Source organism: Burkholderia cepacia complex sp. TUM26381 (assembly GCF_057439935.1).
Window position 1 is genome coordinate 2,824,052 of record NZ_CM172006.1, and the last position, 57,671, is coordinate 2,881,722.

The 57,671-nt window shown below is 65.8% G+C and carries 49 protein-coding genes; 27 read left to right on the forward strand and 22 right to left on the reverse strand.

From position 1 onward, the window contains the following. Positions 1 to 72: 72 nt before the first annotated feature. From ACWMMN_RS13305 to purN, 4 genes are all read right to left on the reverse strand, one after another. Positions 73 to 1,269: a DesA family fatty acid desaturase gene (locus ACWMMN_RS13305; protein WP_059233409.1), complete on the reverse strand. Its 1,197-nt coding sequence runs from the start codon at positions 1,267 to 1,269 to the stop codon at positions 73 to 75. A 221-nt stretch (positions 1,270 to 1,490) separates the two neighbouring features. After that, complete coding sequence (locus tag ACWMMN_RS13310) at positions 1,491 to 2,873, reverse strand: mechanosensitive ion channel family protein (protein WP_486422743.1); 1,383 nt, start codon at positions 2,871 to 2,873, stop codon at positions 1,491 to 1,493. Positions 2,874 to 2,891: 18 nt separating this feature from the next. Further along, positions 2,892 to 4,157: an RsmB/NOP family class I SAM-dependent RNA methyltransferase gene (locus ACWMMN_RS13315; RefSeq protein WP_059233407.1), complete on the reverse strand. Its 1,266-nt coding sequence runs from the start codon at positions 4,155 to 4,157 to the stop codon at positions 2,892 to 2,894. After that, on the reverse strand, positions 4,154 to 4,816 hold the full coding sequence (gene purN, locus ACWMMN_RS13320) for a phosphoribosylglycinamide formyltransferase (protein WP_059233406.1): 663 nt from the start codon (positions 4,814 to 4,816) through the stop codon (positions 4,154 to 4,156). The genes ACWMMN_RS13315 and purN overlap by 4 nt, the downstream gene beginning before the upstream one ends. A 122-nt stretch (positions 4,817 to 4,938) precedes the next feature. On the opposite strand from purN, the gene ACWMMN_RS13325 reads away from it, so the two are divergent. The 5 genes from ACWMMN_RS13325 (at position 4,939) to dut (ending at position 11,155) form a co-directional block, all read left to right on the forward strand. After that, positions 4,939 to 5,931: a bifunctional riboflavin kinase/FAD synthetase gene (locus ACWMMN_RS13325; RefSeq protein ID WP_059233405.1), complete on the forward strand. Its 993-nt coding sequence runs from the start codon at positions 4,939 to 4,941 to the stop codon at positions 5,929 to 5,931. A gap of 102 nt (positions 5,932 to 6,033) precedes the next feature. Continuing rightward, entirely contained in the window at positions 6,034 to 8,871 is a 2,838-nt protein-coding gene (ileS, locus tag ACWMMN_RS13330) for an isoleucine--tRNA ligase (protein WP_486422744.1), read from the forward strand. 2 nt (positions 8,872 to 8,873) lie between these two features. Further along, complete coding sequence (gene lspA, locus ACWMMN_RS13335; protein ID WP_059233403.1) at positions 8,874 to 9,374, forward strand: signal peptidase II; 501 nt, start codon at positions 8,874 to 8,876, stop codon at positions 9,372 to 9,374. Positions 9,375 to 9,441: 67 nt separating this feature from the next. Continuing rightward, entirely contained in the window at positions 9,442 to 10,653 is a 1,212-nt protein-coding gene (coaBC, locus tag ACWMMN_RS13340; RefSeq protein WP_059233402.1) for a bifunctional phosphopantothenoylcysteine decarboxylase/phosphopantothenate--cysteine ligase CoaBC, read from the forward strand. 55 nt (positions 10,654 to 10,708) lie between these two features. Beyond that, the gene (gene dut / locus ACWMMN_RS13345) at positions 10,709 to 11,155 is read left to right on the forward strand and encodes a dUTP diphosphatase (RefSeq protein WP_059233401.1); all 447 of its coding nucleotides are present in this window, start codon (positions 10,709 to 10,711) and stop codon (positions 11,153 to 11,155) included. Positions 11,156 to 11,210: 55 nt separating this feature from the next. Here dut and ACWMMN_RS13350 read toward each other — a convergent pair whose 3' ends face one another. The 4 genes from ACWMMN_RS13350 to clpS form a co-directional block, all read right to left on the reverse strand. Continuing rightward, positions 11,211 to 11,981: a COG4705 family protein gene (locus ACWMMN_RS13350; RefSeq protein WP_486422745.1), complete on the reverse strand. Its 771-nt coding sequence runs from the start codon at positions 11,979 to 11,981 to the stop codon at positions 11,211 to 11,213. A gap of 132 nt (positions 11,982 to 12,113) precedes the next feature. Continuing rightward, complete coding sequence (locus ACWMMN_RS13355; protein ID WP_059236641.1) at positions 12,114 to 13,493, reverse strand: amino acid permease; 1,380 nt, start codon at positions 13,491 to 13,493, stop codon at positions 12,114 to 12,116. A gap of 103 nt (positions 13,494 to 13,596) precedes the next feature. After that, on the reverse strand, positions 13,597 to 15,897 hold the full coding sequence (gene clpA, locus ACWMMN_RS13360; RefSeq protein WP_059233399.1) for an ATP-dependent Clp protease ATP-binding subunit ClpA: 2,301 nt from the start codon (positions 15,895 to 15,897) through the stop codon (positions 13,597 to 13,599). After that, positions 15,894 to 16,208 (reverse strand): ATP-dependent Clp protease adapter ClpS, encoded by a 315-nt coding sequence (gene clpS, locus ACWMMN_RS13365; protein WP_006398529.1) that lies wholly within the window; start codon positions 16,206 to 16,208, stop codon positions 15,894 to 15,896. Before clpS ends, clpA begins: the two co-directional genes overlap by 4 nt. A 547-nt stretch (positions 16,209 to 16,755) precedes the next feature. Between clpS and ACWMMN_RS13370 the strand changes: the two genes are divergently transcribed. Beyond that, positions 16,756 to 16,959 carry a cold-shock protein gene (locus ACWMMN_RS13370; RefSeq protein WP_006478030.1) on the forward strand — a complete coding sequence of 68 codons (204 nt, stop codon included), beginning with the start codon at positions 16,756 to 16,758 and terminating at the stop codon, positions 16,957 to 16,959. 181 nt (positions 16,960 to 17,140) lie between these two features. Here ACWMMN_RS13370 and ACWMMN_RS13375 read toward each other — a convergent pair whose 3' ends face one another. Further along, positions 17,141 to 18,748 (reverse strand): multicopper oxidase family protein, encoded by a 1,608-nt coding sequence (locus ACWMMN_RS13375; protein ID WP_486422746.1) that lies wholly within the window; start codon positions 18,746 to 18,748, stop codon positions 17,141 to 17,143. A gap of 621 nt (positions 18,749 to 19,369) precedes the next feature. Between ACWMMN_RS13375 and ACWMMN_RS13380 the strand changes: the two genes are divergently transcribed. After that, positions 19,370 to 19,594 (forward strand): hypothetical protein, encoded by a 225-nt coding sequence (locus ACWMMN_RS13380; protein ID WP_006490888.1) that lies wholly within the window; start codon positions 19,370 to 19,372, stop codon positions 19,592 to 19,594. Between the two features lie 123 nt (positions 19,595 to 19,717). Here the strand turns inward: ACWMMN_RS13380 and ACWMMN_RS13385 are convergent, their stop codons facing one another. Further along, entirely contained in the window at positions 19,718 to 21,946 is a 2,229-nt protein-coding gene (locus ACWMMN_RS13385; RefSeq protein ID WP_174992981.1) for an NADP-dependent isocitrate dehydrogenase, read from the reverse strand. A 280-nt stretch (positions 21,947 to 22,226) separates the two neighbouring features. Continuing rightward, positions 22,227 to 23,483 carry an NADP-dependent isocitrate dehydrogenase gene (gene icd / locus ACWMMN_RS13390; protein ID WP_059233397.1) on the reverse strand — a complete coding sequence of 419 codons (1,257 nt, stop codon included), beginning with the start codon at positions 23,481 to 23,483 and terminating at the stop codon, positions 22,227 to 22,229. On the opposite strand from icd, the gene ACWMMN_RS13395 reads away from it, so the two are divergent. From ACWMMN_RS13395 to ACWMMN_RS13425, 7 genes are all read left to right on the forward strand, one after another. Next, positions 23,482 to 23,694, forward strand: a complete 213-nt coding sequence (locus ACWMMN_RS13395) for a hypothetical protein (protein WP_059233396.1) — start codon at positions 23,482 to 23,484, stop codon at positions 23,692 to 23,694. The genes icd and ACWMMN_RS13395 overlap by 2 nt on opposite strands. Positions 23,695 to 23,760: 66 nt before the next feature. Next, positions 23,761 to 24,339: a pseudouridine synthase gene (locus ACWMMN_RS13400; RefSeq protein WP_059233395.1), complete on the forward strand. Its 579-nt coding sequence runs from the start codon at positions 23,761 to 23,763 to the stop codon at positions 24,337 to 24,339. 281 nt (positions 24,340 to 24,620) lie between these two features. Continuing rightward, positions 24,621 to 24,839 carry a hypothetical protein gene (locus tag ACWMMN_RS13405; RefSeq protein ID WP_081051795.1) on the forward strand — a complete coding sequence of 73 codons (219 nt, stop codon included), beginning with the start codon at positions 24,621 to 24,623 and terminating at the stop codon, positions 24,837 to 24,839. Positions 24,840 to 24,999: 160 nt separating this feature from the next. After that, positions 25,000 to 25,500 carry a DUF192 domain-containing protein gene (locus tag ACWMMN_RS13410; protein WP_059233394.1) on the forward strand — a complete coding sequence of 167 codons (501 nt, stop codon included), beginning with the start codon at positions 25,000 to 25,002 and terminating at the stop codon, positions 25,498 to 25,500. Positions 25,501 to 25,719: 219 nt separating this feature from the next. After that, positions 25,720 to 27,825 (forward strand): elongation factor G, encoded by a 2,106-nt coding sequence (gene fusA / locus ACWMMN_RS13415; protein ID WP_059233393.1) that lies wholly within the window; start codon positions 25,720 to 25,722, stop codon positions 27,823 to 27,825. Positions 27,826 to 27,989: 164 nt separating this feature from the next. Continuing rightward, positions 27,990 to 29,000, forward strand: a complete 1,011-nt coding sequence (locus ACWMMN_RS13420; RefSeq protein ID WP_486422747.1) for a HoxN/HupN/NixA family nickel/cobalt transporter — start codon at positions 27,990 to 27,992, stop codon at positions 28,998 to 29,000. Between the two features lie 290 nt (positions 29,001 to 29,290). Continuing rightward, entirely contained in the window at positions 29,291 to 31,081 is a 1,791-nt protein-coding gene (locus ACWMMN_RS13425; RefSeq protein WP_486423230.1) for a hypothetical protein, read from the forward strand. Between the two features lie 27 nt (positions 31,082 to 31,108). Here ACWMMN_RS13425 and ACWMMN_RS13430 read toward each other — a convergent pair whose 3' ends face one another. After that, positions 31,109 to 31,954, reverse strand: coding sequence for an aldo/keto reductase (locus tag ACWMMN_RS13430; protein WP_486422748.1), 846 nt, complete (start codon positions 31,952 to 31,954; stop codon positions 31,109 to 31,111). Positions 31,955 to 32,120: 166 nt separating this feature from the next. Between ACWMMN_RS13430 and ACWMMN_RS13435 the strand changes: the two genes are divergently transcribed. Further along, positions 32,121 to 32,867 carry a GntR family transcriptional regulator gene (locus tag ACWMMN_RS13435; RefSeq protein WP_011546029.1) on the forward strand — a complete coding sequence of 249 codons (747 nt, stop codon included), beginning with the start codon at positions 32,121 to 32,123 and terminating at the stop codon, positions 32,865 to 32,867. A 21-nt stretch (positions 32,868 to 32,888) separates the two neighbouring features. Here the strand turns inward: ACWMMN_RS13435 and ACWMMN_RS13440 are convergent, their stop codons facing one another. After that, positions 32,889 to 34,280 carry a CoA transferase gene (locus ACWMMN_RS13440; protein ID WP_059233390.1) on the reverse strand — a complete coding sequence of 464 codons (1,392 nt, stop codon included), beginning with the start codon at positions 34,278 to 34,280 and terminating at the stop codon, positions 32,889 to 32,891. Positions 34,281 to 34,418: 138 nt separating this feature from the next. Between ACWMMN_RS13440 and ACWMMN_RS13445 the strand changes: the two genes are divergently transcribed. Next, positions 34,419 to 35,651 (forward strand): citrate/2-methylcitrate synthase, encoded by a 1,233-nt coding sequence (locus ACWMMN_RS13445; RefSeq protein WP_059233389.1) that lies wholly within the window; start codon positions 34,419 to 34,421, stop codon positions 35,649 to 35,651. Here ACWMMN_RS13445 and ACWMMN_RS13450 read toward each other — a convergent pair. After that, entirely contained in the window at positions 35,624 to 35,947 is a 324-nt protein-coding gene (locus ACWMMN_RS13450; protein WP_174994269.1) for a DUF2917 domain-containing protein, read from the reverse strand. The two genes, ACWMMN_RS13445 and ACWMMN_RS13450, sit on opposite strands and share 28 nt — an antisense overlap. Before the next feature lie 224 nt (positions 35,948 to 36,171). Between ACWMMN_RS13450 and mdtD the strand changes: the two genes are divergently transcribed. Beyond that, a complete protein-coding gene (mdtD, locus tag ACWMMN_RS13455) occupies positions 36,172 to 37,608 on the forward strand; it encodes a multidrug transporter subunit MdtD (RefSeq protein WP_059233387.1) in 1,437 nt (478 codons plus the stop codon). A 180-nt stretch (positions 37,609 to 37,788) separates the two neighbouring features. Then, positions 37,789 to 39,063, forward strand: a complete 1,275-nt coding sequence (locus tag ACWMMN_RS13460) for an EAL domain-containing protein (RefSeq protein ID WP_059233386.1) — start codon at positions 37,789 to 37,791, stop codon at positions 39,061 to 39,063. A gap of 19 nt (positions 39,064 to 39,082) precedes the next feature. On the opposite strand, the gene ACWMMN_RS13465 is transcribed toward ACWMMN_RS13460, so the two are convergent. The 3 genes from ACWMMN_RS13465 to ACWMMN_RS13475 all read right to left on the reverse strand — a co-directional run bounded on the left by ACWMMN_RS13465 (position 39,083) and on the right by ACWMMN_RS13475 (position 41,343). Then, entirely contained in the window at positions 39,083 to 39,688 is a 606-nt protein-coding gene (locus tag ACWMMN_RS13465; RefSeq protein WP_486422749.1) for a class I SAM-dependent methyltransferase, read from the reverse strand. Positions 39,689 to 39,782: 94 nt separating this feature from the next. Beyond that, positions 39,783 to 40,826 (reverse strand): 2-dehydropantoate 2-reductase, encoded by a 1,044-nt coding sequence (locus ACWMMN_RS13470; protein WP_486422750.1) that lies wholly within the window; start codon positions 40,824 to 40,826, stop codon positions 39,783 to 39,785. Beyond that, on the reverse strand, positions 40,819 to 41,343 hold the full coding sequence (locus ACWMMN_RS13475) for an Mpo1 family 2-hydroxy fatty acid dioxygenase (RefSeq protein WP_059233384.1): 525 nt from the start codon (positions 41,341 to 41,343) through the stop codon (positions 40,819 to 40,821). Before ACWMMN_RS13475 ends, ACWMMN_RS13470 begins: the two co-directional genes overlap by 8 nt. A gap of 81 nt (positions 41,344 to 41,424) precedes the next feature. Here ACWMMN_RS13475 and ACWMMN_RS13480 point away from each other — a divergent pair, with 81 nt between their 5' ends. Both ACWMMN_RS13480 and chrA read left to right on the forward strand, forming a co-directional pair. Next, positions 41,425 to 42,132, forward strand: coding sequence for a Crp/Fnr family transcriptional regulator (locus ACWMMN_RS13480; protein WP_059233383.1), 708 nt, complete (start codon positions 41,425 to 41,427; stop codon positions 42,130 to 42,132). 87 nt (positions 42,133 to 42,219) lie between these two features. Further along, the gene (gene chrA, locus ACWMMN_RS13485; RefSeq protein WP_174994272.1) at positions 42,220 to 43,431 is read left to right on the forward strand and encodes a chromate efflux transporter; all 1,212 of its coding nucleotides are present in this window, start codon (positions 42,220 to 42,222) and stop codon (positions 43,429 to 43,431) included. 420 nt (positions 43,432 to 43,851) lie between these two features. On the opposite strand, the gene ACWMMN_RS13490 is transcribed toward chrA, so the two are convergent. Further along, entirely contained in the window at positions 43,852 to 45,054 is a 1,203-nt protein-coding gene (locus ACWMMN_RS13490; RefSeq protein ID WP_486422751.1) for a hypothetical protein, read from the reverse strand. Positions 45,055 to 45,222: 168 nt separating this feature from the next. Here ACWMMN_RS13490 and istA point away from each other — a divergent pair, with 168 nt between their 5' ends. Next, on the forward strand, positions 45,223 to 46,701 hold the full coding sequence (gene istA / locus ACWMMN_RS13495) for an IS21 family transposase (RefSeq protein WP_233621336.1): 1,479 nt from the start codon (positions 45,223 to 45,225) through the stop codon (positions 46,699 to 46,701). Then, on the forward strand, positions 46,694 to 47,491 hold the full coding sequence (gene istB / locus ACWMMN_RS13500) for an IS21-like element helper ATPase IstB (RefSeq protein WP_175223704.1): 798 nt from the start codon (positions 46,694 to 46,696) through the stop codon (positions 47,489 to 47,491). The genes istA and istB overlap by 8 nt, the downstream gene beginning before the upstream one ends. 5 nt (positions 47,492 to 47,496) lie before the next feature. Here istB and ACWMMN_RS13505 read toward each other — a convergent pair whose 3' ends face one another. Continuing rightward, positions 47,497 to 49,575, reverse strand: coding sequence for a hypothetical protein (locus tag ACWMMN_RS13505; protein WP_486422752.1), 2,079 nt, complete (start codon positions 49,573 to 49,575; stop codon positions 47,497 to 47,499). 643 nt (positions 49,576 to 50,218) lie between these two features. After that, complete coding sequence (locus ACWMMN_RS13510) at positions 50,219 to 50,689, reverse strand: 3'-5' exonuclease family protein (RefSeq protein WP_486422753.1); 471 nt, start codon at positions 50,687 to 50,689, stop codon at positions 50,219 to 50,221. 272 nt (positions 50,690 to 50,961) lie between these two features. Here ACWMMN_RS13510 and ACWMMN_RS13515 point away from each other — a divergent pair, with 272 nt between their 5' ends. After that, on the forward strand, positions 50,962 to 51,561 hold the full coding sequence (locus tag ACWMMN_RS13515; RefSeq protein WP_486422754.1) for a hypothetical protein: 600 nt from the start codon (positions 50,962 to 50,964) through the stop codon (positions 51,559 to 51,561). A gap of 360 nt (positions 51,562 to 51,921) precedes the next feature. Here ACWMMN_RS13515 and sodB read toward each other — a convergent pair whose 3' ends face one another. Further along, positions 51,922 to 52,500, reverse strand: coding sequence for a superoxide dismutase [Fe] (sodB, locus tag ACWMMN_RS13520; RefSeq protein WP_011352986.1), 579 nt, complete (start codon positions 52,498 to 52,500; stop codon positions 51,922 to 51,924). A gap of 227 nt (positions 52,501 to 52,727) precedes the next feature. After that, positions 52,728 to 54,110, reverse strand: coding sequence for an exodeoxyribonuclease VII large subunit (gene xseA / locus ACWMMN_RS13525; RefSeq protein WP_059233381.1), 1,383 nt, complete (start codon positions 54,108 to 54,110; stop codon positions 52,728 to 52,730). A gap of 449 nt (positions 54,111 to 54,559) precedes the next feature. On the opposite strand from xseA, the gene lpxK reads away from it, so the two are divergent. From lpxK to adk, 4 genes are all read left to right on the forward strand, one after another. Next, complete coding sequence (gene lpxK, locus ACWMMN_RS13530) at positions 54,560 to 55,588, forward strand: tetraacyldisaccharide 4'-kinase (RefSeq protein ID WP_059233380.1); 1,029 nt, start codon at positions 54,560 to 54,562, stop codon at positions 55,586 to 55,588. Continuing rightward, entirely contained in the window at positions 55,569 to 55,763 is a 195-nt protein-coding gene (locus tag ACWMMN_RS13535; protein ID WP_006482216.1) for a Trm112 family protein, read from the forward strand. Before lpxK ends, ACWMMN_RS13535 begins: the two co-directional genes overlap by 20 nt. Positions 55,764 to 55,886: 123 nt before the next feature. Next, complete coding sequence (gene kdsB, locus ACWMMN_RS13540) at positions 55,887 to 56,678, forward strand: 3-deoxy-manno-octulosonate cytidylyltransferase (protein ID WP_059233379.1); 792 nt, start codon at positions 55,887 to 55,889, stop codon at positions 56,676 to 56,678. A 208-nt stretch (positions 56,679 to 56,886) separates the two neighbouring features. Further along, positions 56,887 to 57,549, forward strand: a complete 663-nt coding sequence (adk, locus tag ACWMMN_RS13545) for an adenylate kinase (protein WP_059233378.1) — start codon at positions 56,887 to 56,889, stop codon at positions 57,547 to 57,549. The last annotated feature ends 122 nt before the right edge of the window (positions 57,550 to 57,671 follow it).

The window sequence follows — 57,671 nt, forward strand, 5'->3', positions numbered from 1 at the left end:
ACCGGCAGCCCAAATGAAAAAACCCCGCCAACGCGGGGTTTGTGACGTCCTGAGATTCTAATCGATTTCGAATCAGGCGTAGCGGCGCAGGCGCGTCGCGAATTCCTGCAGCGCCTTGATGCCGCTTTGTTCTGCGCGATGGCACCAATCCTGCAATTGCGCGAGAAGCTGTTCGCGCGACGCGGTCGAACGATCCCAGATCGCGGCCAGATCCTGACGCAGCTGGAAATACGTGTGCAGCTTCTGGCTGTTCGCGAAGATTTCCGGCAGCAGCTTCTTCTGCGGCTCGTCGAGGCCGTCGGCATCCTTGTGGAACCACTTGCGCGCGCCGCGCATCAGCTGGTACTTCTCGCTCGAACCGAGTTCCTTCAGGTGCGCGAGCTCCTGGCGGTACGCACGCTTCACGGCCTTGCCGTAGCGCGCCATCACTTCGTAGCGGTTCGACAGCACGGCCTGCAGCGTTTCCTGGTCGAGCACCGTCTTCGGCTTGTTCAGGCGCGGCGTCGGCGCAACCTTCTTCACCTTCGCGAGACCGAACGCCGACATGATGCGGATGTACATCCAGCCGATGTCGAACTCGTACCACTTGTTCGACAGCTTGGCCGACGTCGCGAACGTGTGGTGGTTGTTGTGCAGCTCTTCACCGCCGATCACGATGCCCCACGGGAACAGGTTCGTGCTCGCGTCGGCCGAGTTGAAGTTGCGATAGCCCCAGAAGTGACCGAAGCCGTTGACGACGCCAGCCGCCCAGAACGGAATCCAGACCATCTGCACGGCCCACACGGTGAGGCCGAGCACGCCGAACAGCGCGACGTCGATCACCATCATCATGCTGATGCCGAGGATCGGGTACTTCGAATAGAGATTGCGCTCGAGCCAGTCGTTCGGCGTGCCGTGGCCGAACTTGCGCATCGTCTCTTCGTTCTTCGCTTCCGCGCGATACAGTTCCGCGCCTTCGAGGAACACCTTCCAGATGCCGCGCGTCTGCGGGCTGTGCGGATCTTCCTCGGTCTCGCACTTCGCATGGTGCTTGCGGTGAATCGCGGCCCATTGCCCCGTCAGCATGCCGGTCGTCATCCACAGCCACAGGCGGAAGAAGTGGCTCGCGATCGGATGCAGTTCCAGCGCGCGGTGCGCCTGGCAGCGATGCAGATAGACTGTCACGCCGATAATCGTGACGTGCGTGACGGCGAGCGCGAACAGCGCGACCTGCCACCACGAAAAATGCAGGAGCCCGTGGGAAAGAAAATCGAGCAGGGAATTCAACAAGGCAGTTACCTGTGATGAGAGCGACGCCGGCTCGCGCCAAGCGTCAGAAAAATGAAAGCATACCGCGTATAGACTTGAATTTTACTTCAACCGTTCCAAGTCTTTGTAAAAAATGAATATTTTCTTGCCCTGGCGCAACTGGCGCAGTCCACGGGCGGACTTGGAAAGGCCCGCGATCCGGTTCCGGCCGCGGGGTCAAACCATTTGACGGCCGGCGCGCGCTACGCAGCCGGTGTGCGCCCGTCCACCGCACCGTTCGCGGCCGCGGAATCGGGCCCGGCCGCCGCACCCGCGGCAGAAAAACCGTCCGGCAACCCGACCACCCGCACTTCCCGCTGCGGAAACGGAATCGAGATCCCGTGCTCGCTGAACAGGCGCCAGATGTTGCGGTTCACGCTCGAACGCACGCCCGACGTGCCTTTCGCGGAATCCTCGATCCAGAAGCCAAGCTCCAGGTCGATCCCGTCCGCGCCGAAACTCACCAGATACGGCGTCGGCGCGGGCTCCGCCAGCACGCGCGGCACGCCCTTCGCCGCGTCGGCAAGCAGCGCGAGCGCATGCTCGACGTCGCTCGTGTACGCCACCTGCACCGCGACCTTCGCATAACCGCGCGTCAGGTACGACGACTGGTTCTGCACGACGTCGGTGATCAGCTTCTCGTTCGGGATCAGCGTCTCGTTGCCGTCGAGGCCGCGCACGACCGTGTAGCGCGTGCGGATCTGCGTGACGACGCCCTGCAGCCCGCCGACGCTGATCGCGTCGCCGAGCCGCAGCGAGCGGTCGAGCAGGATGATGAAGCCCGACACGTAGTTGCTCGCGATCTTCTGCAGCCCGAAGCCGAGACCGACACCCACCGCGCCGCCGAACACGCCGAGCACCGTCACGTCGATGCCCACCAGCGACAGCCCGATCAGGATCGCCGCGAACACCAGCAGCGCGCGGCCGACCCGCGACAGCACGACCTTCAGGTTCGCGTCGAGCGTGCTCGCGCGCGTGAGGCGATCCTCGAGCACCGAGCCGAGCCACATCGCAACCATCAGCGTCACGCACACCCACAGCGCGCCGGAGATCACCGACAGCAGCGTGAGGTGCGCGTTCGCGACGCGGAACTGCACGCTGTTGAGCCAGCCGAGCACGTCGCGCTGGATGCCGAGCACCGTCAGCACCATCGCGGCCCACACGACGGTCGATACGATCTTCTCGACGATCGACAGCCACGCGTGCGTGTGGCCGTCGCGCGCGAACACACGCCGCGCGAAGAAGAACAGCACGTAGATCAGCCCGATACCGAACAACGGCACGAGCGCGAGCGACAGCAGCGACGTCGACATGAACGGGTCGAACGCGAGCTGCGCGCCACCGACGAACACACTGCCGAACAGCGGGAACAGCGCGCGCTTCAGGCTTTGCGCGCCCGCGCCGGGCGCGCGGCCGGCCGCGCGGCGACGCGCATCGATGCGGCCGTGCACGAAGCGCGCGACCAGCCATGCGAAACACAGCGCGCCGACGAGGATCGCCGCCTGCCAGATCATCACCGGCTGGTGGAAGTCACGAATGACCGATGCCAGCCGGTGCGACAGCAGGCGGCTCTGCAGATTGTCCATCGTCCGTCCGGGCCGTCGTTACTGCGCGGCGCGCCGTTCGAGCACCGCGGCGAAGAAGCCGTCGGTCGCGTGACGATGCGGCCACAGCGACAGGTAGTCACCCGTCTCGATCTCGATGCGCTGTTCGGCCAGCACCTGCTGCGCCGGCACCAGCACGAACTCGGGATGATCGGCCAGGAACTGTTCGACGATCCGCTCGTTCTCGGCGTCGAGCACGCTGCAGGTCGCGTAGACGAGCCGGCCACCCTTCTTCACGAGGCGCGCGGCGCTCGCGAGGATCGACGCCTGCTTCGGCGTCAGCTCGTCGATCGCCGTGCGCGTCTGGCGCCACTTCAGGTCCGGATTGCGGCGCAGCGTGCCGAGGCCGCTGCACGGCGCGTCCACCAGCACGCGGTCGATCTTGCCGGCGAGCCGCTTGATCTTCGCATCGTGCTCGCTGTCGATCAGCACCGGGTTCACGTTCGACAGCCCGCTGCGCGCGAGGCGCGGCTTCAGCTTCGCGAGGCGCTTCTCCGACACGTCGAACGCATAGAGGCGCCCGGTCGAGCGCATCATCGCGCCCAGCGCGAGCGTCTTGCCGCCCGCGCCCGCGCAGAAGTCGACGATCATCTCGCCGCGGCGCGGCGCAACGAGCGAGCACAGCAGCTGGCTGCCTTCGTCCTGCACCTCGATCTGGCCTTCCTCGAACAGCTTCAGGCGCGTCAACGCCGGCTTGCCGACGACACGCACGCCGAACGGCGCGAACGGCATCGCGCCCGCATCGATGCCGTTCGCACGCAGCGCGTCGATCACCTGGTCGCGGGTCGCCTTCTGCGCGTTGGCGCGCAGATCGAGCGGCGCCGGGTAGTTCAGCGCGGCGGCGAGCTGCGCGAGCTCCTCGGCATCGAAACGGGCCGACAGCGCCTGGTGGATCCAGTCTGGCAGGTTCGTGCGCACGCGCACCGGCAGGCTGGCCGGATCGATCTTCGACACGTGTTCGAGCCACGCGGACTCGACGTCGGACAGGAACGGCCTCAGCGCGTTGCGGCCGGCCGTCTGCATCAGGCCGAGCAGCGTGAGGCGCCGCGCGGGCGTACCGGTGCCGCTCTCGGCGAGATGCGAAAACTCCATCTTCCGGCGCAGCACCGCGAACACGGCCTCGGCAATCACGCCGCGCTCCGCATGCCCGAGCTTCGGGTGCGCGCGGAAGAACCGGCTCGTCGTCGCGTCGGCGGGGCCGGCGAACTTCAGCACCTCGGCCAGCAAAGTCTCGGTCTGGCCAATCAGGAATCCGTGCAGCTTCATACGCCCTCACTCGTTTCGGTATGCGGTTGATCCGCGAAAATCCAGCGCGCTTCTTCCGGCGCGACCACTGCACGGCCGTTCTCGAGGCGCAGACGCCCGTCGACGAACCAGCGCACCGCGCGCGGATACAGCACATGTTCGACCGCCAGCACGCGCTGCGCGAGCGCGGCCGCGTCGTCGCCCGCGCGCACGGGCACCGCGCCCTGCGCGACGATCGCGCCGCTGTCGAGCTCGGGAATGACGAAATGCACGCTTGCGCCATGCAGCGCGACGCCCGCGTCGAGCGCCTGCTGATGCGTATGGATGCCCTTGAAGCTCGGCAGCAGCGACGGATGGATGTTCAGCAGCCGGCCCTCATATCGTCTGACGAATGCGGGCGTCAGGATGCGCATGAAGCCGGCGAGCACGACGAGATCGGGGGCGAAACGGTCGATCTCGGCGGCGAGCGCCGCGTCGAAGCTGTCGCGGCCGTCGAACGACCGGTGGTCGACCACCGCCGTCGCCACCCCGTGCGACGCGGCAAAGGCCAGCCCGGCCGCATCGGGCCGGTTGGCGATCACGGCGGCAATCTCGGCCGGCCAGCGTTCCTGCGCGCACGCGCGGACGATGGCCTCCATGTTGCTGCCGCGACCGGAAATCAGGATCACGAGTTTTTTCATCCGCGAATTTTACCATTCGCCCCCGCGTTTCCCGCCTTCTCGGCCGCCGGCCCGTCCGAACGTTTATAATCTTCTGCTTTGCGGCATCCCACCGCCCATTCCCCGACGCTGCATCCGCTATCGTGAAAGTCTTCCGCGGCCTGCCCAACGCCGAGAGCCGCGCCCCGTGCGCGCTGACGATCGGCAACTTCGACGGTGTCCATCGCGGCCACCAGGCCCTGCTCGCGCGCGTGCGCGCGGCAGCGGACGCGCGTGGCCTGCCCGTGTGCGTGATGACGTTCGAGCCGCACCCGCGCGAATTCTTCAACCCGGCCGGTGCGCCGCCGCGCATCGCGATGCTGCGCGACAAGCTCGAGGCGCTGCGCGATCACGGTGTCGACCGCGTCGTCGTCGAGCACTTCAACCATACGTTCGCGAGCCAGTCGCCGCAGGCGTTCGTCGAGCGCACGCTGGTGAACGGGCTGCATACGCGCTGGATGATGGTCGGCGACGATTTCTGCTACGGCGCGAAGCGCGCGGGCACGTTCGACACGCTGAAGGCGGCCGGCGAGCAGCACGGTTTCGAAGTCGAACAGATGGGCACGGTGGCCGGCAGCGACGGCACGCGCATCTCCAGCTCCGGCGTGCGCGCCGCGCTCGCGGCCGGCGATCTCGACGCGGCCGCGCAGGCGCTCGGCCACGGCTATGCGATCAGCGGCCACGTCGCACACGGGCTGAAGCTCGGCCGCGACCTCGGCTTCCCGACGCTGAACCTGCCGATCGCGCACAAACGGCCGGCGCTCGCGGGCATCTTCGTCGTGCAGGTGCACGGCCTCGGCCCCGAGCCGCTGCCGGGCGTCGCGAGCCTCGGCCTGCGCCCGACCGTCGACGATTCGGGCCGCGTGCTGCTCGAAGTCCACCTGCTCGACTGGCATGGCGATGCGTACGGCAAGCTCATCCGCGTCGAATTCCTGAAGAAGCTGCGCGACGAGGCGAAATTCGACGATCTCGAGGCGCTGTCGCGCGCGATCGCACTGGACGTCGCGAATGCGCGCGCATATTTCATCGAGCGCGACCGTGCGCCGGGCAGCCGCGCCACGGGCTTCTCGACGTCGGCCACCGACCGAATTAGCTGATCCGGACGGCGGCGCCTGGCGCCGCACCCTCGCGCCGCCCACTCGCGCGCATCCCCGATTCACGACGCCCGAGCGTCTCCCGATTTAGATAGCGATCCCATCATGAGCAACAAGAAAGCCGATTCGAAACCGCAGGCCAAGTATCCGGTCAACCTGCTCGACACGCCGTTCCCGATGCGCGGCGACCTGCCCAAGCGCGAGCCGCAGTGGGTCAAGGAATGGGAAGAGCGCGGCCTCTACGAGAAGATTCGCGAGGCCAGCAAGGGCCGGCCGAAGTTCATCCTGCACGACGGCCCGCCGTATGCGAACGGTGACATCCACCTCGGCCACGCGGTCAACAAGATCCTGAAGGACATCGTCGTCAAGTCGCGCAACATGGCCGGCTTCGACGCGCCGTACGTGCCGGGCTGGGATTGCCACGGGATGCCGATCGAAATCCAGATCGAGAAGCAGTTCGGCAAGTCGCTGCCGGCGGCCGAAGTGATGAGCAAGGCGCGTGCCTACGCGACCGAGCAGATCGAGAAGCAGAAGGTCGGCTTCAAGCGCCTCGGCGTGCTCGGCGACTGGGGCAACCCGTACAAGACGATGAACTTCGTGAACGAGGCGGAAGAGATCCGCGCGCTCGGCAAGATCATCGAGAAGGGCTACGTGTACCGCGGGCTGAAGCCGGTGAACTGGTGCTTCGATTGCGGCTCGGCGCTCGCCGAAGCGGAAGTCGAGTACAAGGACCGCACCGATCCGACGATCGACGTGATGTTCGCGTTCGCGGAACCGGAAAAAACCGCGCAGGCGTTCGGCCTGCCGGCGCTGCCGCGTGCCGAAGGCGGCATCGTGATCTGGACCACCACGCCGTGGACGATCCCGGCCAACCAGGCGCTGAACCTCCATCCGGAAATCGTCTACGCGCTGGTCGACACCGAGCGCGGGCTGCTGATCATCGCGGAAGAGCGCGTCGAAGCATGCATGACCGACTTCAAGCTGACGGGCCGCGTCGTCGCGACCGCGCCGGGCGTGAAGCTCGCGAACCTGCGCTTCCACCACCCGCTCGCATCGGCCCACCCCGGCTACAAGCGTACCGCGCCCGTCTACCTCGGCGACTACGTGACGACCGACACGGGTACCGGCGTCGTGCACTCGTCGCCCGCATACGGTATCGAAGACTTCATGTCGTGCAAGGCGCACGGGATGACCGATTCGGACTTCATCAACCCGGTGATGGGCGACGGCCGCTATATCGAATCGCTGCCGCTGTTCGGCGGCCTGTCGATCTGGGATGCAAACCCGAAGATCGTCGACGCGCTGAATGCCGCCGGCTCGCTGCTGCGCAGCGAGAAGTACACGCACAGCTACATGCACTGCTGGCGCCACAAGACGCCGATCATCTACCGCGCGACGTCGCAGTGGTTCGCGGGCATGGATGTCACGCCGCGCGACGGCAGCAAGACGCTGCGCGAAACGGCGCTCGAAGGCGTCGACGCGACCGCGTTCTACCCGTCGTGGGGCAAGCAGCGCCTGTTCAGCATGATCGCGAACCGTCCCGACTGGACGCTGTCGCGCCAGCGCCAGTGGGGCGTGCCGATGGCATTCTTCGTGCACAAGGAAACCGGCGAGCTGCACCCGCGCACGCTCGAGCTGCTCGAGGAAGTCGCGAAGCGCGTCGAGCAGTCGGGCATCGAGGCATGGCAGTCGCTCGACCCGCGCGAGCTGATCGGCGACGACGCGAACCTGTACGAAAAGAACCGCGACACGCTCGACGTGTGGTTCGACTCGGGCACGACGCACTGGCACGTGCTGCGCGGCTCGCACAAGGATCAGCTGCAATTCCCGGCCGACCTGTACCTCGAAGGCTCGGACCAGCATCGCGGCTGGTTCCACTCGTCGCTGCTGACCGCGTCGATGATCGACGGCCGCGCGCCGTACAAGGGCCTGCTCACGCATGGCTTCACGGTCGACGGCGAAGGTCGCAAGATGAGCAAGTCGCTCGGCAACGGCATCGATCCGCATGAAGTCGCGAACCGCCTCGGCGCGGAAATCATCCGTCTGTGGATCGCATCGACCGACTACTCGGGCGAGCTCGCGATCTCCGAGGAAATCCTGAAGCGCGTGACCGAAGGCTATCGCCGCATCCGCAACACGCTGCGCTTCCTGCTCGCGAACCTGTCGGACTTCGACTTCGCGCAGCACGCGGTGCCGGTCGAAGAATGGCTCGAGATCGACCGCTATGCGGTCGCGTTCTCGCAGCAGCTGCAGACGGAACTGCTCGGCCACTACGAGAAGTACGAATTCCACCCGGTCGTCGCGAAGCTGCAGACGTACTGCTCGGAAGATCTCGGCGGCTTCTACCTCGACGTGCTGAAGGACCGCCTGTACACGAGCGCGGCCGATTCGCGCGCGCGCCGCTCCGCACAAACCGCGCTGTACCACCTGACGCACGGCCTGCTGCGCGTGCTCGCGCCGTTCCTGTCGTTCACGGCGGAAGAAGCGTGGAAGGTGTTCCAGCCGGCCAGCGACACGATCTTCACGGAAACCTACTACGCGTATCCGGACGTTGCCGGCTCGACCGCGCTGATCGAGAAGTGGGCGCTGCTGCGCGATGTGCGCGGCAACGTGACGAAGGCACTCGAGGAAGCACGCACCGCGAACCGCATCGGTTCGTCGCTGCAGGCTGAAGTCACCGTGCACGCGAGCGGCGCGCGCTACAACGCGCTCACGAGCCTCGGCGACGACCTGAAGTTCGTGCTGATCACGTCGGCCGCGACGGTCGTCAAGGTCGACGACGAAGCGCAGGAAAGCGTCGACGTGGCCGCCTCGAAGTACCAGAAGTGCGAACGCTGCTGGCACTACCGCGACGATGTCGGCACGCACGCCGATCATCCGACGCTGTGCGGCCGCTGCTTCTCCAACCTGTTCGAAAACGGCGAAATCCGGAGCGCTGCTTAACTATGGCGAAAACCCTGTCGAAACCGGCCAGCGGCGCGCTTGCGCCCTGGCTCGGCATTTCGCTGATCGTGATCCTGTTCGACCAGCTGTCGAAGATCTCGATCCTGAAGACGTTCGCGTACGGCGCGCAGCACGAGCTGACGTCGTTCTTCAACCTCGTGCTGGTGTACAACCGCGGCGCCGCGTTCGGCTTCCTGTCGACCGCCGGCGGCTGGCAGCGCTGGGCGTTCACCGCGCTCGGCATCGCCGCCACGCTCGTGATCTGCTTCCTGCTGAAGCGCCACGGCCAGCAGCGGCTGTTCAGCCTGTCGCTCGCGATGATCCTCGGCGGCGCGCTCGGCAACGTGATCGACCGGCTCGTCTACGGTCACGTGATCGACTTCCTCGATTTCCACCTCGGCGCCTGGCACTTCCCGGCGTTCAACCTCGCCGATTCCGCAATCACGGTCGGTGCGGTGCTGCTGATCTACGACGAACTGCGCCGCGTGCGCGGCTCGCGCTAAGCGCGCATACTCGGCGTCGACGGCCGGCTTCGCGCCGGCCGTTCCGTTTGACCCTTGGAGGCCTGAGTTGGCACACGCAGAACTCGCAGGAAAACACCTCGTTCTCGGCCTGACGGGCGGCATCGCCTGCTACAAGATCGCCGAGCTCACGCGGCTGCTCGTGAAGGCCGGCGCGACCGTGCAGGTCGCGATGACCGAAGCCGCCACCCAGTTCATCACGCCCGTCACGATGCAGGCGCTGTCGGGCCGGCCCGTCTACACGAGCCAGTGGGACGCGCGCATCGACAACAACATGGCGCACATCGACCTGTCGCGCGAAGCCGACGCGATCGTGATCGCGCCCGCGTCGACGGATTTCCTCGCGAAGCTTGCGCACGGGTTCGCCGACGATCTGCTGTCGACGCTGTGCGTCGCACGCGACTGTCCGCTGCTCGTCGTCCCCGCAATGAACCGCCAGATGTGGCAGAACCCGGCCACGCAGCGCAACGCCGCGCAACTGCGCGCAGATGGTGTATCCGTGCTCGGCCCGGATTCGGGCGCGCAGGCGTGCGGCGAAGTCGGCGACGGCCGCATGCTCGAGCCCGAGGCGATCTATGAAGCGATCGTCGCACACTTCGCGCCGAAGGTGCTCGCGCACCGGCGCGTGCTGATCACGGCCGGGCCGACGTTCGAACCGCTCGACCCCGTGCGCGGCCTCACGAACCGTTCCAGCGGCAAGATGGGCTTCGCGCTCGCGCGCGCCGCGCAACAGGCCGGCGCCGACGTGCATCTCGTCGCGGGGCCGGTCGCGCTCGACACGCCGTGGGGTGTCTATCGACAGGACGTGCAGACCGCGCAGCAGATGTACGACGCGGTGATGCATGCGATCAACGATGCCGACATCTTCATCGCGGTGGCCGCGGTCGCCGACTGGCGCGTCGACCAGCCGGCCGAGCACAAGATGAAGAAGACGGCCGACCGCAAGATGCCGACGCTCGCATTCGTCGAGAACCCTGACATCCTCGCATCGGTCGCGGCGCTGCCCGACCCACCGTTCTGCGTCGGTTTCGCGGCCGAAAGCGGCGACCTCGACGTGCACGGCGACGAGAAGCGCAAGCGCAAGAACGTGCCGCTGCTCGTCGGCAACCTCGGCCCGCTGACGTTCGGCCGCGACGACAACGAAGTCGTGCTGTTCGAAGCAGCCGGCCTCACGCGCCTGCCGCGCGCCCCGAAGGACGAACTCGCGCATGCGCTCGTCGCGGAAATCGCGAAGCGCCTGCCCGACAACCGCCTGATCTGATCACCCGCGCGGCGGCGCTTGCCGCCGCGCCCTTCCCGACCGATTCGACGACCGCATGAAACTCGACCTGAAGATTCTCGACGCGCGCATGCGCGACTACCTGCCCGCCTACGCGACCACCGGCAGCGCGGGCCTCGACCTGCGCGCGTGCCTCGACGCACCGGTCACGCTGCAGCCGGGCGAAACGACGCTGGTGCCGACGGGCCTCGCGATCCACCTCGCCGATCCCGGCTATGCGGCGCTGATCCTGCCGCGCTCGGGCCTCGGCCACAAGCACGGGATCGTGCTCGGCAACCTCGTCGGCCTGATCGACTCCGACTACCAGGGCCAGCTGATGGTCTCGACGTGGAACCGCGGCCAGACCGCGTTCGTGCTGAACCCGTTCGAGCGGCTCGCGCAGCTCGTGATCGTGCCGGTCGTGCAGGCGCAGTTCAACATCGTCGCCGATTTCGCCGAGAGCGATCGCGGCGAAGGCGGCTTCGGCAGCACCGGCCGCCACTGAGCGGCACCGCAACCAAAAAGGGGCCTCTCGGCCCCTTTTTCTTTTCCGTTCATCGTCATTCGCCAACCGGCTGCGCGATCCGCGCAGGCATCGGTTCGCGGCGCCGCGCCTGCGCGACGCTCGCATAGACCACCATCGCGACCAGCACGCCGAGCAGCACGGCCGACGAGCCGACCGTACCGAGCGCGAGGCCGCCCTTCTCGACCGGCTTCGTCAGCAGGTCGCCGACCGTCGCACCGAACGGGCGCGTGAGCACGAATGCGGCCCAGAACAGCAGCACGCCGGAGATCCGCGTGAAGTAGTGCGCGAGCACGATCACCGCCAGCAGTCCGCCGATCAGCAGCGCGCCGCCGCCGAAGCCGAGCCCCGAGCTGTCCGCGAGGAAGTCGCCGAGTGCGGTGCCGAGCGTGTTCGAGAACAGGATCGCGATCCAGTACAGCAGCTCGACCTTGCGCGTGCGGATCAGGTCGACCGACAGCGATTCGCCGCTCAGGCGCCAGACCGCGAAGATCGCCAGCAGGATCGCGACGAGGATCGACGAGCCGGCTGCGTAGCCGAGGCCGAGCGTGCGGTCCATGAAGTCGGACATCGTCGTGCCGGCCGTGCTCGTCGCGACGATCACGGCCCAGTAGACCGCCGGACGATAGCGCGTCGTCCCGAGCTGCGCGCCCAGCGTCACGAGAAAGAAACCGAACAGCAGGATCGAGCTGACCGCGTAGCCGACGTTCAGCGTCATCGACAGCAGGTCGCCACCGGTTTCGCCGAGCGTCGTCGCACAGATCTTCATGATCCAGAACGCGAGCGTGATTTCGGGAAGTTTGTTCATTCGAACCCCATTTGCAGGAAGCGGCGAACCGGCGCATGCCGGCCCGCCTTGCGGACAGGATCGAATGTAGCGGCCTCCGGCTTAACGGAACCTTAGCGGCGTGACGCGCGACGCGGCTGCCACGCCGGCGGGTCAGCGGGCGTGTTCGTGCCGGTAATGCAGCGCGTACGCGAGCGTCAGCAGCACGACGAACACGACGCCGACCACCATCGTCATCCGGAATTCGCGCGTGAACGCGGTCGTGAACAGGATCGCCGCGACGAGCCCGGCACCAAGCAGGCTGCCGAACGGGTGCCCCCACATCCGGAACGCGAGTGCCGGGCCGCGATACCGCGAACGGAAGCGCAGGTGCGTGACGAAGATCATCAGCCACGTGAACAGGGCGCCGAACATCGCGATCGCCATCATCACCGTGAACGCGGTGTCGGGCGCCAGCGCGACCAGCACGGCCGCGACCGCGACGCCGCTGGTCGAGATCCACAACGCCGCACGCGGCACGCCGTTCGTGCCGAGCCGGCCGAACACCGCCGGTGCGAGGCGCGCGCGCGACAGGCTGAACATCATCCGCGTCGTCACGTAGAGCTGGCTGTTCATCGCCGAGAGCGCCGCGATCAGCAGCACGAAGTTGATCACGCCGGCCGCGTACGGTACATGCGTCGCGGCCATCACCTTCACGAACGGGCTTTCGTCGGTGCCGGCCGCCGTCCACGGCACGATCGCGAGCATCAGCGACAGCGTCAGCAGGTAGAACAGCACGAGCCGGAACACCGTCGAGCGGAACGCGCGCGTGACCGCGTGCTGCGGATCGCGCGCCTCGCCAGCCGCGATCGCGACGGCTTCGATGCTCATGTAGCTGAAAATCGCGACGATCACCGCGACCCAGGTGCCCCACGGCCCCTTCGGCATGAAGCCGCCATGCGCGGTGTAGTTCGCGAAGCCGACGCCCGATGCGGCCGGCGCCGACCAGACCAGATACGCGCCGAGCACGATGAAGACGACGATCGCCGCGATCTTCAGCAGCGAGAACGCATACTCGACCGTGCCGTACAGCGTGACGCTGGCGAGGTTCACGGCGATCAATAACGCGGAGAAGCCAATCACCCAGTACCAGCCGGGCACGGCCGGGAACCAGTACTTCATGAACACGGCGATCGCGCTGATTTCGGTGCCGATCGCGAACACGACCGCGAACCAGTACGCATAGCGCACCAGGAAGCCCGCGAGCGGGCCGACGTAGTGCTCGGCGTACGCGCCGAACGAGCCGGCCGTCGGATGCGCAACGGTCATTTCCGCGAGCGCGCCCATCAGCAGCAGCGCGATCAGCGCGCCGATCGCATAGGAAACGAGCACGCTCGGGCCCGCGAGCCCGATCGCGAACCCGCTGCCGAGGAACAGCCCCGTGCCGATCGCGCCGCCGATCGCGATCATCGCCATCTGCCCCGACGTGAGCGCGTGGCGCAACCCTTGTTCGCGCGCGACGATAGCGTCGAACGACCGTTGTTGTTGTGTCACTGCGTTACCACTCCCCTGCACCACCATCGCGCCGCCGGCGCCGGATAAAACGAAACGGCGCGGAGAACTTCCCGCGCCGTTCGCATGAACAACGAATTATCGCTTACTCGACTTCGACCGTCTCTTCGTTCGGCTTGTGCGGCGGATTCGCCAGCTTGTCGAACGACAGCTGGACCTTGTCGCTTTCGTCGACGTCGACCGTCACGTGACCGCCGTTGACGAGCTTGCCGAACAGCAGTTCGTCGGCCAGCGCGCGCCGGATCGTGTCCTGGATCAGCCGCTGCATCGGCCGCGCCCCCATCAGCGGGTCGAAGCCGTGCTTCGCGAGATGCTTGCGCAACGCGTCGGTGAAGAGCGCGTCGACCTTCTTCTCGTGCAGCTGTTCCTCGAGCTGGATCAGGAACTTGTCGACCACGCGCATGATGATTTCCTCATCGAGCGAGCGGAAGCTGATGATCGAATCCAGGCGGTTGCGGAACTCCGGCGTGAACAGACGCTTGATGTCGGTCATCTCGTCGCCCGTCTCGCGGCGCGTCGTGAAGCCGATCGTCGCCTTCTGCATCGACTCGGCACCCGCGTTCGTCGTCATGATGATGATGACGTTGCGGAAATCCGCCTTGCGGCCGTTGTTGTCCGTCAGCGTGCCGTGATCCATCACCTGCAGCAGCACGTTGAAGATGTCCGGATGCGCCTTCTCGATTTCGTCGAGCAACAGCACGCAATGCGGCTTCTTCGTGACGGCTTCGGTCAGCAGGCCGCCCTGGTCGAACCCGACGTAGCCCGGCGGCGCGCCGATCAGCCGGCTTACCGCATGGCGCTCCATGTATTCCGACATGTCGAAGCGGATCAGCTCGATGCCGAGCGTGAACGCGAGCTGGCGCGCCACTTCGGTCTTGCCGACGCCCGTCGGGCCGGAGAACAGGAACGCGCCGATCGGCTTGTCCATCTTGCCGAGGCCCGCGCGCGCCATCTTGATCGAGGCTGCGAGCGCGTCGATCGCCGGATCCTGGCCGAACACGACGCTCTTCAGGTCGCGGTCGAGCGTCTGCAGCTTGCTGCGATCGTCCTGCGACACGCTTTGCGGCGGCACGCGCGCGATCTTCGAGATGATTTCCTCGATCTCGCTCTTGCCGATCGTCTTCTTCTGCTTCGACTTCGGCAGGATGCGCTGTGCGGCACCGGCCTCGTCGATCACGTCGATTGCCTTGTCCGGCAGGTGACGGTCGGTGATGAAGCGCGCCGACAGTTCGGCCGCGGCCGACAGGGCACCCGACGAATACTTGACGCCGTGATGCTCCTCGAAGCGCGACTTCAGCCCGCGCAGGATCGCGACCGTCTGCTCGACGGTCGGCTCCGACACGTCGACCTTCTGGAAGCGCCGCGACAGCGCCGCATCCTTCTCGAAGATGCCGCGATATTCGGTGAACGTCGTCGCGCCGATGCACTTGAGCGTGCCCGACGACAGCGCCGGCTTCAGCAGGTTCGACGCATCGAGCGTGCCGCCCGACGCGGCGCCCGCGCCGATCAGCGTATGGATCTCGTCGATGAAGAGGATCGCGTGCGGGCGCTCCTTCAGCTCCTTCAGCACCGTCTTCAGACGCTGCTCGAAATCGCCGCGATACTTGGTGCCCGCGAGCAGCGCGCCCATGTCGAGCGAGTAGACCTGCGCGTTCGCGAGGATGTCCGGCACTTCGCCGCGCGTGATGCGATACGCGAGCCCTTCGGCGATCGCGGTCTTGCCCACGCCAGCCTCGCCGACGAGCAGCGGGTTGTTCTTGCGGCGACGGCACAGCACCTGCACCACACGCTCGACCTCCGGCTCGCGCCCGATCAGCGGATCGATGCGGCCGTCCTTCGCCATCTGGTTCAGGTTCTGCGTGAACTGCGCGAGCGGCGTTTCCTTCTGCGCGTTCGCGTCTTCGCTTTCCGCGCTCGCGTCGGTCGACTTCGCGGCTTCGCCGTTGTTCGTCTTCGCGATGCCGTGCGAAATGAAGTTCACCACGTCGAGACGCGTGACGCCCTGCTGCTGCAGGTAGTACACGGCATGCGAATCCTTCTCGCCGAAGATCGCGACCAGCACGTTCGCGCCGGTGACTTCCTTCTTGCCGTTCGACGTCGACTGGACGTGCATGATCGCGCGCTGGATCACGCGCTGGAAACCGAGCGTCGGCTGGGTATCGACATCGTCGGTGCCCGGGACGGTAGGTGTGTTGTCGTGGATGAAATTGCGCAGGTTCTGACGCAAGTCCTCGATGTTTGCCGCGCACGCGCGCAACACCTCGGCTGCCGTCGGATTATCCAGCAGGGCCAGCAGCAGATGCTCGACCGTAATGAACTCATGGCGCGCCTGGCGTGCTTCCATGAACGCCATGTGCAGGCTGACTTCCAATTCCTGGGCAATCATGCTTCCTCCATCACGCACTGCAGCGGATGCCCGGCCTGCCGCGCATGGGTAACGACTTGCTCAACCTTGGTCGACGCGATGTCCCGCGTATAGACCCCACAAACTCCTCGCCCTTCGCGATGGACCTTCAGCATGATCTGCGTGGCCGTCTCGCGATCCTTCTTGAAATACTCCTGGACCACCATCACGACGAATTCCATCGGCGTGAAGTCGTCGTTCAGCAGCACCACCTTGTACATCGAAGGCGGCTTGAGCTTCTGCTGCTTGCGTTCCAGGACGGTACTGTCCTGCTTGTCCGGGATAATCGCCATACACCCATTCTAAACAACTCGGACAGGCCCGCAATCCTGCCATTACCCGACCGACCGGCCGGCGCCCTCCCCGGTATCCCGGAACACGCGATCGTCTTCGCGCCATACGAAAGCCGGCTGCGGTGCCGGCTTTCACGCGTGGCGCGGAACACGAACCGTCGAGGGGGAACTGCACCGGGACGTCGTGTCCACATCCAGTATCCCACAAGCCGGGACGACTCGAACGCGTGTCACTCGAGCCTGGTATATGAGCCGATTATGCGGCTTTTCAAGTCCTCGCGCTTGGCCACATGCTGCAAAGCAAAGCCGGAAAAACCCTGAAAATGGGTTCTTTACAACGACCCTCTAAACGTCTAAAAATTCCACTTGACACTCCAATAAAGAGCGCCAACAATCAAGCTGGCACTTTTTTCAACTCGCCGGTTGGCGAAATGAAAGAGGCCGAGGTGAGCTTGTGAGGGGGGAACGACTGCATTTTCCAGTCGTTTAGCTTTTCGAGCGTGCTCGTGGTAAGTAGCAGCGACTGTGTGACAGGGGAAGTAGGAAAATGGCAACTGGTATCGTTAAGTGGTTCAACGACGCGAAGGGCTTCGGTTTCATCACTCCCGACGAGGGCGGTGAGGATCTGTTTGCGCACTTCTCGGCTATCACCATGAATGGCTTCAAGACGCTGAAGGAAGGCCAGAAGGTGAGCTTCGACGTCGTTCAAGGACCGAAGGGCAAGCAAGCGTCGAACATCCAGGCCGCATAAAGGCATCGGATATCGGACGAAGAAACCCGGCGCATTGCGCCGGGTTTCTTTTTTTGAGGCGGGCCAATCGATAATCGATTGGCCCGCCTTTTCGTTCAATCCCGATAATTGAACACACATTGTCTTGTCACACATGCAGATCGGATATCGATCCCGCACGTGAAACATATTCACGACTTCGTTACACGACCTTCAGCGTGCCCATCATGCCGAGATCCTCGTGTTCGAGAATGTGGCAATGAAACATGCGCTCTCCGGGCATGTCTTGCGTGACGAGAATCGACACGGTTTCGCCGCTGCGTACGTTCACCGTATCGCGCCATGCGCGGAACGGTTCGGCCGTGCGCGCGCCGCCCGACGCGCGCTCGATCACCTGGAACTGCGTGCCATGCAGGTGGAACGGGTGATCCATGTCGGTGGTATTGCGAATCTCCCAGCGTTCGACGTCGCCACGGCGGCTCGTCAGCGTCGCGCGGTGCGCGGCGTAGGTCTCGCCGTTGATCGTGAAGCGCATGCCGGCCGGACGGCCGTGCGCCGCGCCCTTCATCATCGCGTCCATGTCCATTTCCTCGCCGAACGCGACCGTCTTGTGCGCCACCGGTTCACCCAGCGGCGGCACCGCGCGCAGCGTGGCCGGCAACGCGCGCGCGGCGGCGGGCGCAAACGCGACATCGGCCAGCGCCAGCGCCGGATCGGGCGGCAGGCTGCCGTGACCGTCGTCATGCGACATCGCCATCTTGCGGCGGTCGTACTCGGCTGCCTGCAGCACCGCGCGCGTCGTCCGGTCACCGGCGCGCACCAGCAGTTCCGCGCGCTCGCCCGGCGCGATCAGCAGCGACGTCACGCGGCGCGGCGCGTCGAACAGCCCGCCGTCGGTACCCGCGTGCTCGAACGCACGGCCGTCGTCGAACGCAACGCGCAGGTAGCGCGCGCTGCACGCGTTCCAGACGCGCCAGCGTTCGTCGCCGGCGACGTCGATGCGCGGCCGGCGCGCGCCGTTGACCAGCACGAACTGGCCTTCCCGGCCGTTCATCCAGTCCATCATGTCGTTCGGCGCAATCGTGCCGTCATGTGCAAGCTTCAGGTCCGACACGAACAGGTTGCGCTCGGGCCAGCCGGCGAGCGGATCGTCCGCCGCGCGCACGATGAACGGGCCGGCCAGCCCGCGGAATACCTGCTCGGCCGTCATCATGTGCGGATGCGGGTGGTACCAGTAGGTGCCGGCGCTGCCCTTCGGCAGCGTGAAGCGGTACACGCGCGATGCGCCGGGCGCGACGGGGTCGGACGGATTGCCGTCCTGGTCGGGCGGCACCGGCAGGCCGTGCCAGTGGATCGTCGACGGTTGCGGCAGCTTGTTCACGAATTTGATCTCGACCGTGTCGCCCTCGCGCACGTCGATCAGCGGGCCGACGACGGGGCCCTGCGCGCCCGACCCGAACTGCCAGAACGTGGTCGGCCGTGCGCCGCGCAGCATCGGGCGCGCGACGGGCTGCGCGACCAGCGTGGCCCGGAACGTACCGGGTTCGCGGCTTTCGTTCGCGAGCGTACGCAACGTCGCGAGCGGCGCACCGGCCGGCAGCGCATCGGCGGCCGCGAGTGCGGCCGGTACGGGCTTGCCGTGCTGCGCGTGCCCCGACATGCCGGACATCCCTGACATGCCGGGCATGTCGTCCATCGAATCCATGCCGGCCATGCCCGCATGACCGGCATGCTGCGCCCACGCGGTACGCGCGAACAGCGACGCGGCCGCGACACCGATGGCGCGCGACAGGAAGGTTCTCCGTATCATCAATCGATCCTCGTTATCCATGCAGCGTCGCGCGACAACCGCGACGCACGCGCCGGCCGGCTGGACCGCCGTGCGCGACGCGAAACCTGATGCCCGCGTCATCATAACCGCAGGCCCCTGTCGAAAAACGCCGCTACCGGCCGGGCGGCGATACGCCGCAGCGCGGCTTTGTACCGCCCTTCGTCGCCCCTCGCTCGTTCGCTGAATTACGCCCGCTGCCGCATCCGGCCGCCCGTTTTGCGCGCGCCGTTCGCCACCCCGTCGGTGCACGTCGCGCCGCCCATCGGCGAAATCGCCAATTTTTCACGATGTGGAACAAGTCTCTGCGTTGTAAAAATTCGTGGTGCAGGGCACAAATTTCCCGTTTCGCGATGCCGAAAAACGTTCCGCAATACAAAACGACGAAAATAATTCATTGTTTTTAAACATGATTTTTTGTTTCGAGAAGCCGTTCTACATGCACCATCCAACCGGGTCGCGGACGTAGACTTTGTTCCATGCACTGACGCTTCGCCACGACGTTCGATACGGAACCCGGCGCAAGCAGCCAGTCGGGCCACAGCCGGCCGAGCCGGCAGGCGGCACAACAGAATCGCTTGTGATCAGAAAGGGAGAACGGAAATGAAGGGATTTCGCTTTGGTTCAGCGCTCGGGTCGTTCTACATCCTGCCGGGTAACGGCGGCTGGGAAGCGACGTTCGGCAACGCCCTGCTCGGCGCATTCTCGTGCCCCGAAGTCGCGGCCGACCACATCTCCCGCGGCGACTGCGAGCAACTGTCCGAACTGGACACCGCGACGCTCGAGGTGCCGCACGAAATCGCCGAATGGGAAATCGTTCACGTCTGAATGGCAAGCCTGCAACGAAAAACGCCCCGGGCGACCGGGGCGTTTTTATTGTGTGTCGGGCGGCGAGCGGCTCACCGCGCCGCGTCGACACGCGTCCTGGCTCGCGCGAATGCGCGGCCCGCGTCAGGCGACTGCGTCGACGATGCCGTTCAGCGTCGCGCTCGGGCGCATGGCCTGGCTCGTCAGGTCGACGTTCGGACGGAAGTAGCCGCCGATCGCCTGCGCCTTGCCCTGCGCGGCCGACAGCTCTTCGAGAATGCGCGCTTCGCTGTCGGACAGCGCCTTCGCGACCCCTTCGAACTGCGCCTTCAGCGCGGCATCCTCGGTCTGCTCGGCCAGCGCCTGCGCCCAGTACAGGCACAGGTAGAAGTGGCTGCCGCGGTTGTCGAGGCCGCCGACCTTGCGCGCGGGCGACTTGTTCTCGTCCAGGAACTTGCCGGTCGCCTGGTCGAGCGTCTTCGCGAGCACGACCGCCTTCGGGTTCTGGTACGCGTTGCCGAGGTGTTCGAGCGACGCGGCCAGTGCAAGGAATTCGCCGAGCGAATCCCAGCGCAGGAAGCCTTCCTCGACGAACTGCTGAACGTGCTTCGGCGCCGAGCCGCCCGCCCCCGTTTCGAACATCCCGCCGCCCGCCATCAGCGGCACGATCGACAGCATCTTCGCGCTGGTGCCGAGTTCCATGATCGGGAACAGGTCGGTCAGGTAGTCGCGCAGCACGTTGCCGGTGACCGAGATCGTGTCCTTGCCCGCACGGATGCGCTCGAGCGAGAAACGCGTCGCTTCGACCGGCGTCATCACGCGGATGTCGAGACCGTTCGTGTCGTGATCCTTCAGGTAGCGTTCGACCTTCGCGATGATCTGCGCATCGTGCGCACGCGCCGGATCGAGCCAGAACACGGCCGGTGCGCCGGTCGCGCGCGCGCGGTTCACCGCGAGCTTGACCCAGTCCTGCACCGGTGCGTCCTTCGTCTGGCACATGCGCCAGATGTCGCCCGACTCGACCGCGTGCTCGAGCAGCACGTTGCCGGCTTCGTCGGTGACGCGCACGACGCCGTCCGCCGGGATCTGGAAGGTCTTGTCGTGCGAACCGTATTCTTCAGCCGCCTGCGCCATCAGGCCGACGTTCGGCACGCTGCCCATCGTGACCGGATCGAATGCGCCGTGTTGCTTGCAGTCCTCGATCACGGCCTGGTAGACGCCTGCGTAGCAGCGGTCCGGAATCACGGCCTTCGCGTCGTACAGCGCGCCGTCCGGGCCCCACATGCCGCCCGAATCGCGGATCATCGCCGGCATCGACGCGTCGACGATCACGTCGCTCGGCACGTGCAGGTTCGTGATGCCCTTGTCCGAGTTGACCATCGCGAGGCGCGGGCGCACTGCGTATTCGGCCTTGATGTCGGCTTCGATCGCTTCGCGCGTGTCGGCCGGCAGGTCCTTCAGGCGCGCGTACAGGTCGCCGATCCCGTTGTTCGGGTTGAAGCCGGCCTGCGCCAGCACGTCCGCGTGCTTCGCGAGCGCGTCGCGGTAGAACACCGACACGAAGTGACCGAACAGGATCGGGTCCGAGACCTTCATCATGGTCGCCTTCAGGTGCACCGAGAACAGCACGTCCTGCGCCTTCGCGTCGGCGATCTGCGCTTCGATGAAGCTGCGCAGCGCGTTGCGGCTCATCACCGATGCGTCGATCACTTCACCGGCCTTCACGGCCGTCTTTTCCTTCAGCACCTTCTTCGCGCCGTCGGTCGTCGTGAGTTCGATCTTCACGCTGCCGGCATCGGCGATCAGCGCCGACTTCTCGCTGCCGTAGAAGTCGCCTTCGCTCATGTGCGCGACGTGTGCCTTCGACGTGGCCTTCCACGCACCCATCTTGTGCGGATGCTTGCGTGCGTAGTTCTTGACCGACAGCGGCGCGCGGCGGTCGGAGTTGCCTTCGCGCAGCACCGGGTTCACCGCGCTGCCCTTGATCTTGTCGTAGCGGGCCTTGACCGCCTTCTCTTCGTCCGTCGACGGATCTTCCGGGTAGGCCGGCAGCGTGTAGCCCTGCGCCTGCAGCTCGGCGATCGCGGCCTTCAGCTGCGGCACCGATGCGCTGATGTTCGGCAGCTTGATGATGTTCGCTTCCGGCTTCAGCGTGAGCTGGCCCAGCTCGGCCAGATCGTCGGAACCCTTCTGCTCCGGCGGCAGGACGTCTGCAAATGCCGCGATGATGCGGCCGGCGAGCGAGATGTCGCGCGTTTCGACGGCGACGCCGGACGAGCGCGTGAAGGCCTTGACGATCGGCAGCAGCGAATAGGTCGCGAGCGCGGGCGCTTCGTCGGTGAGGGTGTAGATGATCTTGGGCGAAGTGGACATGGTCGATGCGTTGCTACGTGAAAATTTGGACTGAGGAGCGCCGGCGGTAACCGGCGGGGAGCGACCGGGTCGGTCGCGAAAGGGGCGCGCCGGCTCAGCCGGGCGGTGGTGTTGCGAGGGCCGTCATGTTCTACCTTGCAGGGCCTCCGGGCCGCATCGCGACGCCGCGGCCCGCATGCCGGACCGCCCTGCCAACAAACCTGCCATCCACGAAACGCTCCGGCGCCGGCAGTCAGCGCCGGGGCGGCCGGCAACCTGCCGGCCCACCCCGGAAGGGGTCTTACATGTTCTCGATCAGCACTTCGCCGAAGCCGGAGCACGACACCTGCGTCGCACCTTCCATCAGGCGCGCGAAGTCGTACGTGACGCGCTTCTGCAGGATCGACTTCTCCATCGAGGCAATGATCGTGTCGGCCGCTTCCGTCCAGCCGAGGTGGCGCAGCATCATTTCCGCCGACAGGATCTCGGAACCGGGGTTCACGTAATCCTTGCCCGCGTACTTCGGCGCCGTGCCGTGCGTCGCTTCGAACATCGCGACCGAATCCGACAGGTTCGCACCCGGCGCGATCCCGATGCCGCCGACCTGCGCGGCCAGTGCGTCGGAGATGTAGTCGCCGTTCAGGTTCAGCGTCGCGATCACGTCGTATTCGGCCGGGCGCAGCAGGATCTGCTGCAGGAACGCGTCGGCGATCGAATCCTTGATCACGATCTCGTTACCCGTCTTCGGGTTCTTCACGCGCATCCACGGGCCGCCGTCGATCAGCTCGCCGCCGAATTCCTTCTGCGCGAGCGCGTAGCCGGCGTCACGGAACAGGCCTTCCGTGAACTTCATGATGTTGCCCTTGTGCACCAGCGTGACCGACTTGCGATCGTTGTCGATCGCGTACTGGATCGCCTTGCGCACGAGACGCTCGGTGCCTTCGGTCGACACGGGCTTGACGCCGATCCCCGAGGTTTCCGGGAAACGGATCTTCTTCACGCCCATCTCGTCCTGCAGGAACTTGATGACCTTCTTCGCCTGCTCGGAACCCGCGGCCCATTCGATGCCCGCGTAGATGTCTTCCGAGTTCTCGCGGAAGATCACCATGTCGATCTTCTGCGGCTCGCGCACCGGCGACGGCACGCCCTTGAAGTACTGGACCGGGCGCAGACACACGTACAGGTCGAGTTCCTGGCGCAGCGCGACGTTCAGCGAACGGATGCCGCCGCCGACCGGGGTCGTGAGCGGCCCCTTGATCGATACCACGTATTCCTTCAGCACCTGCAGCGTTTCTTCCGGGAGCCACACGTCCGGACCGTACACCTTCGTTGCCTTCTCGCCTGCGAAAATCTCCATCCAGTGGATCTTGCGCTTGCCCTTGTAGGCATGCGCGACCGCCGCGTCGACGACCTTGATCATGACCGGCGTGATATCGAAGCCCGTACCGTCGCCTTCGATATAGGGAATGATCGGCTGATCGGAAACGTTGAGCGAGAAGTCCTTGTTGACGGTGATCTTGTCACCGCCTTCCGGAACCTTGATGTGCTGATACGGCATGATCGACTCCAGTGACGTGGCTGAGCAGGTGATGCTGGTCGAAGCTGCGCGCGCGGCGGGGGCGCGGCATGGCCACCCCGTGACGGCAACAGCGAGCCGCTATTCTAGCGCCCCAACCGGGCACTTCGGCATGAACCGCGGCACTGCGTATCAAGACCTCACTTATGTCTTATATAAGACAGAGGACTTGCCGTTCCGTATTATGCATTAAGATTCCGCCATTTGCCATAGACCGCCCGCCCCCGCCTCCCGCGGCAGGCCGGGCGGGCGCCCCGCCATGAACCTGATCGCCCTCAACAAGCCGTTCGGCACGATTTGCCAGTTTTCCGCGCACGAGACGCGCCCGTCGCTCGGCGACTGGGTAAAAACGCCCGGCGTCTATGCGGCCGGCCGGCTGGACGCGGACAGCGAAGGGTTGCTGCTGCTCACCGACGACGGCGCGCTGCAGGCGCGCATCGCGGAGCCGCGCCACAAGCTCGTCAAGCGCTACTGGGCGCAGGTCGAGGGCGCGCCCGGCCCGGCCGACCTGAAGGCGCTCGCGCGCGGCGTCGATCTCGGCGACTACGTGACGCGCCCGTGCCGTGCCGAATTCATCGAACCGCCCGGCACGCTGTGGCCGCGCAATCCGCCGATCCGCTACCGCGCCGCGATCCCGACCACGTGGATCGAACTTGCGATCACCGAAGGCAAGAATCGGCAGGTGCGCCGGATGACCGCAGCGGTCGGCTTCCCGACGTTGCGCCTGGTGCGCGTCGGCGTCGGCGCGCTGGATATATTTGCGCTCGGCATTGCGCCGGGCGAAACAATCGCACTGCCGCCGCGCGCGCCATGGGACGGTTTCGCGCCCGCCGGATGACGAATTCGGGATGCGCGCATTTTTCGTCATCTTTTTCGTCAACCGCTTGCGAAGATCGTGCGTTAAACCACGCAGATGCCAACCTTAGCTATCCGGCATTGGCAGCCGAACCCGAGTTTGCGTCACAAAAGCGACGTTTTTCTCGAATACGATTCGGCGCCCGCAGCGCAATGAGAAATTTCTCGAAGCGTCTGTCAACCGAAAGGTGGATGGCACCGTTAGACGACATGACTCCTATTGCCGGGTCATTTGGTTAATTAACTAAAGCTGAGGAACACAACATGAACAAACTGATCGCTGCTCTGGTCGCTGGTCTCTTCGCAACGGCTGCTTTCGCACAAGCTTCGGCTCCGGCCGCTCCGGCTGCTGCTGCTCCGGCAGAAGCTGCTTCGGCACCGGCTAAGAAGGCAACGCACAAGAAGCACCACGCTTCGAAGAAGCACCACGCTTCGAAGAAGGCTGCAAGCGAAGCCGAAGCCCCGGCAGCTGCTTCGAACTAAGCAAGCTAGTTGTAATAACGCAGTCAAGAACACGCAGTTTTGCCGTTCTTACGGCGTTGAAAGGCAGATCACCGCAAGGCGATCTGCCTTTTTCTTTTTTGTGCCCGCCGGCGCGCATCGCGTACCATGCGGGTCTCGTTTTCCAGACAGGAGCCATGCTGTGCAATTCTCCCTGCGCTCGTCGCTCGGCCGCCTTGCGCGCGCCACCGTGTTTCCCGCCGCGCTCGCCGTCCTCGCGCTCGGCATGCAGGCCGCCGGCGCGCAGATGCCGCCCGGCGCCAAGCAGCCCAGCGAGTTCCCGCGCGTGAAGCTGCGCGCCGGCATGTACGTGATCGACGCGGCTGTCGCCGCGAACGACGCCGACCGCGAACAGGGGCTGATGTACCGTTCGCAGCTCGCGCCGAACGAAGGCATGCTGTTCGTCTTCAACGAGAATGCCGTGCATTGTTTCTGGATGAAGAACACGCTGATCCCGCTGTCGATCGCGTTCATCCGCGCGGACGGCACGATCACCGACATCGACGAAATGCGGGCGGAGACGACCGACAACCACTGCCCGCGCAACAACGGCGTCTATGCGCTCGAGATGAGCAAGGGCTGGTTCGCGGCGAAGGGCATCAAGCCCGGCATGAAGCTCGACGGCCTGCCGAAGGCCCAGTAACGGCCCTTTCCGCGGCGCCGCGCCGCGCATCGACCGAAGCCGGCCGCCCGTTGCGCGCCGGCTTTTTTTTCGCCCGCCGGCAGCGGCGCCGGCTTGATTCAGCCAGCACCGGCCGCATCTGCAAAAGCCACGCGCAAGCGCTATGCTTTAAGTCTCGCTTGTTCCAACCCGGACCGGCCCAGCCGGCCCGCTTACGATCCGAACCACCAGGAGGTTCACGTGCCCCGCAAAACCCCCATCGAGCGCTATCGCAATATCGGGATCAGCGCTCACATCGATGCCGGCAAGACCACGACGACCGAGCGCATCCTGTTTTACACCGGCGTGAGCCACAAGATCGGTGAAGTGCACGACGGCGCGGCCACGATGGACTGGATGGAGCAGGAGCAGGAACGCGGCATCACGATCACGTCGGCGGCGACCACGGCCTTCTGGAAAGGCATGGCCGGCAACTATCCGGAACACCGCATCAACATCATCGACACGCCCGGGCACGTCGACTTCACGATCGAGGTCGAGCGCTCGATGCGCGTGCTCGACGGCGCGTGCATGGTCTACGACTCGGTCGGCGGCGTGCAGCCGCAGTCGGAAACGGTGTGGCGCCAGGCGAACAAGTACAAGGTGCCGCGCATCGCGTTCGTCAACAAGATGGACCGCATCGGCGCCGACTTCTTCCGCGTGCAGAAGCAGATCGGCGACCGCCTGAAGGGCGTCGCCGTGCCGATCCAGATTCCGATCGGCGCGGAAGATCACTTCCAGGGCGTCGTCGATCTCGTCAAGATGAAGGCGATCGTGTGGGACGACGAAAGCCAGGGCGTGAAGTTCACGTACGAGGACATCCCCGCGAACCTCGTCGAGCTCGCGCACGAATGGCGCGAGAAGATGGTCGAGGCGGCTGCCGAAGCGAGCGAGGAACTGCTCGAGAAGTACCTGCACGACCACGAGTCGCTGACCGAGGACGAGATCAAGGCCGCGCTGCGCAAGCGCACGATCGCGAACGAGATCGTGCCGATGCTGTGCGGCAGCGCGTTCAAGAACAAGGGCGTGCAGGCGATGCTCGACGCGGTGATCGACTACCTGCCGTCGCCGGCCGACGTGCCGGCAATTCTCGGCCACGACCTGCACGACAAGGAAGCGGAACGTCATCCGAACGACGAGGATCCGTTCTCGTCGCTCGCGTTCAAGATCATGACCGACCCGTTCGTCGGCCAGCTGATCTTCTTCCGCGTGTATTCGGGCGTGGTCGAATCGGGCGACACGGTGCTGAACGCGACGAAGGACAAGAAGGAGCGGCTCGGCCGGATCCTGCAGATGCACGCGAACGAGCGCAAGGAAATCAAGGAAGTGCGCGCGGGCGACATCGCGGCGGCCGTCGGCCTGAAGGAAGCGACCACCGGCGACACGCTGTGCGATCCGGCGCATCCGATCGTGCTCGAACGCATGATCTTCCCCGAGCCGGTGATCTCGCAGGCCGTCGAGCCGAAGACGAAGGCCGACCAGGAAAAGATGGGCCTGGCGCTCAACCGTCTGGCCCAGGAAGATCCGTCGTTCCGCGTGCAGACCGACGAAGAATCGGGGCAGACGATCATTTCGGGCATGGGCGAGCTCCACCTCGAAATCCTGGTCGACCGGATGAAGCGCGAGTTCGGCGTGGAAGCGACGGTCGGCAAGCCGCAGGTCGCGTATCGCGAGACGGTGCGCACGCCCGCGAAGGACGTCGAAGGCAAGTTCGTCAAGCAGTCGGGCGGCCGCGGCCAGTACGGCCATGCCGTGATCACGCTCGAGCCGAACCCCGGCAAGGGCTACGAGTTCGTCGACGCGATCAAGGGCGGCGTGATTCCGCGTGAATACATTCCGTCGGTCGACAAGGGCATCCAGGAAACGCTGAAGAGCGGCGTGCTGGCGGGCTATCCGGTCGTCGACGTGAAGGTCACGCTGACGTTCGGTTCGTACCACGACGTCGACTCGAACGAAAACGCGTTCCGCATGGCCGGCTCGATGGCGTTCAAGGAAGCGATGCGCCGCGCGAAGCCCGTGCTGCTCGAGCCGATGATGGCCGTCGAGGTGGAAACGCCCGAGGACTTCATGGGCAACGTGATGGGCGACCTGTCGAGCCGTCGCGGCATCGTGCAGGGGATGGAAGACATCGCCGGTGGCGGTGGCAAGCTCGTGCGCGCCGAAGTGCCGCTCGCGGAGATGTTCGGCTACTCGACGTCGCTGCGTTCGGCGACGCAGGGCCGCGCGACGTACACGATGGAGTTCAAGCAGTACGCGGAAACGCCCGCCAACGTATCGGAAGGCGTGATCAGCGCGAAGACGAAGTAAGCGCCGGGCGCACGCGCCCTGTCGCATGCACGCAAGGCCCGTCCGGTTCCGGACGGGCTTTTTTTCGTCCCGCGCACGCTGCGTTCGCGGCTTTTTGATCGGCACGCCCGGCATTTTTTTCGCGTGCCACAATGGTTCGCGATTCGTCAGATGGAACCCGCCCGATGCCGCCCACCCCTGCCCTGCGCCGCCTGCTGATGCTCTACGCCGGCCTGATCGCCGCGAACGTCGCCGTGTGGCTGTGGGCGCTCGTGGTGCTGCGCGACCATCCGCTGCTGCTCGGCACCGCGGCGATCGCGTACGGCCTCGGGCTGCGTCATGCGGTCGACGCCGATCACATCGCCGCGATCGACGTCGCGACGCGCAAGCTGATGCAGGAAGGCCAGCGTCCGGTGAGCGTCGGACTGTTCTTCTCGCTCGGCCATTCGACGATCGTGATCGCGGCGACGCTCGGCATCGCGCTGACCGCGTTCGCGCTGCGCGACCGGTTCGATGCGTTCCGCGAGATCGGCGGCACGATCGGCACGGCGGTATCGGCCACCTTCCTGCTCGTGCTCGCGTGCGTGAACCTGATGATCCTGCGCGACGTATGGCGGCGTTATCGCCGCGCGCCCGGGCACACGCACGACGACGCGCACGTGCACCGCCCTGCCGGGCTCGTCTCGCGGCTGCTGCGCCCGCTGTTCCGGTTCGTGTCGAAGAGCTGGCACATGTACCCGGTTGGCGTGCTGTTCGGACTAGGTTTCGATACTGCAACGGAAATCGGCCTGCTCGCGATCGCGGCCGCGCAGGCGAGCCAGGGGCTGCCGGTCTACACGGTCATGCTGTTTCCGGCGCTGTTCACCGCCGGCATGACGCTGATCGACTCGACCGACAACGTACTGATGATTCATGCATACGGGTGGGCGATGGACGATCCGCAGCGCAAGCTGCTCTACAACGCGAGCATCACGTTCGTGTCGGCGGCCGTTGCACTGGCGATCGGCGGGATCGAGGCGGCCGGCCTGCTGGCCGACAAGCTGTCGCTGACGGGCCCCGTGCGCGACGCGCTCGATGCGCTCGGCGAACGCTTCGGCTCGATCGGCTACGGCATCGTCGCGCTGTTCCTGGTCTGCTGGATCGCGTCGCTCCTGTTCCACCGCTGGCAGCGCGCGGCCGACGCACCGGCACGCTGAGCAACGCTCAGACGTTTCATTCCGGAAACAAAACTCCCCCGACGATGTTGCGTGCGCCGTCGCGCGTCGACGTGCGCCTTGCGCCACGGGCACAAGCAGCCGATGGCACGAATCTCGCAGATAGGGATTCGCACGGCGGGCCCGCGTGCCGATCCGCGTTCGCGGCTGGCGTCAAGCGCCGGCCGTGACGCAACCGGCCGCCGAAAAGGACTACGAATCTTTACCGGCCCCCTGCTCCACACGTAGACAGCCGCGCGGCAACGAGGCATCGCGCGCATGGGGAGGCCATGATGCATAAGACAAAACAACCGTTCCGCCCGGCGGGACGGCGCCCTCGTGCAACCTTGCTGGCCGCAGCCGCCTTTGCGTGCTGCTGCTCGTATGCCGTCGCACAAAACACCTCGCCTGACTCCGCACCCGACGCGAACGCCAGCGCGGACACCATCATGACGCTGGTCGCGGACGCTTCGTCTTGCGCAGCCAATCCGGCTGCGTGTGCGGCGCAGGTCTATGCCGGTCATGGCATCGGCGGTAACGGTGCCAGCACAAGCGGCAGTGGCGGCAGCAGTCCCGGTCCGGGCAACGGCAACGGTAGCGGTAGCGGTAGCGGTAGCGGTAGCGGTAGCGGTGGAAATAACGGGAATGGTGCCGTCGGACCAGCAGGTGTCGGCGGTACGACAGGTGGAACATCCAGCGGCACGAGCGGCACCGGCCGCGGAGGCAACACGTCCGGCAACGGTGGTTCAGGTGGCGGTACATCGGGTGGAGGCACTTCGGGCGGCGGTACCTCGGGTGGCGGCACTTCGGGTGGCGGCACTTCGGGTGGAGGCACTTCGGGTGGCGGCACTTCGGGTGGCGGCACTTCGGGTGGCGGCACCTCGGGTGGCGGCACTTCGGGCGGCGGCACTTCGGGCGGCGGCACTTCGGGCGGCGGCACTTCGGGTGGCGGCACCTCGGGTGGCGGCACCTCGGGCGGAGGCACCTCGGGTGGCGGCACCTCGGGTGGCGGCACTTCGGGTGGCGGCACTTCGGGTGGCGGCACTTCGGGCGGCGGCACTTCGGGTGGCGGCACTTCGGGCGGCGGCACTTCGGGTGGCGGCACCTCGGGTGGCGGCACCTCGGGTGGCGGCACCTCGGGTGGCGGAGGCCATGGTGGCCACGGCGGTGGCCACGGCGGCGACGGTGACGGCAGTGGTCACGGCCATGGCGGTGGTCATGGTGATGGTGATGGTGACGGTGACGGCGGTGGCCACGGCCATGGTGGTCATGGCGACGGTGACGGCGGTGGTCACGGTAACGGTGGCGGCCATGGCGATGGCGGTGGTCACGGCAACGGCGGTGGCAATGGCGGCGGCAACGGCGGTGGCAATGGCGGCGGCAACGGCGGTGGCAACGGCGGCGGCAACGGCGGCGGCAACGGCGGCGGCAACGGCGGCGGCAACGGCGGCGGCAACGGCGGCGGCAACGGCGGCGGCAACGGCGGCGGCAACGGCGGCGGCGGAAACGGCGGCCACGGCAATGGTGGCGGCAACGGCGGCGGCGGAAACGGCGGCCACGGCAATGGTGGCGGCAACGGCGGCGGCGGAAACGGCGGCCACGGCAATGGTGGCGGCAACGGCGGTGGCAACGGCGGCGGCGGAAACGGCGGCCACGGCAATGGTGGCGGCAACGGCGGCGGCAATGGCGGCGGCAACGGCGGCGGAAACGGCGGCGGCGGAAACGGCGGCCACGGCAATGGTGGCGGCAATGGTGGCGGCAACGGCGGTGGCAACGGCGGTGGCAACGGCGGCGGCAACGGCGGCGGCAACGGCGGCGGCAACGGCGGCGGCAACGGCGGCGGCAACGGCGGCGGCAACGGCGGCGGAAACGGCGGAGGCAACGGCGGCGGAAACGGCAACGGCAATGGCGGCGGCAACGGCAACGGCAACGGTGGCCACGGCAACGGCGGCGGCAACGGTAATGGCAACGGCAGTGGCGGCGCCGGCAATGGCGGCGCCAACGGCGTCGGCAATGGCCACGGCACTGGCAACGGCAATGGCGGAGGTCACGGCAACGGCGGATCGTCCGGCGGCAACCACTGACCGGAAGCGTTGCCCGGCCAGGTGCGATCAGAGCATCTCGAGCGCGCGCTTGCTGCGTGGCGGACGGAAATACGCGTCAAGCTGCGCGCGCTCGTCATCGCTCAACTCGAAATCGAGCGCGGCGCGATTGTCGCGCACGTGCTCGATCCTCGACGCCTTCGGGATCGCGAACACACCCGGCTGCGCGAGCACCCATGCCAGCGCGACCCGCATCACCGACACGCCGCGCAGCCGCGCAATCTCGTCGAGCGGCGAGCGTTTCGGCAACCGCCCGTGGTCGACCGGGCTATACGCCATCGCCGGCATCCGGTGACCGGCGAGCCACGGCAGCAGGTCGAACTCCGGGCCGCGCCGCGCGATGTTGTAGAGGATCTGGTTGGTCGCGCACGCACTGCCGCCCGCTTCGCGGACGAGTTCGTCCATGTCGGCCGTATCGAAGTTGCTCACGCCCCAGTGACGGATCTTGCCGGCGCGCTGCAACGCCTCGAAACCCTCGACCGTCTCCTCGAGCGGCACCGAGCCGCGCCAGTGCAGCAGGTACAGGTCGAGACGGTCGGTACGCAGGCGCTTGAGACTCGCGTCGCACGCGGCGATGACACCGCGCCGGCTCGCATGATGCGGATAGACCTTGCTGACGAGGAACACGTCGTCGCGCAGGCCTGCAAGCGCTTCGCCGACGAGCGTTTCGGTCGCGCCGTCGCCGTACATCTCGGCCGTATCGACCAGCGTCATCCCGAGTTCGATGCCCTCGCGCAGCGCGGCGATTTCGTCCGCGCGCCGGGCCGGCCGCTCGCCCATTTCCCAGGTGCCCAGGCCAAGCTTCGGAATCGTCTCACCGTCCGGCAGGACAACCGTGGCGATCGTGTCTGTCATGCGTTCCTCGTTGTGGATTCGCGGCCGCACTCTGCGGCTGGAGCATGGAATACGACGCGTCAGTGTAGTCAATCGATGCGCCCGCGACCTATTACACGGCACAAACCGGCTATAACGGCGCGGCATGATGACTTAGAATGGCCGCAACCTGATCGATACCCATTCCATGAAGGCACCCACGGACGACCGGTGGCAGGACCTGCGCCCCGACCCCGACAACGATACGCCGCTCTACCTGCAGCTCGCTCGCAAGCTCGGTGACGCAATCCACGACAACCGCTGGACGGCCGGCGAGGCGCTGCCTTCCGAGCGCGTGCTGTCCGAAGCGCTCGGCGTATCGCGCATCACCGCACGCAAGGCGATCGCGCTGCTCGTCGAGCAGGGCTTGATCCGCCGCACGCAAGGCGCGGGCAACTTCATCCAGCCGCGCTACGAGGATCCGCTGTCGCGACTGTCGAGCTTCAGCGAAATGCTCGAGCGCCGCGGCTTCAAGCCGAGCTCGCAATGGCTCGCGCGCGAAATTCAGCCCGCGAACCGCGACGAAGTGATCCAGCTCGGGCTGTCGCCGGCCGCATCCGTTACGCGCCTGAAACGCCTGCGTCTCGCCGACGGCATCGTGATGGCCGTCGAGAACTCGACGTTCCCCGCGACGCTGATTCCCGATCCGCAGGCGATCGCCGGCTCGCTGTACAGCTATCTCGAAGCGCGCGGCACGCCGATCGTGCGCGCGCTGCAGCATTTCCGCGCGGTCAACGCGACCGACGAGATCGCCGAACAGATGGGCATCGCGCCGCACGATGCGCTGCTGCTGATCACGCGGATCGGCTATACGTCAGACCAGCGCGCGATCGAACTGACCGATACCTACTGCCGCAACGACTACTACGATTTCGTCGTCGAACTGCGCAAGTAACGCACGTCGCGCCGCCGGCGCTCACAGCCAGCGTGCGTCGTCGGTGCCGAGCGGCACGGGCGGCCGCGCGAACGACGGCGGCGTCACCGACAAGCGCTCGGCCGGCCGCACGGTGTCGAGCACCCCGAACGGCGACGCGATGCGCTCGATCCGGTCGCGCACGTCGGCAGGCGCGAGATCGGGTGCCTGCAGCCCGTCCGGCACGACGCCGAACGACTGCAGCCAGCGTCCCGTCTGCGCGAGCGACGTCCGCACGTGCCAGCTTCCCCCTTCACGCGCCCGCCGCGCGAGCGCAATCATCGCGCCGAACGCCGCGAGATAACCCGTCGCATGATCGAGCGCCTGGCACGGCAGATGGCGCGGCGCGTCCGCATGCGCGGCCTGCTGCTCCTGCCATGCGATACCGCTCGCCGACTGTACGAGACTGTCGAAACCGCGCCGCTTCGCCCACGGCCCCGCGTGCCCGTACGCCGACACCGACACGCACACGATGCCGGGCCGCAGCGCCGCGAGTGCCTGCGGCGCGAAACCACGTGCCGTGAGCGCGCCAGGCCGGTACGCCTGCAGAAAGACGTCGGCGTCGCTCGCGAGTGCCTGCAGCGTATCGACGCCCGCCGCGTCGCGCAGATCGATCCACGTCGAACGCTTGCCGCGCCCGTTGTCGATCACGAGCGGCGCGATGTTCGGCAGATGCGGACCGTTGACGAGCAGCGTCTGCGCACCGTGCGATGCCAGCGTGCGACCCGCGACCGGCCCCGCGATGATGCGCGTGAGATCGAGCACGCGCACGCCGGCAAGCGGCTGGCCGGCATCGCCGCGGCCGACCGGCTCGGCCGGCGCATCGCCGATCCGCTCGATTTCGAACAGCGGCAACGACGCAATCGCATGCGCCTGCTCGTGTTCCGCCCATTCCTCAGGTGTTCTGATCAATGCCGCGCACAAGCCGGCCTCGGCCAGCGCGGTATCGAGCGCCACGCCGTCCCAGGTACGGATCGCCGCGGCGACATCGGCGGGTTGCGCGCCGCAGCCAAGCACGCCGAGGATGCCGTGCAAGTGATGCGGAAAGTTCGCGTGCAGCTGAATCCAGCGCCCGTCGCCGGTCTCGAAGAAACCCGTCACCGGATGACGCAACTCCGGCGGCGGGCCGTCGTCGACGCGCAGGTAGCGCTCGCTGCGGAACGCAACGAGCGCGTCGCGCACCGACACGTCGACGGCTTGCGCGACGCCCGTGCGAAGCCGGTGGCATTCGGCGGCCGCGAGCCCGGCTGCCGCGATCGTCGCGACGGCGAGCGTGCCGACCTTGAACGTCGACGGCAGCGTCGGGTCCCGGCCCGTCACGGTCGCGCGGGCCAGCGCGCCAGGATCGCCGTGTGCGAGTTGCCACAGATGCGTCAATGCGAGTTCGGGTGTCATGGTGCTGGGGAGTCGTTGAGGAGACGAAATCGAGTCTAGAATTCGCGACAGGCGCGATCAATCTTGATTGCGCGAATCAATACATAACGAATAGTTGTAGCGGGGCCGCGTTTCATGCCCCCGACAGGAGCCACCGGCATGAGATCCCTCAGTGCACCGGAAGCCGCCGGCATCCTCGGTGTCAGCGTGAGTACGCTGTATGCGTACGTGAGCCGCGGCCTGCTGCGCTCGCTGCCCGACGGCGCGACCAAGCGCCGCTGCTACGACGCGGATGAAGTGCGCCTGCTTGCGCGCCGCCGCGCCGACGCGAAACGCGCGGGCGGCGTCGCCGAACGTTCGCTCGACTGGGGCGTGCCGGTACTGGAATCGCGGATCACGCAGATCGCGGGCGGCCGCCTGCACTACCGCGGCGCCGATGCGGTCGCACTCGCCGCTGAAGCGACGCTCGAAGAAACGGCCGCGCGGCTCTGGGACTGTCCGCCCGCGCGGCTGGCACACGCCTCGCTCGCGTCGACCGGTTTCGACGCCGCGCAATGGGACGACTGGGCGCGTCGCTGGGCGCATCTCGCGCCGCTCGAACGCACGCTGGTGCTGCTGCCTGCCGCGGCCGCATCGTTGCCGCGCTTATGGGCGCAGGGGCGCGACGCGCAGCTTGATGCCGGCACGCTGCTGCTGCGCGTCGCAACGGCCGCACTCGCCGGCATCGCGCCGGGCGACGCGCCCGTACACCGGCAGCTCGCGACTGCATGGCGCGTGCGGCGGCGCGACGAAGCCGACCTGCTGCGGCGCGCGCTCGTGCTGTGCGCCGATCACGAACTGAATCCGTCGACCTTCGCGGTGCGCTGCATCGCGTCGACCGGCACCCACCTGTTCGGCGCGATTGCGGGCGGGCTCGCGGCGCTGTCGGGGCCGCGCCACGGCGGCGAGACGTTCCGAGCCGGTACGCTGCTCGACGAAGCGGCCCGCGCCGCCGACCTCGATCGCTACCTCGCCCTGCGGCTGGCGCACGACGAACGCACGGACGGCGGCCGCACCGCCCTGTCCGGCTTTGCGCACCCGCTCTACCCCGACGGCGACCCGCGCTCGCGGGCGCTGCTCGACGCGCTGCAGGCCGCAGTGCCCGACCGGCCGGCGCTGCGGGTGGCGCACGCGCTCGCCGCGCGCGTCGAAGCAGCCACCGGCCTGCGCCCGGCGATCGATTTCGCGCTCGCGGTGCTGGAACGCACGCTCGCGCTGCCCGACGGCGCGGCGTTCACGCTGTTCGCGGCCGGCCGCACGGCCGGCTGGATCGCGCATGCGCTCGAACAGTACGCGGACGGGAAGCTGATCCGGCCGCGGGCGCGCTACGTCGGCAGCGACGCGGCCGTGTGACGCCGGCCGTCGCGCCATGCGGCGAACGGACGCCACCACGCGTGCGCGGTGTGCGCGGCCGGCGCCGCGAGCGGACCGAACGCGAACGTCGCGCCGCGCCGCCCCGCGCTGACCCACGCGCGCGTGCCGGGCAGCAACGTCAGCGACGCGCCGGCGCCCAGCCAGTGATCGTCGGGCCGGCCCTCGACGGTCACCCACACCTCGCCCTCGGCCACTTCGAGCAGCGTGCGATCGACGATCCGCCACCGTCCGGCCGGCTCGTCGCCGTCCATCACGTAAAGTCGCAGTTCGCGCATGGCAGCCTCCTGGTCGCACGGGTTCGATGACACCAGTATTTCGGACAGTGGCAGCACACGGACAGATACGGCTGCAGACACTTTTAGCTGAACTGTACTGGCCGACCGACGGGGACAGGCATTGGCCCGCCGGGCCCGGCACCGCCCGGCATGCCGCCCCGAACCTGCACGGCGCGGCGGCTTTCCCTACAATGTCGGCTGTCCCGCGCCACCGTCCCGCCCTCATGTTCCAGCGCCCGCCTGCCGCCGCCCCCGGCGAAAAGAACCTCACCGTGATGCTCTGGCTCGTTGCGACGGGCTTCTTCATGCAGACGCTCGATTCGACGATCGTCAATACGGCGCTGCCGTCGATGGCCGCGAGCCTCGGCGAATCGCCGCTGCGGATGCAGTCGGTCGTGATCGCGTACTCGCTGACGATGGCGGTGATGATCCCCGTGTCGGGCTGGCTGGCCGATACGTTCGGCACGCGGCGCGTGTTCTTCAGCGCGATCCTGGTGTTCTCGCTCGGCTCGCTGCTGTGCGCGAACGCGCATACGCTGACGCAGCTCGTCGCATTCCGCGTCGTGCAGGGCGTCGGCGGCGCGATGCTGCTGCCGGTCGGGCGGCTCGCGGTGCTGCGCACGTTCCCGGCCGAACGCTACCTGCCCGCGCTGTCGTTCGTCGCGATTCCGGGCCTGATCGGCCCGCTGATCGGGCCGACGCTCGGTGGCTGGCTCGTGAAGATCGCGTCGTGGCACTGGATCTTCCTGATCAACGTGCCGGTCGGCGTCGCGGGCTGCATCGCGACTTTCTATTCGATGCCCGATTCGCGCAACCCGGCCATCGGCCGCTTCGACCTGAAAGGCTATCTGCTGCTGACGATCGGCATGGTCGCGATCTCGCTGTCGCTCGACGGGCTCGCCGATCTCGGCATGCAGCACGCGGCCGTGCTCGTGCTGCTGATCCTGAGCCTCGCGTGCTTCGTCGCGTACGGGCTGTATGCGGTGCGCGCGCCGCAACCGATCTTCTCGCTCGAACTGTTCAGGATCCACACGTTCAGCGTCGGGCTGCTCGGCAACCTGTTCGCCCGGATCGGCAGCGGCGCAATGCCGTACCTGATCCCGCTGCTGCTGCAGGTGAGCCTCGGCTACTCGGCGTTCGAGGCCGGGCTGATGATGCTGCCGGTCGCCGCAGCCGGGATGTTCTCGAAGCGGATCATCACGCGGCTGATCACGCAGCACGGCTACCGCAAGGTGTTGCTCGCGAACACGATCATGGTCGGCGTGATGATGGCCAGCTTCGCGCTGATGCGCGACACTGTGCCGGTGTGGGTGAAGGTCGTGCATCTCGCGCTGTTCGGCGGGTTCAACTCGATGCAGTTCACCGCGATGAACACGCTGACGCTGAAGGATCTCGGCACGGGCGGCGCGAGCAGCGGCAACAGCCTGTTCTCGCTCGTGCAGATGCTGTCGATGAGCCTCGGCGTCACGGTCGCGGGCGCGCTGCTCGCGACGTTCACGGGCATGCTGCGCACCGTGACCCCCAGCAACACGCTGCCGGCGTTCCATGCGACGTTCATCTGCGTCGGGATCATCACGGCCGCGTCCGCGTGGATCTTCGCGCAGCTCGCGCCCGAGATCCGCAGCACCGCGCGCAAGACCGACCCGTCCGAGCGCGCGTGACGCGCGGCGCGCGCCGAACCGGGTCGGCGCGCACCATCGCGGTGCAGCCGGCCCCGCCGATGCGCGCCGCGATGCCCGGCTCCCCGGCCGCGACGGGCCGCCGCACGTGGCACGGTGCCGTGCATGCTTCTTGCTCGCCTATTCTCTAGGTAAACTGGCAGTCTTCCTTCGGCCGACATCATGAGCATGATCGAAATCGATCCCCCCGGCTTTCAGCCGCCCCGCCCCGTCGCCGGCGACGACGGGAACCGGCGCACCGTGCTGTACGGCGGCTACACCGTGTTCAGCGTGTTCCAGCCCGTTTTCTCGGTGTCGCACCGTCGCGCGATCGGCTATCACGCGTCGCTGCGCGCGCACGACGAGGAAAGCCGCCAGGTGGCGTCGCACGAGGTGTTCACGCAGGCGGCGCGCCGCGGCGACCTGCTCGAACTCGGCCGGCTCGCCGAATCGTTGCATCTCGGTAACTTCCACGCGTTCGACAGTCACGACGAGTGGCTCTTCCTGAGCCTGCATCCGGCCGCGCTGATGGACACCATCTACGGCGACGCGCTGCTCGCGAACCTGAAGGCGCTCGGGCTGCCGCCGCACCGCGTGGTGCTCGAGGTGCCGGAGCAGGCCGGCGGCGAGACGCCGCGCTACGCGGCGATCATCGACGGGCTGCGCAAGGCCGGCTTCCTGGTCGCGCTCGTCGGGTTCGGCGCGAAGCATTCGAACGTCGACCGCGTGTGGCACCTGCATCCGGACATCGTCACGCTCGACCGCGGCATCCTCGCGCAGGCAAGCGAGCACTCGCATCTCGAACGCGTGCTGCCGGGGCTCGTGTCGCTGCTGCACGAATCCGGACAGCTCGTGCTGATGGGCGGCCTGTCGACCGAACGCGACGCGCTGATCGCGCTCGAATGCGACGTCGATTTCGTGCAGGGCCAGTATTTCGCGGGGCCAAGCGTCGATCCCGTGCAGCCGCAGGCCGCCGCGGGCTGCATGGATACGCTGTCGGCCGCGCTGCGGCTGCGCGTCGCGCAGCGCGAGCGCACGCAGGCGGAACGGCTCGCACCGTACGTCGCCGCGCTCGAGGAAGCGAGCCAAAAACTCGGCGCCGGCGAATCGCTCACCGATGCGGCCGGCGCCGTGCTCGGGCTGCCCGAAACCGCGCGCTGCTTCCTGCTCGACGCGTCGGGCCGCCAGATCGGCGACAACGTGCTCGCGCGCGGCAGCGTGTCGCAACGCGCCAAGCGCTTCCGGCCGTTGCTGCACTCCGAAGGCGCCAGCTGGGAACGCCGTCCGTACTTCATCGACGCGATGCGCGCGCCGGGGCGCGTGCATCTGACACCGCCCTACCTGTCGATCAACGAGGCGCACCTGTGCGTGACCGCGTCGATCGCCGCACCGGCCGCGACCGGCATGCAGGTGCTCTGCGTCGACATCAACTGGGAAGCGGCGCTCAGCCGCGAGTAAGCGCGATGGCGCGCCGCCCTCACGCGGCGCCGCCCGCCTTGCGCACGATCAGCCGGTGCACGCGCTTGCCGGACGATGCGCTGACGACCTCGTGCTCGTCGATCACGTGCATGCTTGCGCCCAGCGCCGCATGCATCCGCGCCGAATCGAGTGCCGTATAGAGACGGCCGCGCTCGTCGCGCAACGTGCCGTTTCCGGCCACCCGCCAGCTCAGGTACAACGTGCCGCCCGGCATCAGCAGATCGGCCAGCCGCGCGGCGGCGGCCGCCGCGTCCACCTGTTCGAGATGCATGACGACCGTTTCGCACAGCACGTTGCGAAACGCGCCGGACGGCACGCCGGCCAGCGCCGGCAGCGCGGCCAGCTCGAAAGTCAGGCCCGGATGGTGCCGCCGCGCCTCGTCGAGCAGCGCGGCGCTCGCGTCGTAGCCGCGCACGTCGAAGCCGCGCGACGCGAGCCAGGCCGTGTCGCGGCCCGCGCCGCAGCCGACGTCGGCGGTCGGCCCCGGCGAGAAATGCTGTTCGAGCAGCGCGTACATGTCGTCGGGCGCGGCCTGGTCGAGCCAGTCCTGCGCGTATTGCGCGGCATGGGCGTCGTAGGCGTCGAGAGTCGGGCGATCCACCATGGCGATTGCTCCGCAAAGGCGTCGTATGACGCACCCCGCATCTTAGCCGTTGCGCCCGGCCCGTGGCGTCGTGCGGGTGGCGGCGTGACGCGCGTTACGCTGGCCGCACGTGGCCTGCGCGCGGCGCGTGCGCGGTCAGCTCGGCCCACAACGCATCGCCGCGCCACGCCGGGCGCGCCGCCGCGCTTTCCGCGTCGTGAACGAGCACGCACAGCCGCGCATTGACGGGCGCCGGCGCACCGAAACGCGCGGCCAGCCGCACGATCTCGCCGTTGATCCACTCGACTTCCGTCGCGCGCCGCGCCGCGAGATCGTCGGACATCGACGAACGCGCGAGCGGATCGATCGCGAGCATCCGGCCGCCAAGCACGCGAAAGGCCGCATCGGGCAGATCGAGCACGGCCGGGATCCACGCGGCCGGCAGCGGCGTCACCCGCGCGGGCCGGATTGCGGCCCGCGCCAGCCAGTGCAGCGCTTCGCGCTGGGCCAGTGCGACACAGCGCCGGTACGCGCGTTGCGCGAGTTCGTCGCGCAGCGGCAGGTTCGCGAGCGCATTGACCGCGTTGTTCAGGTTGAGCAGCAGCTTCGCCCACTGTACGGCCCGCATGTCGCGATGCAGCACGAGCGGCAGCCCGGCGCGCGCGAAGGCGCCGGCGAACGGCCGCAGCGCAGGCGACGCGTCGGCCGCGAGCGCGCCGGCCGAACCCTGGTGAAACGCGCCTGGCCCGCGCTCGATCACGTTGAACGGCACCATGCCGGCCAGCACGGTCGCTTGCGGCAGCGCGTCGCGCAGCACGTCGGCGTTGTGCAGGCCGTTCTGGAAGCTGATCACGACCGTACCGGGCCGCAGCACGCCGGCCAGTTGCCCGGCGGCCTCGTGCGTGGCGGCCGACTTCACCGCGACGAGCACGAGCCGTGCGTCGGCGGCGGCCGGATCGGTCGCAAACGCGACATCGGCCGGCGCGAGCGTCGCCCGATAGCCGCGCTGGTCGGTCAGCGTGAGCCCGTGCAGATGAATCGCATCGCCGATCCGCGCGCGACCGACGAGCGTCACGCGCGCGCCGGCCGCCGCGAGGCGGCCGCCGAGATAGCAGCCGACGGCGCCTGCGCCGACCACGCAGACCGGCGCGTCAGACATGCGAGTGCGCGCCGCCGTGCACGGGGCCGGCACGCCGCTCGACTTCGCGGCGCACATCTCCGCGCAGCCCCGCGAAGAACGCGATTTCGGCCACGACGAACAGCGGTCCGACCATCAGGCCGACCAGATCGTCGACGAACGCGGGCTTGCGCCCTTCGAACCAGTGCCCGACGAACTGCACGATCCAGCCGACGACGAATGCGCCGATGCCGATCGCGAGCCATTGCGCGGTCGGCAGCAACGCGAGCGACTGCGCAGCCCACAGGCCGAGCGCGAACAGCGCGGCCATCACGATCCCGAACCGCAGGTCGAGACGCAGGTAGAACACGACGAACGCGACGGCCAGCAGCAGCGCCGGCGACAACGCGATGCCCGCCGCCATCCCGACCGCCGGCCGCGACAGCAGCACTTCGGCCGCGAACACGATCATCGGGATGCCGACCAGATGCGTCGCGATGTTGCGCGCGTCGCGATGGTAGGCCGCATACTGCGAAAGGTGGTCTTCGAGCGTCTTCATCGCGTCTCCTGGTCGGCTATTGAGCGCTATGATGCGCGTCACGCCCGAGAACCTCTGTCAGCTACCCGACATCGCGTGTCCATGCCCTCTCCGCTCGCCCCGTACCTGCCGCAGATCGAAGCGAACCCGTGGTTCGCCGCGCTGCCGCACGCGTTGCGCGCGGACCTGCTCGCCCGCGCGGCGCTGCGCCGCCTGCCGGCCGGCCACGCGCTGTTCCGGCGCGGCGACCCACCATGCGGGCTGTACGCGGTCCTGGCCGGTTCACTCACGATAGGTGCGGTCGACCCGCAGGGCAAGGAAGCGCTTCTGACGGTGGCCGAGCCCGTCACGTGGTTCGGCGAAATCGCGCTGTTCGACGGCCAGCCGCGCACGCACGACGCGATCGCGCTCGACGACGCGCTGCTGCTGCACGTGCCGCAGGCCGCACTGCTCGCGATCCTCGATGCGACGCCGCAATACTGGCGGCAGTTCGCGCTGCTGATGGCGCAGAAGCTGCGCCTGAGCTTCCTGACCGTCGAATCGATGAGCGTGATGCCGGCCGCGCAGCGGCTCGCCGTGCGCCTGCTGATGATCGCCGAGGGTTACGGCGGCATCAGCGCCGGACGCACGCGCGTGCGGCTGTCGCAGGAAACGCTCGCGTCGATGCTGTCGATCACGCGGCAGACCACCAACCAGTTGCTGAAGGCGCTGCAGGCCGACGGCGTCGTGCGGCTGCATGTCGGCGAGATCGAGCTCGTCGACATCGACGCGCTGCGCCGCGCGAGCGGGCTGGGCGACGGCACGCACTGAGCAACGCGCAACGCGCCGCTGCACGTTGCCCCGCCGCCGCCGCGTTGCGCTATCGTTGCTGCTCGTTCGTCCGCCACACGCCTCGTCTTGAATACCTCGACCGCCCCCGCGCCTTCCCGTCATCCGTGGCCCGTCTTCGCCGCGTTCCTGCGGCTCGGCCTCACGTCGTTCGGCGGCCCGGTCGCGCACCTCGGCTACTTCCGCGCCGAATTCGTCACGCGGCGCGGCTGGCTCACCGAGCGCACCTATGCCGATCTCGTCGGGCTGTGCCAGTTCCTGCCGGGGCCCGCGAGCAGCCAGGTCGGGATGGCGATCGGCCTCGCGCGCGCCGGCTATGCGGGCATGTTCGCCGCCTGGCTCGGCTTCACGCTGCCGTCGGCGCTGCTGATGATGCTGTTCGCGCTCGGCGTTCACGCAACGGGCGCACCGATCGAAGCCGGCGCGCTGCACGGGCTGCGCATCGTGTCGGTCGCGGTGATCGCGCAAGCGGTCTGGGGAATGGCACGCACGCTGTGCCCGGATGCGCGCCGCGTCACGCTGATGGCCGCGGCCGCTTGCGTCGCGCTGCTCGCGCCGGCCGCCTGGACGCAGATTGCGGTGATCGTCACGGCCGGCGCGGCCGGTCTCGTGCTGCTGCCGCAACCGGCACGCGACGCGCACGATCCGTTGCCGCTGCACGTGTCGCCCCGCTCGGGCATGGTGTGGCTCGCGCTGTTCGCGGCGCTGCTCGTCGTCTTGCCGGTTGCGGCCCGCGCGCTCCACTCCGATACGCTCGCCGTCGTCGATGCGTTCTTCCGCACCGGCGCACTCGTGTTCGGCGGCGGCCATGTGGTGCTGCCGCTGCTCCAGGCGGCCGTGGTCGCGCCCGGCTGGGTCGGCGATTCGGCGTTCCTCGCCGGGTACGGTGTCGCGCAGGCCGTGCCGGGGCCGCTCTTCACGTTTTCGGCGTATCTCGGCGCGTCGCTGCGCGATGCGCCGAACGGCTGGCTCGGCGGCACGATCGCACTGGTCTCGATCTTCGCGCCGTCGTTCCTGCTCATTGCCGGCACCGCACCGTTCTGGGAGCGCCTGCGCCGCAGCGCGCGCATGCAGGCGGCGCTCGCGGGCGTGAACGCGGCCGTCGTCGGGTTGCTGTTCGCCGCGCTCTATCACCCGGTCTGGACCGATACGATCGTCGCGCCGCGCGACCTGGCCGCCGCGCTCGCCGCCTACGTCGCGCTGGTGTTCTGGCGCGTGCCGCCGTGGGCCGTCGTGATCGCGAGTGCCACGCTCGGCTGGGTGTTCGGCATGGTCGCCTGACCTGGCCAACTCGACGCGCCTGCGGGACAAAAACAAAAAAGCCCTCGAAACGAGGGTTTTTTTTGGGGTGCCGCGCGTCGTGGCGGCGCGCCGGCGCTGTTCCGTAACAATAAAGATGGGGACATTCGGCAATAAAGTTAGGAACACAAGATCGCCCGCCAACAAACGGCTCACGCGATAGGAATCACATCCATATACATTTTACATATAAAAAATGGCCACAACATTTCCGATCGGAATATAAGACTCATCACAAAGGGGGCAGAGCCCATCTGAAAGCAATTCGCAAGAATATTTCTTAACTTTATTGCAAATCTGAGGTGCTCCTACGACGTCTCTCCCAACTATCGCAGCTCGAACTCGATGTTGGTCAACGACACTTGCAGAAGTTCATCTGTGCTGCTCAAACGCTTGGTCTAACTATTCGTCGTACCGCGCAAGCCTAGCTGCCCGAACGGCCAGCTCAGTCTCGCTCCAAGCGAATCGGCGAAGGCCCTCTGTCGTCGGTCGTTGCGTCCAACCCTCCCGCGTCGACGGGCGCAGAAGCCAACCGATGAAGGAACGTCGCGTATGTTCATCGCGCAGCAATTCTTCGCGTGCTACTTCTAACCACCACCTTACCTCACGCAAATTTTTTGCCTGGAGCAACAATCCACTGCAATCTCCGCCATTTGTGTTCGCTGCCGCCAACAGAACGCGAAATTTACTCAGGCTTCGTCGCTTCGTTACTAGACTAACAAGCCAGAGCACACCACCCAACGCTGCCAACAATGAATAGATCCACACGAATACCGGCAGTACGGGCGCACCAGTCAGGTACAAGCAATATCCCCCAGCGGCGACAAGGAGAGCTGCAACGGCCGTCCATTTTAAAAATGAAGCAATCACTCGTGGATAATTTTTCCAATGGATGAGATTCCAATCTAGGGCCCGGCGTATGAGTTCTTTCAGATTGAGTCTTACTCCAGCGCCGCGGAACCAGAAGCTAATGCATGATCGAATAAGATATATCCACACAAAAACTAGAAGCAGCGCACCAACTGTGCTGGGAAGGCGACCTTTTTCAAAGTAGACAACTATGAAGGCTAACGTGAGAGTTGATGTCGAAACAAACAGCGAGAACATCACGAGCTTGAAGATGCTCCGGTTCAATGTTCGGTCGGTTTCGAATCCAACGTCGCCAGCATCAGATTTCCGTAAGATCAAGGACTGGGCCGTTCGCGCAACAAACTGATATGCGTGAGCAAGCGGCCGAACCAGGAAAGACACAAGCGTCACCGGGCGACGGAGCCGCAGACAGCGCTCTCGAACAATGTCGGCGCCCGTTTTGGAAGACAGCCGAGCAACTGCAGCCTCGAGGCGCCAAAGGTCCGAGAGCCCTCTAGCCTCAATCAAGCGATTCGCGAGCGTATTCCGGAGCCACGACGCGAGATCCAAAGACATCTCGCGCAGATAACTCAGTTTCGTGAAGGCTTCCTGCTGGATCACTCCAGACGGTTCGCCGATCACGCTTCTGATCCGAGCCTCCAATACCGCTGGTGCGGCAAGACCTGACGTGTTCAGAACCGTATATTGATTAATCAAATCGCCTTGCGACCAGAACTCCGTTAGCACCTCTGACACCGACTCTGTCAAATTTTTGGGACGGATTGTTGATGTCCACGCAGAACTGACCCACCTGAGGCAGTAATTTTCATCGAATTTTGACCCACGTGATTGAATGCCCTGCTCAATCTTTGAGCAGGGGATACAGAGGTGATCACGGTGGGCATATTGGCCAAGATCAGGCGGATGTATTTCCGCGAGAAGGTCCCGCTGCGCGAGATTGCTAGGCGCACGGGCCTGTCCCGGAACACGGTGCGCAGCTGGCTTCGGCAAACGGATGCCGTTGAGCCGAAGTACCCGAAGCGCGTCAGCCCGAGCGTCGTCGACGAGTGGGCCGCGCAGCTGACGGGCTGGCTGCGGGCGGACAGCCATCGCCCGAAGCGTGACCGGCGCACGGCGCGGTTCATGTTCGAGGCCATCCGCGGCGAGGGCTACGCCGGCAGCTACGGCCGCGTCAGCGCCTTCGTGAGACGCTGGCACGAGGAGCAGGCTGAAGCCCCGCGCAGGAAGGCCTATGTACCGTTGGCCTTCGAACCCGGCGAAGCATTCCAGTTTGACTGGAGCTGCGAATACGCCTTCATCGGCGGGTTGCGGCGACGCCTGGAGGTCGCCCACGTCAAGCTCAATGCCAGCCGGGCGTTCTGGCTGGTCGCCTATCCGACCCAGAGTCACGAGATGCTGTTCGATGCGCACGCCCGCGCATTCGCCGCGTTTGGCGGCGTTCCGCGCCGCGGCATCTACGACAACATGAAGACCGCCGTGGACAAGGTCGGCCGCGGCAAGGAGCGCGCGGTCAACGCCCGCTTCGAGGCAATGTGCGGCCATTACCTGTTCGAGCCGGAATTCTGCAACCGTGCCGCCGGCTGGGAGAAGGGCATCGTTGAGAAGAACGTGCAGGACCGGCGCCGCCAGATCTGGCACGAGGCCGCGCTACGACGCTGGGAAACGCTGGAGCTTCTGAACGAATGGGTCGCGGGCCAGTGTCGTCAGGCCTGGCAGATGCGGCACCCGCAGTGGCCCGAGCTGACGGTCGAGGACGTGCTGCAGGACGAGCGCACCAGGCTGATGCCCAATCCACGCCCGTTCGACGGCTATGTCGAGCAGACGCTGCGGGTGTCGTCGACCAGCCTCATCCACTTCCAGCGCAACCGCTACAGCGTGCCCACCGAGTACACGAACCAGCTGGTGAGCGTGCGCTGCTATCCGGCATATCTCAGCGTCGTCGCCGACGCCCAGGAGATCGCACGCCACGAACGCAGCTTCGAGCGGCACATGACCTTCTACGACTGGCGCCATTACATCACGCTGGTCGAACGCAAACCCGGCGCGTTGCGCAACGGTGCTCCGTTCGTCACGATGCCACAGCCGCTGCAGCAGTTGCAGCGGCACCTACTGAAGCACCCGGGAGGTGATCGCATCATGACGCAGGTGCTCGCCGCGGTGCGCGAACACGGACTCGATGCCGTGCTGCTTGCTGTGCAGGCAGCGCTGGACTCGGGACGCCCTAGTGGGGAGCACGTTCTGAACGTGCTGAGCCGGTTGAAGGCACCCACCACGAGCACCAACCTCGCGACGACGAAACTCCAGCTTACCGAAGAGCCGGCCGCCGACGTGAGCCGCTACGAAACCCTGCGTGCCAACCCACCGGAGGACCGTCATGTCTAACGACATCGCCGCCCAGCTCAAGGGGCTCAAACTGCATGGCATGGCGAGCACCTGGCCAGAGTTGCTGGCGCAGTCGCGTCACACGGAGTTCGACCCGGAGCGCTTCATGAAGCAGTTGCTGATGGCTGAGACGGCGGAGCGACAGGTGCGCTCGATCGCCTATCAGATGACCGCCGCTCGCTTCCCAGCTCACCGCGACCTGAAGGGCTTCGACTTCGCGCAGGCGCACGTCGACGAAGCGCTGGTTCGAGAACTCAGTGACCTGTCGTTCCTCGCAAGCGCACACAACGTCGTGTTCATCGGTGGCCCCGGCACTGGCAAAACGCACCTCGCCTCAGCGATCGGAATTGAGGCCGTGCAGCGCCATGGCAAGCGCGTGCGCTACTTCTCGACCGTCGAGCTGACCAACGCACTGGAGCAGGAGAAGTCCATCGGCAAACAAGGCCAGATCGCCCATAAGCTAATGTACGTCGACCTGGTGATCCTCGACGAACTGGGCTACCTGCCGTTCAGCCAGACCGGTGGCGCATTGCTGTTCCACTTGCTCTCGAAGCTGTATGAACACACGAGTGTCGCGATCACCACCAACCTCAGCTTCGGTGAGTGGGCGACCGTGTTCGGGGACGCAAAGATGACGACGGCGCTGCTGGACCGCGTCACCCATCACTGCCACATCGTCGAAACGGGCAATGAATCCTGGCGCTTCAAGTCCAGTTCTGCCAAGGCGAAGGCAACCAGAAAAAGAGCAGCAAAAGCAGCAGGCAGTGAGGAGTTATCCACACCGGAATAGATGTACTACGCTGTCTCGGGGTGGGTCAGATTTAGATGAAAACGGTGGGTCAAGATTCGGTGGAAATCAACAGTTGCTTGCCTTGGGGGCTCGGCGTCCACCGGATCCTCCTCGTTGCGTAGAGAGGACCAATTGGGAGCGGAAATGGTCAATGGTGGATACGCCCGGTCGAAGATAGTGCGTGCGTCCTCTTCGGAGTCCGCTGACAAAAGCTTCTCGATGAGACCGACGAGCATGAAAATGGACCCGTAGGTGCGCGTGCTAGTGGCGCTCGTCACGTCAACCATGCTGAGCGCAAAGACAGGTAAGCGTTGGATTTCTGCGCTATCGATTGCAAGTTGAATCGCGGTTCGTGCCGTGTGCTCCAACTTACGTGCCTTCCGATTCAAACCGATAACACCAGGAAGCACAACCCGCGCCTTGGGATTGGCGCCGTAGGGAAGAGCGATTACCGCGGTCGCGCGTCGTGCCCAGTCGAGACTATCTTCTCTCCGGCCGATTCCCATGTACGACTTGAACTGATGGACAAGGTCCGATGAGGCAGGCAGATCTTTCACACCGGGATAAGCGCGGGCTAGAGAGTAGAGCGAAACACTGCCTGCCCCTCGCAGGAGATATCGAAGCGCCATCCCTGGCCTCTTCGCGCAGAAATTTGGCACCTCAGCGGCCAAAGCCGCAAAGCAGGCCTTGATGTCACGTTCCGCCGACATGGGGCGAAGATAATAGGCTGTGTCAATATCGCCATCGAGCAGTGAAAGGTCGAACACTGCCTCCACCAAAGCGGGCAATTCCTGTGCGGCGATCGCATCGGTGTCCACCGAGAACTTATAAAGGCTGGTTAGTGCTAATCCTTGCAAGGCTCGGCTGAGCGCTGTCGTCAATTCGGTTGACCAGGCTGTCGACTCTAATGCAGACGACGCTAAGTCGCCCAAGTACGGTGCACAGTAGGCCATGACCTGCAACGTCGAGCGCAATGGCTGCTTCAGCAAGAATTCAGCATAGATGGAGACATCGGAGTCTGTTTTGACACGCAAACCTCGCCTCACAATTCCACGGACAACGTCCTCGACACGGCGAACGTTCTCCTTCCATTCCGGATGCGTTGCCAGGCAATTCGCGTCAAGCATGACATTCCACAACGGTTGCAGTTGCGTGCGCCGGTGTATCGGAAAGAGCTTGAGCAGGTATTGTTCTTCTAGATGGTCAATCATGCGCAGGTACTGGGCCGACCGGTCCCTTTGTACCGAACGGCGCTGAAGTTCCAGCGCTGCCTCGCGCTTGCCGGCGACCGTCTCCGCAAAGTGCTGGCGCACGAGTAACGAATAGAGCTCCAAATCGCCCGTCACCAGTACCATCACGAGAGGAGCATCTAGGTATTTTCGAACACATTCCAGCAGGCCAATGGCATGCGTGGAGTCCGTGTCGGCATCATCGAAAGCCAGCATAAGCGCGCGCACCTCGAGGATGCGGCAGGCGGTGGCGAATAGCCGATGCAGTTTGGCTCTCAGGCTCGTGCTGTCGCTGGCACGCTCCAAGCCCCAATCGAGGAATAGGTCTGGGTCCAGATTGTCGAGCGGATGATAGCCTTTGGCGAACAGACTTAAGCCACCTGCGACCCCTCTGAAGGCTTGGCGCCACTCCTCACGCAGCTGGTCATCTACTGGTCGGCGCCTCTCTTTGAGGGCGTTGTCGACGCGTTTCTTAAGGTGCTGCAGGATGACAAGGAGGACGATCTCACTATGTTCGATACGACTTGGATCGATTGAGGCGATAAAAGCCATCCTACCTTTCACCTCGGCATCGAGCTCGAGGGCGAACTTCACGGAACTAAGGAACGTCGACTTGCCTGCACCGCGGGTTCCGTCCAGGAACTGAGTCCACCCGCTGCCCATAGGATACTCGCCCGTGGAAGACGAACCCGCGGCCTCCAAAGTGTCGAGGTGCGCGATAATCTGCTCTCGGAGGTGTCCGTAACGTTTACGCTGGACGAGTTGTTCGACCGAGCGCGGTTCGGCGCTGTCCTTTTGGTCTAGGTGAATGAGGACGTCATAAGGTGCCGCTGTAGCGAGCGTTGACTGGTTCAAGCAGATATCTCCCCGAGTTCGAATCGCGGACACCGTGCCGACCATCTTTGGCAGGTGAACGCGCTATATGTGTAGCTGGGCTTCACTGAGGCCGTAAGCTCGCGCATTGGCAACGTCGCTCACCAGTTTGCGCAGTTCTACGACTAGCGGCATGCCGCCCACGACGGGCATCCGCATCTTAATGAAGGACGTCAGGATAGCACCGACACCAAACGTTCCTCGACTGAGAAAATGTCTGCCTCCGTGGGCACTAACCATCATTCGGCAAGAACGGCCAAAGCGGTTTCGACCTATCCGCTAGATCGGTGTCAGTTATATTGCGTGCTCGATAACATGGCTTTCTATCTATTGAAAGAATAGCGTCATCACTGTTGACGTTCACCCGGAATTGACCCTTCTAGGGCGGTGGTATTCATCGAATTTTGATCCATGCGATTGAATACCCTGCCCAACCTTTGAACAGGGGATACAGAGGTGATCACGGTGAGCATGCCGGCCAAGATCAGGCGAATATATTTCCGCGAGAAGGTTCCGCTACGCGAAATTGCACTGCGCACGGCGCCTATCCCGAAACACGGTGCGCAGACTGCACCAGACCGAGGCACCCGAGCCGAAGTATCCAAATGACTGAAGCTCAACTCGCTCAGCGAAACGAAGTGCAATTTGCCCGCGCATCAAACAGTGCGTGATGCTGTCTTCCAGATTGTTCTAAGTATCGGCCGCGTTCGCTCACATCAAGCCTTGCTGAGACATTTTGTAATTGCCAACCCGCTGGTCTCTTTCCGAGCAACCGCACCAGCAGTTCGATGTCGATGGGATGATCGTAACAAAGCACGGGTTTCTCACGGCGCTGTCTAAGTTCATTCATCCAGCAGGTCAACTCCCTTGCCGCCTCCAAACTAGACATCACCCTATCGGGATATTGTCCTAGCTGTGGAACAACAATCGCTCTCACAAAGTCAGTACAGTCATCAACCAAATAATCTGTCAGCTCGACGTAGAATTCATGCCCATCCTCTGCAACCAACGCGAGGCTAACAAGCGACGGAGAGTCAAAATTTGTGAACTCCGTATCAATGAATACTCGCCTTTTCCATGGGTGCAAAGTCCCCATCAACTCCCTCCGTTACCTGGATGCCCGATTTTCAACCCAATCCACATCCGAAGCGAATTGGCTTTAACAATAACGTATCATTCGAGAAAATTAATCACCAGCCAAACGTTTTACTGCAAAAAATGTCCTCTTGAATCGATTATCACCTCCGTACTGTCGTGCATCCATTCCTCATAAATTCATTGAATTTCGACACCAGCCCCCTACCCCCTCCGATTCAAGAGTATGCTACCAAACGGACCGCACGCCACGATCATAATCCTGGAGCAACTATGCCGCGACTTTCCCTCACCGATCTGGTTGACGTAGTATCGAAAGCAGGCTCCCCAAAGGCAACAAAAGTCAGACAGATAAAGAACAGAGACGACTACAGCCCAGCGATTGATTTTTACAAACCATTGCGCGATGGAATCGTCGCTGTTCACCAATCTGGAAAATCGAAATCCGAGCTAGACTCTATTCTCGATGGCCTTAAAGATGTGAAGAAGCGCTCCGCGTATCCAGAAATTATTGAAGGATATCGAAAATGGTGGGGAGGCAAAAAACCTCTATGGTTTTCCCCACCAACGGCCGTCTACACGAATTCTGGCATCGACGTCTCCGTCAACCCTGAAATTGGATTGCTTTACAACGATACGCCATACATCATTAAGCTTTACTTGAAAGATGACGATGTAAACAAATCCAAAATGGATCTTATTACCGCACTCATGGAGCATTGCCTCAGACAAAAATCAAGCACAAATACTCGCATGGGGGTTCTGGATGTGCGTGGATCTAAGCTATACACCCTTGGCACCAACTCTGCGGTACAGAAGGCCATCATTGATGCTGAGCTGGCTTATGTCGCGGCACTTTGGCCAAATGTCTGAGACTTATGGCATTGAAGCGCGGCAGTATCGAGCGGAAAGGAATTCAGGAAAGCACCATACATAGCGCGTGCCTGCGTGAGGGGACGTTCGGGGTAACCAACTCCGGATTCGCCTGCGTACAACGTGGCGCTCATACCATTCGGCAATGACCGCTCCCACCGCGGAGTAAGCGCGATAGGTCCCGGTATGTACAGTCAGCGATCATGCGCGACTGCCGAAAATTATATTTCGAAAAAAAGCCCTCGCGACGAGGGCTTTCATATCGGTTACGATTTCCAAAGTTTGTTGCGGGTCACCCCGTCAACTTTCCAAACTTTGTTGCCGTTTCCAAACTTTATTGTGACGGGACAGGCGCCGGACTTACGCGAAGTTCTTCGCTGCGAAGTCCCAGTTCACGATGTTCCAGAACGCTTCGACGAACTTCGGACGTGCGTTGCGGTAGTCGATGTAGTACGCGTGTTCCCACACGTCGATCGTCAGCAGCGCCTTGTCGGCGGTCGTCAGCGGCGTCGCTGCGTTGCTCGTCGACACGATGTCGAGCGAACCGTCAGCCTTCTTCACGAGCCATGCCCAGCCCGAACCGAACGTGCCGACTGCGGCCTTCGTGAACGCTTCCTTGAATGCGTCGTACGAACCCCACTTCGCGTTGATCGCGTCGCCCAGCGCGCCCGTCGGTGCGCCGCCGCCGTTCGGCGACAGGCTGTTCCAGAAGAACGTGTGGTTCCAGATTTGCGCGGCGTTGTTGAAGATGCCGCCCGACGACTTCTTCACGATCTCTTCCAGCGACAGGTTTTCGAATTCCGTGCCCGGGATCAGATTGTTCAGGTTCGTCACATAAGCCTGATGGTGCTTGCCGTAGTGGTACTGGATCGTCTCGAGCGAGATGGTCGGCGCGAGTGCGTCTTCAGCGTACGGGAGCGGCGGGAGCGTATGAGCCATGGCGATTCCTTCGTTGAGTATGTAGGGAGGCTGTGTTGGATGCTGCCGAGCGTCCGATTGTAGGCGAGGACGAATAACCCCGCAAACTCACGGGCCATTTATCCGCGGTATGCGGAAAAGCGATGTTTGCGCAACGTCCGTCAGGACGAGCCCGACGCTGCGCAGCATCCGTTCCCGTGCACGATGCGTCCGTTGCGACACCCTTCGCTCCGCTTGCAGCGGTTATGTCAGATCGTATCGGTCAGCCGCGGCTGCACGTCGGCGAGCGACACGTCGGCCGAGCCTTCGGCCAGATGCACGGTCAGGCGCCGCTGCGGCTTCAGCGCGTTCGGCGCCCGTACCGCACGGCCCGTCTGCGTATCGATCAGCGCCGCATAACCGCGCTCGAGCGTGCGCTGCGGGCTCAGTACCTCGAGCCTCGCAGCACAGGCTGACACACGCGCCGTGTCGCGTTCATGACGGCGCTGCAACGCAACCGCGAGACGTTGCGACAGCCCCGCGAGCGCCTGGCGCGCCTGCGACGCATCCGGCCGCGCGCGCTGCCAGCGCAGCTGTGCCAGGGCGAAGCGCGCGCGTGCGTCGCGCACCGGCCGCGACGCCGCCGACGCAAGCCGCACCGCGAGTTGCTCGACGTGCGTGCGCTGCCGCTGCAGCCGCTCGGCCGGGCTCACGAGCCGGCGCGCAAGCCAGTCGAGCTGCTGCGCACGTTGTTCGAGCCGGCGCGCCATGCCGCGCGCGAGCGCACGCTGGCGCTCGTCGACCTCGCGCAGCAGCAGCGCGCGCTGCGGGCTCGCGAGCTCGGCCGCGCCGGTAGGCGTCGGCGCGCGCAAGTCGGCCGCGAAGTCCGCGATCGTGAAATCGGTTTCGTGCCCGACGCCGCTGACGACCGGCAGTTCGCTCGCCGCGATCGCGCGCGCCAGCGCTTCGTCGTTGAACGACCACAGATCCTCGATCGAGCCGCCGCCGCGGCAGACCAGCAGCACGTCGACCTCACGGCGCGCATTCGCGGCCTCGACGGCCGCGACGAGCTTCTCGGCGGAACCGGCACCCTGCACGGGCGCCGGATAGACGATCACCGGAATGTGCGGCGCGCGCCGGGCGAGCGTGGTCAGCACGTCGCGCAGCGCGGCGGCCTGCAGCGACGTGACGATGCCGATCGCGCGCGGGTGGGCCGGCAACGGCCGCTTGCGCTCGGGGGCGAACAGGCCCTCGCCTTCGAGCTGCGCCTTCAGCCGCAGGAACGCCTCGTACAGGCGCCCCTGCCCAGTGCGCCGCACGGCTTCGACGTTCAACTGCACTTCGCCGCGCGGCTCGTACATCGTGACGACCGCGCGCACCTCGATGCGGTCGCCTTCGCGCGGCGTGAATTCCGCATATTGCGCACGGCCGCGGAACATCACGCAGCGCATCTGCGCCTGCTGGTCCTTGATCGAGAAATACCAGTGGCCGCTCGCGGCACGCGTGAAATTCGATACTTCGCCCGAAATCCACAACAGCGGAAACGAGCGCTCGAGCATCGTCGAAATCGCACGATTGAGCGCCGAAACGGGAATCACTTCGTCGCCGCCGCGCGTCGCGCCGGGTGCGGAAAAAGGAGAGTCGGAAAGCATGGACGGTCGGATGAATGCTGGCGGCGTCACGATAGTCCGACATGCGCGCGACGTCCAGCGCCGCCGCACTTGCCGTCGCGCGCGGAAGGTGTCCACACTCTGGCATTCGTCCGCCTAAAACGCTTGGAAACCGCTAAAAAAGCCAGACAATTCCTCATAACACATTGATTTTTATATATTTTTAAACCTTTCAAAACAATTCGCCTCCGATTCGAGGCCCGCCCGGTGGGCGTTTGATGCGATCGACCGAGGAGTTTTTCACAGAGTTATCCACAGGCCGCCGCGATCCGGCCCCGCAGGCTGCGTCGGCCGGTCGCGCTTGCCGCGCCTGTGTGCGGCGCGCTAGAGTGCCGCCTTCCGCAGACCCCGCGGCATGCGCCGCCCAACGGAGAATCCGCCTTGACGAATCCGTCCCACGCCGCGGCGCACGACGCGCCGCGCCCGGCCCGATGAGCGCGCCCGGCGGCCCGCTCGCGCGACTCGAAGCGCGCCTGACACGCGAATGGCAGCGGCGCGGCGCGCTCGCCTGGGCGCTCACGCCGTTCGCCTGCGTGTTCGGCCTGTGCGCGGCGCTGCGGCGTACCGCTTACACGCAGGGCTGGAAAAAGCCGGTCGACGTCGGCGTGCCCGTCGTCGTGGTCGGCAACGTGACCGTCGGCGGCACCGGCAAGACACCGACCGTGATCGCGCTCGTCGACGCGCTGCGCGCGGCCGGCTTCACACCGGGCGTGGTGTCGCGCGGCTACGGCGCGAACGTGACGGCGCCGACCGCCGTCACGCCCGCGTCGCGCGCCAGCGTCGGCGGTGACGAACCGCTGCTGATCGCGCGCCGCACCGGCGCGCCCGTCTGGGTGTGCCCCGACCGCGTCGCGGCCGCGCAGGCGCTGCGCGCCGCGCATCCGGACGTCGACGTGATCGTCAGCGACGACGGCCTCCAGCACTACCGCCTCGCCCGCACGGTCGAGCTCGTCGTGTTCGACCACCGGCTCGGCGGCAACGGCTTCCTGCTGCCGGCCGGCCCGCTGCGCGAGCCGTTGTCGCGGCACCGCGACGCGACGCTCGTCAACGATCCGTACAGCGGCGCGCTGCCGCCGTGGCCCGACACCTACGCGCTCGCGCTGACGCCGGGCGCCGCGTGGCACCTCGACCAGCCCGCGCTGCGCCGCCCGTTGTCGCAGTTCGCGAACGAACGCGTGCTCGCCGCGGCCGGCATCGGCGCGCCGGAACGCTTCTTCGCGACGCTGCGCGCGGCCGGTCTCGCGCCGGCGACGCGCGCGCTGCCCGACCATTACGCGTTCGCCGACAATCCGTTCGTCGACGATGCCGTCGATGCGATCCTGATCACCGAGAAGGATGCAGTAAAATTGGGCGCTTCCTGGCGCGACGCCCGACTGTGGGTTGTCCCCGTCGAAGCCGCGCTCGACCCTCGCCTCATTGCCCTCGTTGTGGAGAAACTCCGTGGACGCTCGCCTGCTTGAAATTATTGTGTGCCCTATCTGCAAAGGCCCGCTCCACTACGACCGTGCCGCGCAGGAGCTGATCTGCAACGCGGACAAGCTCGCCTACCCGATCCGCGACGGCATCCCCGTGATGCTCGTCGACGAAGCGCGCCAGACCGTCGAAGGCACGCCGGTCGATCCGGCCGGCCGCTGAGCCGCCAGGCCGCTCGCACGGCGCAACGATTCGAAACAGGCGGCCCGGCCCCGGCCGGGCCGCCGCCCCCGCCGGGCGACCGGCTCCCGGCGTCGCCCGCCCCGTCTTTCTCACCGCTCCCCGATGACTCACCCGCAACCCTTCATCGCCGTCATCCCCGCCCGGCTCGCGTCGACGCGACTCCCGAACAAGCCGCTCGCCGATCTCGGCGGCAAGCCGATGGTCGTGCGCGTCGCCGAGCGCGCGCGCGAAGCGGGCGCGCAGCAGGTGCTCGTCGCCTCCGACGCGCAGAGCGTGCTCGACGCGGCGCGCGATCACGGCTTCGAAGCGGTGCTCACGCGGGCCGACCATCCGTCCGGCACCGACCGGCTCGCGGAAGTGGCAGCGGCCTTCGGGTGGAGCGACGACACCGTCGTCGTCAACGTGCAGGGCGACGAACCGCTGATCGACCCCGTGCTGGTGCGCGACGTGGCGTCGCACCTGGCCGCGCATCCGGCCTGCGCGATCGCGACCGCCGCCCACCCGATCCACGACGCGGCCGACGTGTTCAACCCGAACGTCGTGAAGGTCGCGCTCGATGCGCAGAGCGTCGCGCTGTACTTCTCGCGTGCGCCGATTCCGTGGAGCCGCGACGCGTACCAGCCGCACTGGCCGGACGTCGCAGCCATGCCGGCGCCGGCCTTCCCGGTCTACCGGCACATCGGGCTCTATGCGTATCGCGCGCGTTTCCTGCGCACCTATCCGTCGCTCGCGCAGGCGCCGATCGAACAGGCCGAGCAGCTCGAACAGCTGCGCGCGCTGTGGCACGGCGAGCGTATCGCAGTGCTGATCACCGAGTCCGCGCCCGAAGCCGGAATCGACACGCCGGCCGATCTCGCGCGCGTGCAGGCCCTTTTTCAGCCGGGTTCAAAATAACCCGTGGCATAATCAGGCGATTGTGCGAGCCGTCCGCGACCAGCGCGTCCTCGCTTGACCCCGCCCGCGGCCCTGCCGGCAGCCGCGCGTCGCCCAAGCCGACGCGCCGCATCAGACCGGTCCGCCACGCGCCAGGCAAGCCCCGCGCCCGCCGTCGCCGACGCCTTTGTGTCTCGCCACACGAATCTACATACTTGGAGATATCACCATGCGTTTGATCCTGTTGGGCGCGCCCGGCGCGGGAAAGGGCACCCAGGCAAACTTCATCAAGGAAAAATTCGGCATCCCGCAAATCTCGACGGGCGACATGCTGCGCGCGGCCGTAAAGGCCGGCACGCCGCTCGGCGTCGAGGCGAAGGGCTACATGGACGCCGGCAAGCTCGTGCCGGACGCGCTGATCATCGGCCTCGTCAAGGAACGCCTGAAGGAATCCGACTGCGCGAACGGCTACCTGTTCGACGGCTTCCCGCGCACGATCGCGCAGGCTGACGCGATGAAGGAAGCCGGTGTCGCGATCGACTACGTGCTCGAGATCGACGTCCCGTTCTCGGAAATCATCGAGCGCATGAGCGGCCGCCGCACGCACCCGGCATCGGGCCGCACGTACCACGTCAAGTTCAACCCGCCGAAGGTCGAAGGCCACGACGACGTGACGGGCGAACCGCTGATCCAGCGCGACGACGACAAGGAAGAAACCGTCAAGAAGCGTCTCGAAGTGTACGAAGCGCAGACCAAGCCGCTGATCACGTACTACGGCGACTGGGCGCAGCGCGGTGAAGAAAACGGCCTGAAGGCACCGCAGTATCGCAAGATCTCGGGCCTCGGCGCCGTCGAGGAAATCCGCGAGCGCGCGTTTGACGCACTGAAGTAAGCAGCGCGTCGCGCACCCGCAAGCCGCCCTTTCCGGGCGGCTTTTTTTTGCGCGGAAGGGATGTGCACGACCACACCGGTGTCGCCGCCGCGCGATGGCACCCCGTACAATCGGTCGAGCGC

Coding starts and splice junctions, on each gene's coding strand:
- ACWMMN_RS13310 (WP_486422743.1), bottom strand. CDS start 2,873: ATGGACAATCTGCAGAGCCGCCTGCTGTCGCACCGGCTGGCATCGGTC.
- ACWMMN_RS13315 (WP_059233407.1), bottom strand. CDS start 4,157: ATGAAGCTGCACGGATTCCTGATTGGCCAGACCGAGACTTTGCTGGCC.
- purN (WP_059233406.1), bottom strand. CDS start 4,816: ATGAAAAAACTCGTGATCCTGATTTCCGGTCGCGGCAGCAACATGGAG.
- ileS (WP_486422744.1), top strand. CDS start 6,034: ATGAGCAACAAGAAAGCCGATTCGAAACCGCAGGCCAAGTATCCGGTC.
- lspA (WP_059233403.1), top strand. CDS start 8,874: ATGGCGAAAACCCTGTCGAAACCGGCCAGCGGCGCGCTTGCGCCCTGG.
- dut (WP_059233401.1), top strand. CDS start 10,709: ATGAAACTCGACCTGAAGATTCTCGACGCGCGCATGCGCGACTACCTG.
- ACWMMN_RS13350 (WP_486422745.1), bottom strand. CDS start 11,981: ATGAACAAACTTCCCGAAATCACGCTCGCGTTCTGGATCATGAAGATC.
- clpA (WP_059233399.1), bottom strand. CDS start 15,897: ATGATTGCCCAGGAATTGGAAGTCAGCCTGCACATGGCGTTCATGGAA.
- clpS (WP_006398529.1), bottom strand. CDS start 16,208: ATGGCGATTATCCCGGACAAGCAGGACAGTACCGTCCTGGAACGCAAG.
- ACWMMN_RS13370 (WP_006478030.1), top strand. CDS start 16,756: ATGGCAACTGGTATCGTTAAGTGGTTCAACGACGCGAAGGGCTTCGGT.
- ACWMMN_RS13375 (WP_486422746.1), bottom strand. CDS start 18,748: ATGATACGGAGAACCTTCCTGTCGCGCGCCATCGGTGTCGCGGCCGCG.
- ACWMMN_RS13380 (WP_006490888.1), top strand. CDS start 19,370: ATGAAGGGATTTCGCTTTGGTTCAGCGCTCGGGTCGTTCTACATCCTG.
- ACWMMN_RS13385 (WP_174992981.1), bottom strand. CDS start 21,946: ATGTCCACTTCGCCCAAGATCATCTACACCCTCACCGACGAAGCGCCC.
- ACWMMN_RS13395 (WP_059233396.1), top strand. CDS start 23,482: ATGATCGACTCCAGTGACGTGGCTGAGCAGGTGATGCTGGTCGAAGCT.
- icd (WP_059233397.1), bottom strand. CDS start 23,483: ATGCCGTATCAGCACATCAAGGTTCCGGAAGGCGGTGACAAGATCACC.
- ACWMMN_RS13400 (WP_059233395.1), top strand. CDS start 23,761: ATGAACCTGATCGCCCTCAACAAGCCGTTCGGCACGATTTGCCAGTTT.
- ACWMMN_RS13405 (WP_081051795.1), top strand. CDS start 24,621: ATGAACAAACTGATCGCTGCTCTGGTCGCTGGTCTCTTCGCAACGGCT.
- ACWMMN_RS13420 (WP_486422747.1), top strand. CDS start 27,990: ATGCCGCCCACCCCTGCCCTGCGCCGCCTGCTGATGCTCTACGCCGGC.
- ACWMMN_RS13425 (WP_486423230.1), top strand. CDS start 29,291: ATGCATAAGACAAAACAACCGTTCCGCCCGGCGGGACGGCGCCCTCGT.
- ACWMMN_RS13430 (WP_486422748.1), bottom strand. CDS start 31,954: ATGACAGACACGATCGCCACGGTTGTCCTGCCGGACGGTGAGACGATT.
- ACWMMN_RS13435 (WP_011546029.1), top strand. CDS start 32,121: ATGAAGGCACCCACGGACGACCGGTGGCAGGACCTGCGCCCCGACCCC.
- ACWMMN_RS13440 (WP_059233390.1), bottom strand. CDS start 34,280: ATGACACCCGAACTCGCATTGACGCATCTGTGGCAACTCGCACACGGC.
- ACWMMN_RS13445 (WP_059233389.1), top strand. CDS start 34,419: ATGAGATCCCTCAGTGCACCGGAAGCCGCCGGCATCCTCGGTGTCAGC.
- ACWMMN_RS13450 (WP_174994269.1), bottom strand. CDS start 35,947: ATGCGCGAACTGCGACTTTACGTGATGGACGGCGACGAGCCGGCCGGA.
- mdtD (WP_059233387.1), top strand. CDS start 36,172: ATGTTCCAGCGCCCGCCTGCCGCCGCCCCCGGCGAAAAGAACCTCACC.
- ACWMMN_RS13460 (WP_059233386.1), top strand. CDS start 37,789: ATGAGCATGATCGAAATCGATCCCCCCGGCTTTCAGCCGCCCCGCCCC.
- ACWMMN_RS13465 (WP_486422749.1), bottom strand. CDS start 39,688: ATGGTGGATCGCCCGACTCTCGACGCCTACGACGCCCATGCCGCGCAA.
- ACWMMN_RS13470 (WP_486422750.1), bottom strand. CDS start 40,826: ATGTCTGACGCGCCGGTCTGCGTGGTCGGCGCAGGCGCCGTCGGCTGC.
- ACWMMN_RS13475 (WP_059233384.1), bottom strand. CDS start 41,343: ATGAAGACGCTCGAAGACCACCTTTCGCAGTATGCGGCCTACCATCGC.
- ACWMMN_RS13480 (WP_059233383.1), top strand. CDS start 41,425: ATGCCCTCTCCGCTCGCCCCGTACCTGCCGCAGATCGAAGCGAACCCG.
- istA (WP_233621336.1), top strand. CDS start 45,223: ATGTATTTCCGCGAGAAGGTCCCGCTGCGCGAGATTGCTAGGCGCACG.
- istB (WP_175223704.1), top strand. CDS start 46,694: ATGTCTAACGACATCGCCGCCCAGCTCAAGGGGCTCAAACTGCATGGC.
- ACWMMN_RS13510 (WP_486422753.1), bottom strand. CDS start 50,689: ATGGGGACTTTGCACCCATGGAAAAGGCGAGTATTCATTGATACGGAG.
- ACWMMN_RS13515 (WP_486422754.1), top strand. CDS start 50,962: ATGCCGCGACTTTCCCTCACCGATCTGGTTGACGTAGTATCGAAAGCA.
- sodB (WP_011352986.1), bottom strand. CDS start 52,500: ATGGCTCATACGCTCCCGCCGCTCCCGTACGCTGAAGACGCACTCGCG.
- xseA (WP_059233381.1), bottom strand. CDS start 54,110: ATGCTTTCCGACTCTCCTTTTTCCGCACCCGGCGCGACGCGCGGCGGC.
- lpxK (WP_059233380.1), top strand. CDS start 54,560: ATGAGCGCGCCCGGCGGCCCGCTCGCGCGACTCGAAGCGCGCCTGACA.
- kdsB (WP_059233379.1), top strand. CDS start 55,887: ATGACTCACCCGCAACCCTTCATCGCCGTCATCCCCGCCCGGCTCGCG.
- adk (WP_059233378.1), top strand. CDS start 56,887: ATGCGTTTGATCCTGTTGGGCGCGCCCGGCGCGGGAAAGGGCACCCAG.